Source organism: Duncaniella sp. B8 (genome assembly GCF_005304985.1).
Classification (GTDB): Bacteria; Bacteroidota; Bacteroidia; order Bacteroidales; family Muribaculaceae; genus Duncaniella; species Duncaniella muris.
In genome coordinates, this window is record NZ_CP040121.1 from 3,227,225 (window position 1) to 3,284,895 (window position 57,671).

Below are 57,671 nucleotides of genomic sequence, written 5' to 3' on the forward strand. Positions count from 1 at the left end.
AACTAATAAAAAGGGCCTTTATAAGTAGTCTGAGCTGACGGATTTGCCGGCTTGATCAGTGTGAAAGCGCATGAAAAAAGTCATCACGCAAGGTGCTGCTGTCTGAGAAGACACCGGCTGTTTCAATGGTAGTTGTGGTTGAGTCTTGTTTCTCAACTCCACGCATTTTCATGCACAGATGTTCGCCAGAGCACACAACTATTACACCTTTGGCATTTAGTTTTTCCATTATAATATTGCAGATCTGGGCTGTCATGCGTTCCTGGACTTGCAGACGGCGAGCATAGAAGTCGACGAGTCTTGCGAGTTTACTCAGTCCGATAGTTTTGCCGTCAGGAATATATCCGACTGATACTTTTCCGAAAAACGGCAGAATATGATGTTCGCACAGAGAGTAGAACTCGATATCCTTGACGATTACCATCCGAGAGCCTTCATATGAAAAAACGGCATCATTGATAATGACATCAGGGTCTTGTCGATAGCCGCGAGTGGCATAAACCATAGCTTTTGCCGCGCGCATGGGGGTCTTGACTAATCCCTCGCGGGTAGTGTCTTCGCCTAAAAGTTTCAGTATAGCTTCGTAGTGGGATGCGATTTCCCTGATAGTCTCGTCACTAATTTCAGCAGCCATTGTGTTGTTGTGAATGGTTTATTATTCATGTACTGTCACACGGTCGCGCACCACGCGAATTTCTTTGCTGTAGGCAGGAAATGCCCGGCGAAGTTCATCGGCCGCAGCGTTTGCATCCTGCTGGGTGCGAAAATCTCCCACTTTCAGTCGCCAGTAAGGAGATGTGTACATGACATACGTCTGATACTGCGGAAAACGGGATGATATGATGCGTTGTTTGGAGCGTGCCTCATTTTTGGCGGTACGCGCGTTGTTGTCGCTAAACACTTGTACCCGAAATCCGGCCATGCGTCCGTTGACCGGACGCGCGATTTCTTCTTTTGACTCCTCTTCAACACCTTCGACTGGGAGCAATCGTTTCAGAAGCTCTTCCGGTTGATTGATAACGTTTGATGTGCCGCTTGTGATGTGATCTACAATGGTCACAACCTCGGTTTCAGCAATAGCTGCCGGGGCGGTCAGCAATGCGACAAGCGGAAGCAGGATTTTCTTCATGGCTGATAGTGTTGTTTGACGGAGTGATTGGGTTAAGTAGAAATTCCCGCACGGAAAATGATTGAGCCAAGAGTCGTTCAGATCACGTGCGGGAATATATGTTTAAATCTGATCAGAATGCATTTACAATGCCCATAAATGACGCTGCTTCAAGAGCGGCACCACCGATGAGGCCACCATCTACGTCGGGTTTGGCAAAAAGCTGGGCTGCGTTTGAAGGTTTGCAGCTGCCTCCATAGAGTATCGAGGTGTTGTCTGCGACTTCCTTGCCGTACTTGTCAGCGATAGTCTTGCGGATGAACGCATGCATCTCCTGTGCCTGATCGTCAGTTGCGGTTTTTCCGGTTCCGATGGCCCATACAGGCTCGTAAGCGAGAACGATTTTGCCGAATTCTTCAGCGTCAAGGTTGAAGAGGCCTTCCTCGATCTGGGCTTTTACTACTTCGAAGAAGCTACCGTCTTCTCGCTGTTCGAGAACTTCACCGATGCAAAAAATGGGGGTGAGGTTATTGTCAAGGGCGAGACGCACTTTCTCACGGAGAGTTTCAGAAGTTTCGCCGTAGTACTGACGACGTTCCGAGTGGCCGAGGATCACATAGGTAGCGCCTGTCGAGGCAACCATAGGGGCTGAAATTTCACCGGTGTATGCGCCTGATTTGTGGTCTGCGCAGTTTTCAGCTCCAAGACCAAGCTTGTTTTTGTCAATCACATTATTGATTGATGCAAGGTGAGTGAAAGGAACACAGATGACAACATCGCACTTGGGCTCGGCACCGGCGAGAGCCGCATTGACTTCTTCGGCGAGCTTGATTCCTTCGGGCAGCGTGGTGTTCATTTTCCAGTTGCCTGCTACGATATTTTTTCTCATTTTACCTTAATTAAAATTGGGTTGAAAATTCGCTGACAAAATTAACGATTTCCGATGAATAATTCAAACAGAAATCCAACTTATCTTGTTTCGCTGACACGGCTCTTTCATTTAAGATTTCGTCTCATTCTCGACAAATGTGTTATTTTATAGCGAGAGCAGTACGGGTGGAGAGGCTTTAACCTCTGATTTTCAAGAAAATAAGTGCAATGAAAATTTGGCCAAGTGGCAGATTTTTAGTAACTTTATAGGTGATAATCAAAGAGTTACGCCAAAAAAATGAAGCCACTTGACCAAGTCTGTTCGACTGACGCCTATGCGCCTGATCATACCGCAAAAGTACACAATAAATTTGACACAAGGCGCAGTATCATGGAAGAACTTCGAGCGTTTGCCTCATCCGTGCCGGATTTCCGTAGATTGGACAAAGGCAATTTCCGTCACAGCCTCAACGATATCATCATGCTGATGATACTCGGACGTATGGCCGGATGCATCGGACGAGCCGAGATATTGGAGTTCGGCAGATACAACCTCAACAAATTACACAAAATGGGCCTGTTAAGGAACGGCGTACCATCTGAGGCCACGCTTTGCCGTGTGGAGAACGGCATCAACGATATGGATATGGCCGACAGGATGCAGCAGTTCGCAGACATATTCCTTGAAAGACTTACTTGCGCCAGCCGCATCATTGAAATAATCTGCATTGACGGCAAAGCCGAGCGCGGCACCGTTCAGGAAAACGGGCGAAGCCCGGATATCGTCTCTGCCTATTCGTTCAGCACCGGCATAACAATCGCCACCGAAGCCTGTCAGGAAAAGAGCAACGAGATAAAGGCCATACCGATACTTCTTGATAAAATAGATGTCGCAGGAAAGATTGTCACAGCCGACGCAATGTCTATGCAGAAGGATATTGTCGAGAAAATCAGAAAGAAAGGCGGAGACTTTCTGATAGAACTCAAAGCCAACCAGCCGTCATTGCGATACGGCATTGAGGACAGGCTAGTGGAACACACACCGGTATATTCTTACACCGAAGGTCCCGAACTGGCCCACGGCAGGATAGAGACGAGAACCTACCGCGTATATGACGGACTGGACATTATCGCAGACAAGAAGAAATGGGGCGGAAACATGACCATCATAGAGTATGAATCGTCCACAGTCAAAAAGTCAACAGGAGTACACACCTCAGAAAAACGCCTGTACGTCAGCAGTATGCCTACGCATACTCCGAAGCCAGGAATCTTCGTGCGCAACCATTGGTCAATAGAAAGTATGCACTGGGGGCTGGACTACAATCTTCAGCAGGACAATATAAAACGCAAGTCAACAAGAGCCGCCAGAAACCTCGATACCATACAAAGAATAGTTTACTCGGTGTTCTCAATATGGAAAGGACTTCGCAAGAAACAATCAGATAAGAATAAAGGCATAGCCGAACTGATCAGACATATCTCGATGAGCTTTACCAGACTGATTCGATTTTTAAGTCAAAAGTGAAAAAAATAAGATTTTGATACCAGAATAACTCTTTGATATACAGACATGGAAAAATTACCCGATTCTCAATGAACCGGGTAAGGGAAGATATGCTATTTATTTTAGGTTAAATGAAAGAGCCGTGTTTCGCTGAAGTCTTTGGCCGTCAAATGTCGGCTTCATGTCATAGTTGATTAAGGATTGAAGGATCTTTGATGCCGGAGTCATCTGCGAAAAGCAATATTTTGGAAATGATTTCTGCGGTTTTCGGGTCCTCGTCAAGAAATGGAAGAAAGATGCGCCCACGATTTTGAGTATGGACTGGCAGAACGGCAATCTGTGTTCCGCCTTCCTTGTGGATAGTTCCGCTGCCGAGATGAATGTTGTAACAGCCGAGTTGTCCGCTTACCTTTGCAAAGTTGCCGACCAGACTGACATTACTAATGCCGAACATAGGCAATGTATGACTGACAATGGCACGTCGCATTTCAATGGTAGAATGGCTGGTTTCCGGGTCTACGCCTCCTGCATGGGCCACACTCACGGCAAGGTCAACATCACGCATGATTTCAGAGAATGCGATCGGGGAGACTTCTGAAATTTTCTTGTCTTTGAATGTTCTGCGGTCATGAAATTCGACATATTCCAATGTCGGCGATTCGATGTCAGCGGGTGAAAACCAATCGGCCATTGCATATAGCACAGCTGTCACATTGCTGTTAAAGCATATTTTTTGGAGTCCGTAATCATAGTCTACAGTCCACTGTCGCTTTTTAAGTAGAGCTGCAGCGCGAGACGGCATGATCTGATTGCCGGAATAGCGCATAGATCGGCTTGAATCTTTTTCTTCGGTTGTAGGGATATATAGTTCACGGAACACCTGCTTGAACGGCTGCCTCCACTGATGGTCAAAAACAAAAGACTGATATGCGTTCCATTCTTTGCTGGAAAACAGGTCGAAAGGATGGGCGATGCGAAGACGATTGTCTGCGCTTATGGCATTGATTACACCTTCAGCTGAAATGATTGATGCTCCGTCTTCTCCTGGGAAACCGGTCTGCCCGCTGTCCGTTACAAGCACAAGGCGTGAAAACATTTTCCATATTATAGGGTTTTCTTTAAGGCTGCTGATCTCATACCCGGAAAACTCAGCGGATTCGATCATCGCCTGTTCAAGTAAAGCCCGGCCACGGGAGTGTTGCTCTTTCAATAGTTTATACACTTCTTTCAGATGACTTACATAAGTCTCTTTTTTGAGTCTTGAAGGAATATTTTGCAAAATCTTGCCGTTGCTTTCGCAGATTATCTCAGGTTCACCGTCATCAATAAGCAGTCTTAAGCTGACGCCACCGAAATGTTTTGGGACAAGGTATTTTTCGGCATCTTTAATGAGGGTGGCTTCCATGCTCCATGTCAGACGTGTGGAGTCTCCATAACCTGCCGTGCGGGCGAGATTGTCAAGAGCGAGTTTAACTGCACGTCCCTCGCTCTCTTGACGCTGTGCGCCAAACTGCTTGCTGTCTTTCAGGAATTTGTTAAGAAAAATATAGCGTTCTTTGAGGCCGCTATGTCTGTTGCGCCCCAGAGGTATCAAGCCAAGGGATACTACCAGATCTTTATTTCTTTTCTCTGAAATCTCTTCCATAACTTGTTTTGCTTTCAGATTGCCGAGAAGAGCATCAGAGAGTTTCCGAGAACGACTGTGGCGGTTGCCGTCGGCCACATGTTTTGCCGAGGCATATATAAATTCGTAGCGTTTACGTCCCAATGCCTTGTAGATCTCATGAAACCATGCCGGGTCACAAGCTCCATCAGCAAAGTCGCCAGGTTCTACCGCTGAGTATCTTGAGATGCGCGACTTAGCGCGGTCATCCAGAGTGTCAGCTGTATGAGCCATAAAGTAATATGCACCGCTTGAAAGCCCTTTCCAGCCAATGGCTTCTTCGGTGATTTCCAGCCATCGTCGGGAGAACATCGCTGCTTCAGCAAGTTGTTCGTCTGTAATTCCGGCTGCTTTTGCTTTTCGCTTTAGCTCTTGTGGAGTGTCTGAGTCTGCCGGAGTGCAGGCCTGAAGCAAGGAACTCAGTATTTCACGTTTATTTAGATTGGCATAATATCCTTTGGCTACGGGCTTGTCTTTTCCAAGGGCCTGCAAGATCTGCAATAGCCTGTCGATTCCGCTGATGACTCTGATTTCATATGCCAAAGGAGAAACCGGAGTTTCTGAATCACCCCTTTTCAGCTCGATGTCAAGTATACGCTCAATGGCCTTGTTGATCAGTCTGCATTCGTGACCGCTGAGTGGTGTGAGCTGTTGGGCCCAACGTGGCTTTTCGGCTGCCGGCAAGCATTGTGAAAATTCAGCAATCATGCTCTTTCTCATGGCTCCTGACATCATTTCTTTAAGCATGGCTTCATCTGAAATCGCTCCGAGATTCCATGCGCGGAGATATTCCATGACATTGAGCGGGTTTAGGTAGAAGTTGTTGTCGGTTATGCAGGATTTCGTCTTGCATATTAAATCGTAGCGAGCGGCAAAGGACCGCAGAAACAGGTCATCCGGCATGTCGCTGCTTGATTTTTTGCAGATTGCCATTAGTGTGGCTATCGGCTGGACGTTGTAAATGCAGTGGTCTTGTGGCAATTCCCATGTATGGGCTTTATAGCTCCTTATACATTCATCTGCTTTTATGCGAAGTGCGAAATCCGATATGAAATCGGTCGCGATTTCCAAAATGGCCTGCCCGCAACAGTATTCTTCTGCCAAAGCGGATACTATGTCAATTGCCGAATGAAAGTAAGTGGAGTTTTTAACCGGATTCAGGATGTCAGGATCGAAAACTCGGCCTAATATGCGTTTCAATATTGGATAAAAGGGCTTGTCAGAGACGTTGGAGGTGATTGTTGCAAGCCAAAGACGCAAAATATTTTCCGGAGAGCTGATCTCATTATAGTAAAACTCTTTCCAGACTTCGGGCATGGCAAGAGACTCAAGCCCCAGCTTATATGATTTTAGAACGGTATTGCCTAAGCGTGAAATGTTTCCATAACGATCCGTAAATTCGTAATCGGCATGTTTCTCGATCAAATTGATAATAGCCTGAATCAGTTCTACGGCATGGTTATTTCCTTTTTGCAGGATCTTCTTTAAGATATTTTCATCAGATTTGAAGGTCAGCGCTTTTTCCGAACTGAAATCAGCCGGGCATGTTACGGAGACAGAAATTTTGGCATCGCAGGAATATAGACCGAATCCATTTTTCGGTGTGTATATGTTTTCTTTTGAATCGTTTTCGGCAAAAATGGACTCAAGCAGCACCCGTTCTTTGGATGTTGGATTGGCTATGGCCGAAAGTTCGGGTTTAAGTGCGTTTATGGCTTCGGCTTTCTCGCCTTTAGCAATCCAGTTTTTTAGTATGCTGAGCCCGGCCAGTCTGCGGTCTGCTGATTTGTCTGAAAAAAGACGCCTTACAGAGCTGATGGCTTTGTTGTCAGGGAGTGAACCGAGAATTTCTATAATACATGTGCGCATCGGTGCCGCTTTGAGGCGCAGGTGTGATTCCATTGCAAGATAGTCTTCATCTACCAAATCATTCCAGTCATGCAAATTCCTGACTATCCGGCAGGCTTGATCACGAGCATCGCTGCCTTTGTCAGCCATCATGGCAACGGCGAATTCGACTTGGCGCCGCGTCTGACACCTATATAAAAGATATTTGATGTAAAGCCCTCTGTCGTACGGATCCAGCGAACAAACATAATCAAGCGCCTTTTCTGTATAGTCCGGAGAGGATATCAGCAGTGCCAGTCTGCAAATTTTCTGCGCAATCCGGCTTTTTGTAAGGACTCTGCTGACCCAAGGGAACACATATGGGTCAAAGACCTCTTTGTCTTTGACTGAGGTATACAGAGCTGTCAGCAAAGCAAAGTCAGCTTCAGCATCTTCTCTGGAGTCAAAATAAAAGCTGAGGTCTGGGATTCGCATGTCATTTTCATTTGCTCTCAGATAGAGTTGAAAACGTGTGTCCCTCAGATACATGTCAAGAAGTCCTGCTATTACTTTGTGGTCTTGAGATCGGACACGAAGTGCGAGAGATGTCATTTCGTTTATTAATTCGACATCCTGAAGATATCCAATAAACAAAGCAGCTGCTTCTGCAATATGGGCAGGGGAGTGCTCAAGCAACTCTCTGACAGGCAGCTTCACGCTGTCTGTGTCAAAGAATGCCATAGCCCACAGCGCTAAGTAAACAGTCATGGGGTCATCACAGCCAATCGCTTTCGCTGCATTATCACGGTCTGATATAAGATGGGATACGAGCGTGAAGAATTTTTCTGTTATACGTTCTGATGCTTCCTGATCTCCAAATCCCGTTGCCACGGCAAGCCCTCTTTTTATAGCTGAAAACCGCTGAAGATTATTGTCTATTATAATCTTCAGTAGATATATGAAACTTTCCGGTTGACCTTCATCCATAGTCTCTACTATAGCTTGCCGGAGCCCTTCCTGCATACGTGCGGCAAGCAGCAATCTGCCCTCAAGTTCTAACAATTCGTGATTGCCACTTAGAGAGATAGCTCGGAAATGATCAAAATACATGCGATTGGCATTATTTTCCGATATCATGGCTTCGGTCAGATAGTCGATACACTCCCTGTCTCCAATCGAGATTTTTGCTGCAAGCCAGCTGTCAATGTCGATTATGGTGGAAAATTCCTGTTGTTCATCAGGTGTTCGCCCTTTACGTAGGATCTGAGCAGTTGAAAACCCGGTAGCTTTGAGCAATACAAACTGGCGTAGAGCCTGCGCTATTTTGCAAATGTGGAGGCTGATACGAGCGGAACGCAAGGAATGTCGGGTATAGCCTGTGGTATATGGAGCTTTGGCTTCAAGTCTGATATACTCTCCGAAGAGGTCTGTCCACTCTTTACAGGAGGCAGGGCCATCCAAGCTGCTGCCAAACAGATAGTCTATTGCAGGACGTAATCCCCATTCGAGAAACTCCAATGTATTCCAGACCACGCGCTGTTTAAAGTAGCTGTGCAATGCTGTTTCGAAGTGCGACTCATGGCACGTCTGATCGATATCATTGAAAAAATGCCTGAGAAGTTCATGTGCTTCGCCGGATAGATTGCGAGTGTTGTTTAACCCGCTTCTCAATTTTTCAATATAGGACACACAAAGGTCGTTGTAGCTGTTGTTCCAATGAATTCTCATAAGTTTGATGCTTTTTTACCACATTCTGCCTGATAGCATGGTTAGGCGTATTATTGTAAGGGTGTCTCCCTCGGCGATTTCGACTTGACTTTCATTCGAACCGAGTTGGCTCCCGTTGAGGAAGATCTTGAAAATGCCGTCTTCATGGCATTGCAGGGCATTGGCTATGGCTTTTTCAGGATCTTCCTTTCTGTTATTATAGATAAGTCCGAATGCAATGCGACCTGCTTCTGCAAGATTATTAACCTGATCTTCAGTCATCGGGGCTACCTGGTAGTCGGCGTCTGGATCAGCCGGGACATCATCAATGCGATCGTTGTATGCCGATACTATAATGCGCACAAGCGAACTGATCAATTCGCCTGTGGTATTCAGTCCGGCAGGAAGTTCTATGGGGCAGGGCACTATTGCTTGCCGCGTACGGCCCGGCCTTTTTTGCTGCAGATATATTTTCATGATAGGTGATTCTGTCGCCATTCCGGCAGGGTGAAACACTATGTTTTGTTCTCCGGTGGAAATTCCGGTGTTTGGGCGAAGTTACAAAATAAATTGTTAGTTTGAACGATATTTCGTGGAAAATCGGTAAATTTGCAGCATATTGTAATCACTCATTATCATTTATTAGATCCAGATGACAAAGATTGGAAGCAAGTGGACCAAAAGCGGTCGCAAAGCCATGCTCCTTGGCAGTGGCGAGTTAGGTAAAGAGGTGGCAATCGAACTCCAGCGCATGGGAGTGGAGGTTGTCGCTTGTGACAAGTATGCCAATGCTCCCGCCATGCACGTAGCCGACAGAAGTCGTGTGTTCAGCATGCTTGATGCCGATGCGCTGCGTGCTGCGATAATAGAGGAACAGCCTGATCATATAATTCCCGAAGTAGAGGCTATTGCTACTCCGGTATTGGTTGGACTTGAAGAAAAGGGGTTTCACGTTACTCCAACTGCAAAAGCGGCCCTGCTGACCATGAACCGAGAGGGAATACGCCGATTGGCTGCTGAAGGACTTGGAGTGAAGACCTCGCCATATCGTTTCGCGTCTGATTTTGAGGAATTCAAGGCTGCCGTAGAAGCTATTGGCATTCCATGCGTTGTGAAACCGATCATGTCATCAAGCGGTCATGGTCAAAGTGTAATTAAAACAGCAGAAGATATTGAAAAATCTTGGAAGATCGCCCAAGAAGGAGGCCGCGCTGGAGCAGGACGTGTCATAGTGGAAGGTTTTGTAAAATTTGATTATGAAATCACACTGCTTACAGTGCGTTCTGTTGCCGGCACTTCGTTCTGCGAACCAATTGGGCATATTCAGGTAGATGGTGATTACCGTTATTCCTGGCAGCCTCAGCCGATGGATTCCGCGGCCAAGGAGGCTGCTCAGGAAATCGCCCGTAAAGTGACTGATGCGCTTGGCGGATATGGCATTTTTGGCGTTGAGCTGTTTGTTTGTGGTGATGAAGTGATTTTCAGCGAGGTTTCTCCGCGTCCGCATGACACAGGCATGGTAACCATGATTTCACAAGATCTTAGCGAGTTTGCCCTCCACGCACGTGCACTGACCGGTCTGCCCGTTCCGGAAATACGTTTCCTCGGCCCGTCGGCCTCTCGTGCGGTCGTGGTTGAAGGTGACAGTACTGAGGTTATTATGGATAATCTGGAAAAAGTTCTTGAAGAGCCCGGTGTGCAGATGCGTATATTCGGCAAGCCCGAAGTCAAAGGTCATCGCCGCATGGGCGTGATACTCGCCACCGCAGACTCAGTAGAAGAAGCAAGAGCAAAAGCGGAACGAGCATATGACAAACTTAATGTTCAGATTCTTTAACGCATCAGGTCGATTCGGCAAAACTCAAGTATTTGCCGTTCTGATGATTTTTGCAAACCTCCTTGTGGCCGGCAGTGAGACTATCGGCCGCAGGGAGGTTGCTTCAATGCTCAAGACTCTTGACTCGGAGCTTGAGAATCGCGAGGTGTATATATCCAGGCGTCGCACGTCTATTGACTCCCTCAAGAACGTGCTGAAATGCAGCTCGATCTCTTCTGACGATCGCTTGTCTACGCTCCTGATGCTTGGTGATATGTATAATGCTTATAATACGGATTCTGCTGTTTCCATCTATGATAAAGGGGCTAGTCTGGCACGTGATCTGAAACAGGATTCTGTAGCAGTGCGCTTTGAATTGAGGCGTCTGACCTATCTGCCGCTTCTGGCGTTTATCAGTCAGGCTGAGGACGAGCTCTCGCGGATTGATTTCAGGTCACTTCCCAAGGGTCTTCAGGAAGAGTATTTCGATGCTGCACGGCAGATGTATTTCTATATTGCAGCTTACTATGTTAATTATCCGGATGTATATGACCGATATATGGCCAAATCTCATGATGCCCAAAAGTCATTGATCGGGCACCTGGAGGAAGGATCTCCGCGATATATGTTGAATATGGGCGAATACTACTATTATAATAAAGAGTATTCCAAAACCCAGGCACTTGCGATGCTGCTGATTGATCAGTTGCAACCGGAGGACAATCTCTATGCGCGAGCCTGTCATCTGCTCGCCGAAATATCAAAGGCGAGAGGGGAGCATTATGCTTATGAATACTATTTGGCGTTGTCAGCTATTGCAGACACCCGTGGTGCTACTCTTGAAGTGGCATCCCTACAGGAGCTTGGCAAGACTATTTATCTCAATGGCGATGTGCAGCATGCTTATGACTATCTTTCCGTAGCCTTGTCAGATGCGGTAGAGTGCAATGCTCCATTGCGCATACTGCAGTCTTCGCAAGTGTTGCCGATAATCGAAAGAGCCCAAAAAGCAGAAATCAGGAGTGCCCACATAAGACTGTATGTCATTATGGTGGTTATGGCGGTTTTGTTGATGATACTTGCTATTACGCTTTATGTGCTCCATCGAAAAAATCGGCAGATGAATCGCATGGCGCTACGGCTGGAAGAAGCCAATAGCACTAAAGATGTATATATATCGCAATTTTTGAACTTGTGTTCGATATACATGGACAAACTGACGCAATTCAACAAGATGGTCAACCGAAAAATAACCACCGGAAAGGTTGATGATCTACTCAAAATAACCAAACAAGGCAAATATATTGAAGAGCACTCAAAAGAGTTCTATGATGTGTTTGATGATGCATTTCTCCATATATATCCAAACTTTGTAGCAGAGGTCAACAAGCTTCTTCGCCCAGAGGAGCAAATTGTATTGCGCGAAGGCGAAAAACTCAACACCGACTTGCGCATTATCGCATTCATGAGACTTGGAATAGAGGAAAGTTCGCGTATCGCTCAAATGATGAACTATTCGGTATACACCATTTATACATATCGCAACAAACTTAAGAATAGAGCTATCTCAAGAGAGACATTTGAGGGTGATCTAATGAATATAAAATCTGTTTCATGACTTGAAAAAGGGGTATCATTTGTTGCACATAAATATACAAAACGATATATTTTATCTCAATTAGAGCACATAACATTCTATATTTTTATTTATTGCAAAGTATGTATTCTGCTGATTATCAATGCAGGAATATCTAAATTTACTTTATAAAGCCTCAATTTAACCATTGATGTATTGCGTGTGCCTCAGAATAGATATAATTTTGCAATGTGAGAAAGCCTCAGCCGAGAGTAATCTCCCTCGGTTTTCTCCATCTCATGAATATCGAAATTAATCAATGATTTTTAGTTTTAGGGTTAGTATAGATTGTTAGTATCTTAGCGTAAAATCATTAGTTATATGAGAAGAATTGCATAATAGTAAATGTGTTTTTATGTTAGGTTTGTAGAGTCTTATTGCTAAGACAACAACACGACTTCTCTGGGAAGAGAGGTCGTGTTGTGGTTTATATGAATTGGGATGTAGCTGAGAAGTTTGTGGAATTGATTTGTGGATAAGCAAAAATTTAACTAATTTCGCGTGATATTAATTTATGTAGTATAATCGCGATGTTTGCTCCGTTTTCGCTTAATTTAAAAGGCTGTCTCCATGTTTATAACCGTCCGCAAGTGATGGGGATAGTAAACGTCACGCCCGATTCCTTTTATAGTGGCTCACGCACAATGGATGAAACTGAAATAGGTCTGCGCATAGAGTCAATGATTGAGGATGGTGTCGATTTTATTGATATTGGGGCTTATTCATCGCGGCCGGGTGCTGGTGACATCTCTCCTCAAGAAGAAATGAACCGCTTGCGCAAGGGGATGGCAGTACTGCGAGGCATAGCGCCTGAAATCCCGGTTTCGGTTGATACTTTTCGCGCAGATGTGGCTAAGGCTGCCATAGAAGAGATGGGCGCTGATATCATTAATGATATATCCGGAGGAGCGCTGGATTCCAATATGTTCGACATGGTAGCCCGGTTAAAAACTCCGTATATACTCATGCACATGCGCGGAACGCCGGCAACCATGCAGCAGTTTACAGCATATGCTGATGTAGTGGCCGATGTGGTTTCGGATCTTTCGGTCAAGTTGCGCCAGTTAAGGCTTGCCGGAGTGGCTGATGTGATTGTTGATCCGGGGTTTGGCTTTAGCAAAAACCTTGAACAAAACTTCAAACTGATGAATGATCTGTCCGCCTTTTCCGTGCTTGACTGTCCTGTACTTGTCGGTATATCCAGAAAATCGATGATAACAAAGAGTTTAAATATAGAACCATCTGACGCTCTTGCACCAACAGTTGCCCTTGATGCTATAGCTTTGACTAAAGGAGCGTCTTTCATTCGTGTCCACGATGTACGCGAAGCCGCTCAGACTGTAACTCTCTTTAGTTTGCTCAATTCTTAAAAATACATTTGTATGATTCAGTTTGGCATCAAGGATGCGTTTGATATAGCCATAGTGGCGCTTCTGCTTTTTTATCTTTATAGGATAATGAAAGAGAGCGGCACATTGAATATATTTTTCGGTGTGCTGGCATTTATAATAGTATGGGTGCTGACATCACAGATTATAGAACTTAAGCTTCTTGGTTCTATTCTCGATCAGTTTATGGGGATAGGCCTTTTGGTACTTGTGATTTTGTTTCAGGATCAGATAAAGCGTTTCCTTGTTGAACTTGGCGATCATAAGCGCTGGAGGTTTCTTAAAAATTTATTCCGGCATGAAAAACATAACTCATCTGCAGATACCCGCAAGTATGTGCTCCCGATTGTTTATGCATGCATGAATATGTCCAAAACCAAAACCGGCGCACTTATAGTAATCCGGCAGGAAATACCATTAGAGTCATATGAAAAGAGTGGCGACATTATTGATGCTGATATCAATTCGCGTCTGATTGAGAATATCTTCTTTAAGAATTCTCCATTGCATGACGGAGCGATGATAATTGATCACGATCGTATCAGAAGTGCCGGATGTATTCTTCCGGTCAGTCATGACCGAAACGTACCGAGGGCTTTGGGGCTGCGCCATCGCTCGGCTCTTGGTATTTCGCAGGCAACAGATGCTTTTGCGATAGTCGTATCGGAAGAGACCGGCAATATTTCAGTAGCTCACAGGGGGGCGCTTACAACCCGCCTGAGCTCCACAGAGCTCGAAAATCGCCTTTCTCAGATAATGACCAGTGACAAGTAGCCCCCTATTAATCGCGCATAAAGAGCCGACACCGAGTAATTAAGCCATATTTGAGGACTTGCATTTGTTAAATTCCGATCTTTTTAGTAATTTTGTGTGGTAAAATAATAACGAAAAATAACTATAGAACATATAATCATGTCAGAAGACAAAGAACGCGAATCAGAAGTTTATAGCGCGAGCAATATTCAGGTGCTTGAGGGCTTGGAAGCCGTTAGAAAGCGCCCGGCCATGTATATTGGCGACATCAGTTTCAAGGGATTGCATCATCTGGTTTATGAGGTGGTCGACAACTCTATTGACGAAGCCCTCGCCGGCTATGCAAGTCATATAGAGGTGACTATAAATGCCGACAATTCAATTACCGTTGTTGACAACGGGCGAGGCATCCCTGTCGATATGCATGAAAAGGAGCACAAAAGTGCCCTTGAGGTAGTTCTGACAGTCCTTCATGCTGGCGGTAAATTCGATAAAGGCTCCTACAAAGTATCAGGCGGTCTGCACGGTGTAGGCGTCTCTTGTGTGAACGCGCTTTCGTCTTATCTCAGAGCGGAAGTGCGTCGTAACGGAAAGGTTTATATGCAGGAATACGCTTATGGCAAACCCACTTGTGAACTTACTGTCATCGGAGACACCGACTCAACCGGTACATCTGTTACGTTCCGTCCGGATACAAGTATTTTTACCGTGTCGGAATATGATTATGATACATTGGCCAACCGCCTGAGGGATCTTGCATTCCTGAATGCAGGCATAACCCTTACGCTTACTGACATGCGTAAAGTTGATGAGGCCGGAAATCCGCGCCGTGAGGTCTTCTATTCCCGCGATGGACTTCGCGAATTCGTACAGTATCTTGATTCTAACAAAGAATCTCTGATCAATGATGTGATACATCTCAACACCGAGCGCCAGGGTATTCCCGTGGAAGTAGCTCTTACATACAATACCACATTCAATGAGAATGTGTATTCGTTTGTGAACAATATCCACACGATTGAAGGCGGTACACACCAGACCGGCTTCCGCCGTGGCCTTACGACTACTCTAAAAAAATACGCCGAAGACAACAAGCTTCTTGAAAAAGTTAAGATTGAAGTTTCCGGCGATGACTTCCGTGAAGGTCTGACGGCTGTGATTTCCGTGAAAGTGATGGAACCTCAGTTCGAGGGACAAACCAAGACCAAGCTTGGCAACAGTGAGGTTCAGGGTGCTGTTTCGGCTGCTGTCAGCGAAGCTCTCCGATATTATCTTGAAGAGCATCCGCGTCAGGCAAAGGTTATTGTTGACAAAATTGTACTTGCAGCTCAGGCCCGTCATGCAGCTTTGAATGCCCGTCAGAAAATTCAGCGCAAATCACCCCTTTCGGGAGGAGGTCTGCCTGGTAAGCTCTCTGACTGTTCTTCACGTCATGCCGAAGACTGTGAACTGTTCCTTGTCGAAGGTGATTCGGCCGGCGGTACCGCCAAGCAGGGCCGAAACCGTACATTTCAGGCTATTCTTCCTTTGCGAGGCAAGATTCTGAACGTTGAGAAAGCTATGGATCATAAGATTCTTGACAATCAGGAAATAACAAGCCTCTACCGCGCAATGCGAGTAACTATCGGAACTGAAGATGATCCTATGGCCATCAATATCTCACGCCTTGCCTATCACAAGATAATCATCATGACTGATGCCGATGTCGACGGTAGTCATATAGCGACGCTGCTGATGACATTCTTCTTCCGCCGCATGCGCCCGATTATCGAACAGGGATATCTCTATCTGGCAACACCGCCGCTGTATAAATGTACCCGTGGAAAAGCAGAAGAATACTGCTGGACAGAAGCCCAGGTTCAACAATTTATCGCTGTCAATGGAGAAAAAACCAAAGTTCAGCGTTATAAAGGATTAGGAGAGATGAGTGCGGAAGAACTCCGTGACACCACAATGGATCCTGAACAGCGCCTCTTGAAACAAGTGACAATAAGTGATGCTGTTGAAGCAGACCGTATTTTCTCAATGCTCATGGGCGAAGACGTAGGTCCGCGTCGTGATTTCATCGAGTCAAACGCCAATTACGCAAATATTGACGCCTGATGCAGTCCTGAGTCTCCTATTGTATCAATTCTAATTTCTATATACCTCTTAATTTTCAACTACTATGGCTCAATCAGCAAAAGCTGCAAGCTCAAAAAGCAACATTGCCCTCGCGAAGAAGGTGATGGACTTTGTTATGCAGCAGAAGAACAACACATATAATTATAAGCAAGTTGCCCATGCTATAGGGGCTAAAACCGCAGTTCAGCAGCGCAACATAGCTTTGCAGCTGGTTGAAATGGCATTCAACGGCGAAATCATAGAGGTTTCGCCGGGTAAATACAAATCTCCACAGCGTGGCAATGAAGCTATTGGTGTGTTTGTCCGTCGTAGTAATGGGAAAAATTCTGTAATTACTGATTCTGATGGCGAGACTATTTTCGTGGCTGAACGCAATTCGATGCATGCTCTGAATGGCGATAGAGTGAAAGTCAATATCGCAGCTCATCGAAGAGGTGCCGAGCCTGAAGCAGAGGTCATAGAAATAATTGAGAAAAAGGAGCAGACGTTCATCGGGACTCTGAAAGTCGACAAGCACTTCGGTTATCTTTTGACAGATTCCAAATATCTGGCTACAGATATTTTTATCCCGAAGGCAAAGCTTAAAAGCGGCAAGACCGGAGATAAAGCTGTGGTGCGGATCACGGAATGGAAAGACGATTTCAAAAATCCAAGCGGAGAGGTTGTCGATATCCTCGGCAAGGCAGGGGAGAACAACACCGAGATCCATGCCATTCTCGCTGAATTTGGATTGCCTTACAAATATCCGTCAACTGTAGAAAAGGCTGCGGATAAAATCGGAGCCGGAATAACAGAGGAAGTCGTAGCGCAGCGTATCGATATGCGTGACGTTCTCACATTCACCATTGACCCGGCTGATGCAAAGGATTTTGATGACGCGCTTTCATTCAGACGTCTCTCGAACGGACATTATGAGATCGGTGTTCATATCGCAGACGTGACCCATTATGTACATCCCGATACGATTATAGACCGCGAGGCGCAAAAACGTGCCACTTCAGTTTATCTGGTTGACCGTGTCGTGCCGATGTTGCCTGAACACTTGTGCAACGGCATATGCTCGTTGCGTCCGAATGAAGACAAACTGGCATTCTCGGTGATCTTCCATATGGATGACGACGGCAAGGTGCTTACATCGAAAATTGCCCGTACCGTGATCAGATCAGATCGTCGATTCTCTTATGAAGAAGCTCAGAATGTGATTGAAACCGGTCTTGGTGATTGTGTCGAAGCCATTAAGAAACTTGATGAACTGGCCAAGATACTTCGCCGGCAGCGTTATGAGAACGGTTCTGTTGAATTTGACAGAGCGGAAGTGAAATTCCATATTGATGAAGCCGGCAAACCTCTGGGTGTATTCTTCAAAGTTTCTAAAGACGCCAACAAACTAATTGAAGAATTCATGCTGCTTGCCAACCGCACAGTCGCTACATTTGTCGGCAAACCGCAGGGCAAGAAAAAAGCCAAGGCATTTGTCTATCGAGTGCATGATGTCCCTGATCCGTCCCGTCTGGCTGATCTTGCCGCAATTGCCAGAACATTCGGCTACAAAATCAAAGCATCGGGAACCCCCAAGGAGATCAACCGTTCGATTAACCGTATGCTTGCGGAGGTGAAGGGTAGAGGAGAGGAAAATTATCTGTCGACTCTTGCCATACGCTCAATGGCTAAGGCTATTTACACCACTGACAATATCGGTCATTACGGACTTGGATTTGAATATTATACACATTTTACATCTCCTATACGCCGTTATCCTGACATGATGGTTCATCGCCTGCTTGACCGTTATCTCGCAGGTGGCCGTAGCGTAAATCTTCAGAAACTTGAAGATCAATGCAAACACTCCAGTGAAATGGAGCAGCTTGCTGCTACAGCCGAACGCTCGTCTATCAAATACAAGCAGGTTGAATACATGCAGGAACATATCGGAGATAAATTTTCCGGCATTATCTCCGGCGTGACCGAATGGGGCCTTTATGTAGAACTCAACGACAATCTTTGCGAAGGTCTTGTGCCGATGCGTGATCTGGCAGACGATTACTATGATTTTGACGAGAAAAACCATTGTCTGGTAGGCCGTAGGCATAACCATCGTTATCGTCTTGGTGACAATGTGGATATTCGGGTGGCACGCGCCGACCTGGAGAAAAAGCAACTAGACTTCGTGTTGCTCGATGACAATGGCAATGCCTTGCGCAAAAGCGACAAAGAAGATGATATGGGCTCCAAAGTCTCAGTGGCCGAAGCTCTGACACAGCATGGCAAGAAAAAACGCCGCCGCAAATAATGCGGCATCAAAAAACTTGCCACTACACCACCTTGGATCAAGATTTAGAGAACTTGTTTTATGAAAGAATTTGACGAATATATTTCGATTGTCAACAAAGCGATTGAAAACTTGAAGCTTCCGGCCAACCCGGCCGGACTATATGATCCGATACATTACACTCTGGATTGTGGCGGCAAACGATTACGCCCGGTAATGGCGTTGGCAGCCTGTGAGGCTATGGGAAAAGATCCCATGACGGCTATTCATCAAGCAGTTGCTATCGAAATGTTCCACAATTTCACTCTTCTGCATGATGATGTCATGGATAATGCGGATGTCAGGCGCGGTCGTCCGACTGTTCACAGAAAGTGGGACGAAGAGACTGCAATTCTTTCAGGTGATGCAATGCTGACCACATCGACAATGCTGTTGGCTATAAAGGCGGGTGAAAACCTTGCCTCCGCCTTGGATCTGTTCAACGGAACTGCCATGAATATCTATGAAGGGCAGCAACTTGACATGGATTTTGAAAAGCGCCTTGATGTCTCGATAGAGGAATACATGGAAATGATCCGCCTGAAGACCTCTGTATTGCTTGGCTGCGCATGCGGCATGGGCGCATTGATGGCCCAGACTCCGTTTGAAACCCAGCTGCAATTTTTTAACTATGGCGTGAATCTCGGTCTTGCCTTCCAGCTTCAGGATGACTATCTTGACACATATGGAGATCCCAAGACTTTCGGCAAAGCAATTGGCGGAGACATCCTCAATGATAAGAAGACCTGGCTGCTGATAATGGCCTTGAAAGAAGATCAGACGGGAGAAGTCAGAAATTTGATAGGCAGCGATGTGCCGGCAGAAGAAAAAATAAACAAGGTAAGAGCTGTATATGACCGTCTTGGCTTGCCGGAACGAATACATGAATTGATACGGGCTTATATTGATACGGCGATATCATGTCTGGACCAGCTCCCGATCCCACCTGACGCACGGGCATTTTTCATTGATCTCGCTCTGAAATCAGCGACACGCAATAAGTAGGTTGTATGTTTGTAGACACTCATACTCATCTGTATCTTGACGATTTTTTGCCGTCGCGTGAAACTATTGTAGAAAATGCTTTTGCTGCCGGCGTAGAGAAGCTGATCTTCCCGAATGTAGATCTGACCACTATCGGTCCGATGAACGATCTGCGAGATCGTTTCCCAGACAAAATTTTTATGGCTATGGGGCTTCATCCGACTGAAATAGGGGCGGCTTGGGAAGCAGATCTTGCAAAAATTGAATCAGAACTGTCAGCCTCGATTGAAAAATATGTGGCGATAGGGGAGATCGGAATTGACCTTTATTGGGATCGCTCTTATCGCGAGCAGCAGCTGATAGCCTTTAGCCGCCAGGTTGATTGGGCTATAAGTCGTGACCTTCCGGTAATAATCCATTGCCGGGACGGACTGGATGAGATTTTGACTGTGCTGACTGAAAAAGCCGGTAAAGTGCGTGGGGTATTTCACAGTTTCGGAGGAACAGCAGAAGACGTAAGACGTATTCGAGAGACCGGAGATTTTTATTTTGGAATCAACGGCATTGTTACTTTTAAAAACTCGAAACTTGGTGATACTCTCCCGGAAATCGGGCTGGACAGAATATTGCTTGAAACAGATTCTCCATATCTTGCGCCTGTCCCATTCAGGGGAAAACGCAACGAGAGTGCCTATATTGTCAATATCGCCGAGCGGGTTGCCGCTTGTCTGAATATTCCTTGCAAAGACGTTGAGGAAGCTACAACCTCCAATGCCCTCAGCCTATTTTCGATCTGAGCAGCCAAGAAGCAAGTTCCTTTTGAATTTGCATACTTGCGGATAGCATAATAACACTTTTTAGCTGTCGGCATTTTTAATATTATTACAAAAATAGCTTACTTTGTAATAAGTTTTTATTTGCCATGTATTTGTTTAGAACTCTATTTGCAATATTATTCGTTGCCTTGTCTGTCTTCCCTTTAAAAGCACAGGATCGAAACTGGGCTCAGGTTCGCATTCCCGTTGCATGTATTCGCGATGGTAAAAGCCATGCGTCGGAAATGACGTCACAGGTAATAATGGGTACTCCTTTGCTAATATTGGAGGAAGATGAAGAGTGGATTAAAATTGAAGCACCTGACGGCTATGAAGGTTATATCAATATCTCCGGATTGAGCCGCAAGTCAGAACCTCAGATTAATGAATGGCGCTCATCAGAACGTCTTGTAATTACATCTCGAACTGAGGCTAAAGTTTATTCTTCACCGTCAGAACCTTCTGCGCGTACTGTAATTTCAGAGCTTGTGTTAAGCTCCATTGTAGAAGGGAAAATGAGCGATGGCCCATTTTGTGAGGTAGTGTTGCCTGATGGGCGCAAAGGCTACGTTGCTTCCAGCGATGTTATTCCGGCAGAACAATGGGCGAGCCGGTCACTGGATGTGGACAGCATACTTGAAACAGCATACTGGCTTATGGGGGCTCCATATTTGTGGGGCGCTTGCTCAACAAAGAGTGTCGACTGTTCCGGCTTGGTAAGAGTAGCATATTTTGACCGCGGAATCCTAACCCTCAGAGATGCCCGTCAGCAAATAGGAATAGGACGGCGAATTGAGCCGACTGACATAGACAGTCTTCGAAGAGGTGATCTCCTGTTCTTTTCAAACACTCCTGAGGGCCGTATCTCACATGTTGCTATCTATGATTCTGACGGAAAATATATCCATTCATCGGGTCTGGTGAAAACCAACCAGATGAATGCTGACGATCCTGATTTCGGCAAGCGCTGCTATCGTGGGGCATCTCGTATTGCAGGAATGGAGGACACGGATGGTATTGTCAGAGTTATTAATCACCCTTGGTATTTCGACCGCTCTCCTTCGGCTCTTTGAATTTTGAAATTAAGCACACATAAACCATGATAACATTTTTGACTTGTCTTGCGTTACTGATAGCAGCCTATTTTACCTATGGCCGATATCTTGAGAGACTCGCAGATATAGACTCTGAGCGCCCAACTCCGGTGGATCGTTGTGAAGACGGAGTTGACTACATAAAATTGCCCAGATGGCGCGTATTTTTGATTCAATTGCTGAACATTGCCGGCACCGGACCTATTTTCGGCGCCATTCTTGGCGCATGTTTCGGTCCGGTTGCATTTCTATGGATCACGCTCGGAGGCATATTCTTTGGCGCTATGCATGATTTTCTTTCAGGCGTGATGATCATGCGCCATGACGGGCGCAGTCTGCCTGAGATCATAGGCATATACATGGGTATCACCACCCGCTCTGTAGTACGAGTATTCTCGATAGCACTGATGGTGTTGGTCGGAGCCGTTTTTATTCTGAGTCCGGCGGAATTACTGGCATCAATGGTGCCGTCTGTCGCCAAAAACATCTGGGTCTGGATAATCCTTACCTATTATGTGCTGGCCACAATGCTGCCGGTTGACAAGGTGATAGGCAAAGTATATCCGATATTCGGCATCGCGCTTATTGCTATGGCTGCCGGTCTGTTGGTTGTGCTGCTATCTGGCTCATATGCAATTCCGGAACTAACCACACTTCACAATTTTCAGTTAAACCCTGATAAACTGCCTATAATTCCTACTCTTTTCATAACCATTGCATGCGGTGCCATATCCGGATTTCATGCCACTCAGTCTCCGCTGATGGCAAGATGTATAACCAATGAGAAAAAATGCCGCTCGGTTTTTTATGGCTCTATGATTTCTGAAAGCGTGATAGCCCTGATCTGGGCTGCTATCGCAATGGCCTTCTTTCATGGCTCGACGGGGCTTGGAGAACAGCTTGCCGAACATGGCGGAAATGCGGCATGGGCGGTAGATGTCATATCTCATACCACTTTAGGCAAAGTCGGAGCTGTGTTGGCGCTGCTTGGAGTTGTGGCTGCTCCGATCACATCAGGCGACACTGCTTTCAGAGGTGCAAGGCTGATTGTAGCCGATATATTCAAAATTGACCAGCGGCCCATATTGAAACGCTTTGCAGTGTGTATTCCTCTGTTTGTGGTCGGCTATGGCATTACCCTTATAAACTTCGACATTGTATGGCGATATTTTGCATGGGCCAATCAGACATTGGCAGCTGTGGTCTTATGGGCGATCTACATCTGGCTTGCCCGTAAAAAACGTAATTACTGGGTGGCATTGATACCTGCGTTAGCCATGACTTTTATTGTAACATGTTTCGTGTTTGTGTCACCGCAATTTTTTGGCATTGAGAATAAAATTTTAGCATTCGCCCTTGCCGCTTTATCGACAGTCGCGCTTGGATATCTGGCAAACCGCAGGGTGGATCCCGCAATTGTTATCTCGAATAAATCTGAATCCAATTGAAAATATGATTATAATTAATACCACATTTCACGTAGAACGTAGCATTGAAAACAATTTTTGCAAATGGGTGAGAGATGAATATGTGCCGTCAGCCTTAGCCTCCGGGATATTATCAGAACCCGGTTTCTCACGCATCCTGATCGAAGTTCAGGAAGATTGTTCGAGTTTTGCGGTTAGTTTCAAGACTGAATCTATTGAAGATGCAGTTACATGGCATGACGGGCATGGGGCTGCTCTGCGACAGTCTCTACATACAAAATTCGGAGAAAAGGCTCTTTTCTTTTCAACATACATGGACGAACAGCCTCTTTGACAAGAATGCAGCATGACAAGGTCATAATAGGTATTGATCCGGGAACCAATATCATGGGTTACGGAATTCTCGGCATCAAAGGCAAGAATCCTGAGTTGATTGCATTGGGAGTGGTGAAACTCAACAAGTATGACAGCCATTATCTGCGCCTGCTTCACATCCATCAGCGAGTATTAGGACTTGTCGAACAGTTTCTACCGGATGAAATGGCTATCGAAGCTCCGTTTTTCGGTAAAAATGTTCAATCCATGCTCAAGCTTGGCCGAGCTCAGGGAGTGGCTATCGCTGCCGCGCTCTCACGTGACATACCTATTACGGAATATGAACCGCGAAAAATCAAAATGGCCATAACCGGCAATGGAGCGGCAAGCAAGGAGCAGGTTCGTGAAATGCTGAGACGGATACTGAGGATATCAGACGAGCAACTTGACATAGAACTTGATGCGACAGACGCATTGGGCGCAGCTTTATGCCATTTCTATGAATCGAGTCGCCCGGCAAAAACAAATGCGCCCAAATCCTGGAAAGACTTTATTGCAAAAAATCCGGATAAGCTCAAATAATGGGCTCGATCAATTACTATTCAAAAGACCGCTGATTATTTTGATATTTTACGTTTCAGACTTCGGATAAGGAATTTTATGTGACGGCAGACAGTAGAAATAAGGCCATAATAATGGCTCATTATTCTGAAACGTTCCACCAATGAGGCTTTATGATGCGATGTGGTAACACCTTCTGACAGATAGTCAATCAGTATGTCGTCAATATATTGATTTCGATGAGACCTCTGCAGACAGCGGATACACCATTCAAAATCCGAAGAATATTTATAGCGCGTATCATAGTTGTCAACCAGTTTCCGAAGCACAACGAAAGCCTGATGGCATACAACCATGCCATCTCTGAAACTGTCGAGCGTAAGTACAGATGGAGCTATAAGATGACGGTCACCGATCCGCTTGCGGGCAGCATCAACGATCTGAGTCTGGCCATAGACTATTCCGGGATAATCATTGTCCATAACCGCATCAGCTATTTCCTGAAGAGTATCTTTGGAGTGAAAGGAGTCTCCGGCATTAAGAAATATCACATAATCACCTTGAGCCAGTCCAAGCCCTTTGTTCATTGCATCATATAGACCTCGGTCTGGCTCCGAACTTATGGTCATATTGCTGATTCCCGATTTTTCTGCGAGTTTCACGCTCTCATCTGTCGAAGCGCCATCAATCAGCAGGTACTCGTATAGCTGACAAGTCTGTTCTCCGACGCTTTTCAATGTAGGAGGTAATGTCGCAGCTGCATTATAAGTGACGGTGATAATAGAAAACAGAGGATTCATCAGAAGGACGGGTAGTTGTAAGTAAAAATAATTTTAGGATGGTCAAATTTACGGGTATGTCAGCTTGTTGAAGATGGCATACCCGTTATAGTGAAATAGTACGGGAAAGAACAGACTAAAAAGGCAATAGCAAAAAGCGAATTATTACTGGACAAGAGAAACGATCAGTTCCTTGTCGTCTTCGCTTTCCTGGAAATTTACTTTGCCTTCGCGTGCAAGCCAGCCAAGAGCGGCATAAAGGTCCTTCTCTGTTTTGATTTTTGCTATTTTCTTGAGCTGCTTGGTCCCAAGTGCATCCGCTTCGTTAAGGGCAGCCCATACGCATCCTGCGTTTAAGCCGATAGTGTCAGTATTCATTTCAAAATAATTTAAAATAAGTAATATAGGGTTGTTCTGTATAGATGATAGGCCATTTTGCCCTGACAGGCGAGTATATGGCACAAATTTACAATTATTTTTTAAAATATGTTTACTACTTGGTAACAATTTGCGTGATAAAAAAGTTCATAAGGCGTCAACATGGTTTGTGTCAACGCCTTATGATCCATTAGGTGAAAGAGGGAATTAATTGTTATATAATATATATGAGGTGTAGGGTGACAGAGTTCCGCTAATCTTGCCTGACTTAACAGTAAAAATGGAATTATATACCCGGTCATGATATTCACCGTCAGGCACGGTTGTCTCCAGCCCGTTGAGATTTTGCTCTTGGCCCGAAATATTGATGAGAGCCACGCCAGAAGAACCGCGGCTGACTTCAATTACAGCTCCGTTATCAGTCGAAATGACTTTTTCAGGAGTTCCACTCATGTCCTTCCGGAATTTATTGGCAGCTACCACTTCGGGGTGTTTAAATTCATCATTTCCACGGGCGCCAACTCGGTTATTACCCCAGAAATTTTCGCGTGTGCTGCCAGCCGGACGACTGAAAAACAACGGTGTGCCATTCTGACGGGACGCAAGGAATACCCATCCCATTCGGATCTGTTGGTCAGTCAGTCCGGCCGATTCATGTTCATTAGCATAAGTATCATGTGATTCCACCCATGTGACAAGTTTTTTCCCTTCTGCCGGATGATGCCAGGAAAGCAGTGAATCAGCGGCAAAATCAGCTTTCTCCAAGACGGTGCGCAGCGCATGTCCATAAGCACTGGCGGTAAGATTCATGTACTCGGCATATTCCTTTTCTTTGACATTCTTGTCTTGAAGAACCTCTCCATATATAAATAATGAGTCGGCAGGAACAGCCAGCTTAAGACCTTTGACGCTTTCTCTACCGGTTGCCACATCCCAGAAATTATTTCGGGAGGCTAACGAATCGAGAGGATCAGACGGCAAGCCGATATGTTTTGCGGTGTCATAACGGAATCCCTTCACTCCAAGGCTCAGAAGATCATTGACATATGTCAGGTAGTAATGCTGAAAATCCGGATTTTCGGTGTTCACATCAGGCAGGCCGCCCATCTTTCCGGTTGTGCACTCATAACGGTCATTATAATCACGGATATCGTTAAATCCGTTTGCATGGAATAATTTGTCATGACCGCCAACAGCGTTGTCAAGATCAGGCAGGACTGCCGTATGGTCGACAGCTGTATGATTCGGCAGTACGTCAACAATAACCTTTATATTGTATTTTTTTGCGCTGTCCATCATGGCCTTGAACTGATCACGGTTGCCAAGAAGGTAATTGCCGATTTTCCAATCTGTAGGCTGATAGTAATAATACCATTTGCCCCTGACTGAATCACCGTCGGCCGAGAACAGAGCCAAACCACCGTCTTCACCAACAAAACAAGTGTTAGCCGGTGAAGTCTGCACATAAGTATATCCGGCAGCTGCAATATCTTTCATATTAGCGCCGATGGTGTCAAATGACCAAGACCATGCATGGAGAATGACATCGTCATTTGTATCAGCCACAGCCTTGGTGTCCTTGCCTGAATTGCAAGAGGAGATGAAGGCCATGCCTAAAGCAGTAAGGCATAATAATTTTTTCATTTCGGATAAGTGTAAGTATGAATAATTAATGTATGATATAATCATAGGCAATGGGCTTGACAAGCCCTGTGATCAACAGCAGTATAAAATAAGAGCTGTCAGATAAAGCACACTGGCCGGAACCACCAGAAGCAGAGAATCTATGCGGTCAAGTATACCTCCATGTCCGGGAAGAATAGTGCCTGAATCCTTGACACCCAAAGTACGTTTTATAAGAGACTCAACAAGATCTCCCCAAGTGGCAAAAGCGCCCACGACAGCACCAAGTCCACAAAGGCCGGCCAATGAAACCGATTCGAAATATTGAGGAAAGGCGTATTTGAACATAAAAGCCGAGGCAATAGCGAATATCACACCTCCTGCAAATCCTTCCCAAGATTTTTTTGGCGATATTCGTGGAAACAGCCTATGCTTTCCAAAAAGTGATCCAACGCAGAATGCACCGGTGTCATTCAGCCATATCATGATAAACATGGCAAGCAGCAGAAATTTACCGTCTGGGAATGTATAGAACATAGACATGATACCCACGGGCAATGCTATATACATCTGTCCCATATAAGAATAAGCCAGTTTTGTCAGCGGAGAGTTTTCCTGACTGTAGAGTTGCATTACAAGGCGAACAATCAAATAGAGGAGATAGACGGTGAAAAACGTTCCGCCAAGCACAGCAGTTGTAAAGGGTGACAGCAATGACATGTTGACACATCCGAGCCCGATGCAAAGTATGATGCCTCCGACTATATCAATGACGAGAGTGGTGATATTCTCTCCTCCATTAGATGAATTGCAAAGGTTATAGAACTCATGAAGTGCCAGCAATGTGATCAATGCGAAAAAGATTATATAATTCCATCCGCCTGCAAGTACTGAGTAGCAAATGAGAGCTACATAGACAGCTCCGGTTATAGCGCGTAATATAAGATTTTTCATTTGTAGATAATTTCTGCAAAAATAACGAAAAAATATTAATGTGATACAATTTTTTGAGACCGAACTGCTTTTTGGCTGTAACTTTCAACGATGACCGAATGCCATTTTAACTTTCTAAAGAAATTTTAAAACAATTGTAGTACTTTTGTGGTTTATATAGCATATCGTTTAACATTCTAATTTTAGTGCGCCTTGAGTCATACGATTGGTAAAAAAATTCTTAAAGCATTCCTTTGGACGGTATTAGGCATAGTTTTGTTGCTTATACTTATGCCTGTTTTGCTTTATGTGCCCTTCGTTCAGGATTTTGCAGTCGGAATCGCAACAGAACAAGTGGCAAAATCGACAGGAATGAAAGTCGAGATAGGCAAATTGCGTCTTGGCTTCCCTTTGCGTCTTAAGGTCGAGAACACAACCGTGGTCCAGGCCAATGGTGATACGATGCTGACTTCAGGTCGGATGTCGGTCAATGTCAAGCTTATGCCCCTTTTAAAAGGAGAAATCGAAGTAGCCGGAGCCTCGCTTGACAACAGTTTCTATCAATTGGGCAACAGCGATTCTCTCATGTGGCTACGGGCTAATATCCGAAAGGTTGACATTGACGGCACGGATATTAATTTGAACCAAGGCGATATCAACCTTTCACGTGCGGATATCGAGGGTGTAAGAGTAAAACTACGGATTCTTCAGGATTCGACATCCGCTCCTCAGGACACAGCATCATCCAAGCCGATGAAAATAAAAGCTGGCGTTATAACTCTTCGTGACCTGAGCTACTCGATGGAGATGCTTCCGACAATTGATTCTCTTGGGTGCAATGTAGATATGATGTCACTCTCGGATGCTTCTGTAGATATGGCCCGGAAGACTATTTTGGGCCGCAGCCTTAAAATTGACAGCGTATCTGCCACTTATATTTATCCATTGCTTGAGTCAACAGCGTCAATATCCGGATCCGAAGAAGAGGAAGAGGATGAAACCACTTCTGAATTGTGGACAATTTCAGCTGACACTATCAGACTGACAGCCAAAAGAGGTCTTTATGCCCAGCGCGGAGCCAAACCGGCTTCCGGATTCACGCCATCATATATAGATGTGTCAGACATTACCATTGAAATTGATTCATTCTACAATAAAGGTGCCGCCATACGTGTTCCGCTCAAAAAGTTTGACGCCAGTGAATTCTGTGGCTTGCAAATTCATGCCGACGGTAATTTTTCCATGAATCAGGATCTGATGTCTGCGTCCGGATTTTCTATCGAGACACTCAGATCTTCTCTCAGATTCGATGCGGAAATGGGAATGGGCGATCTGATGACTGACCGGAATCTACCGTTGATGCTTAAAGCTTCTGCTCGTATAGATCCCCATGAAATCTCCGGGGCATTCCCTGATATGGCCGGTATGCTTAAACCATTGACCCCGATATCGCTTTCGGCTGATATTGATGGCTCTTCGGGCCGATTGAATGTCTATAATCTCGATCTGCGCATGAGTCCCTTAGCCCATGTGGCGCTTGAAGGAGAGATCGACAATCCGTTCAGCCCGGAAAAAATTGGCGGCGAACTGTCAATAAAAGGGAATCTTGCTACAATCACAGACCGCCAGTTCGCTTTTTTGCCGATAAAGAATGTGCCTGCTCTCGGAATCAACGGAACTGTCAATTATCATCCGGGGCGTGTCACCGGCTATGTTGATCTGGCTACTGGCAGCGGGCATCTTGCCGGCAGTGGCAAATGGAATGGTCGTTCAGAAGGATATGATGCGACTCTTAATATCAGCGAATTCCCTGTAGATGCATTCATGCCGGAACTGGGGATAGGGAAAGTTTCAGGTACGTTTGTCGTGGACGGCAAAGGTTATAATCCGATGAACAGGAGTTCATTCGTTGACGCTAATGCGAAAATTGATGCGATAGAATACAACAAGGCTGTTTACAAGAACATCGCATTAAACGCATCGCTTCATAACGGAAAGGCCACCGGCACGCTTGAAAGTTCCAACTACAATGCTGATGCGACCGTCAGTTTTGACGCACGGCTTGATCGTGATACAATTCTATGGGATCTGAATTCAGATGTCAGGAATCTTGACCTGATGGCTTTGGGATTATCTGATTCACTCAACAGAGGCTCTGTTGATCTCAACTCAAAAGGATATTTCAATCTGGCCACACAGGCTATTGATGCAACGGTTGACGTATCCCATCTGACATGGAATCTCCCTGCCCTTGATATAGTATTGTCCAAGCCGATATCGGTTGATCTCAACTCTTCCGATTCGCTGCTGAACGCAGGGATAGTAAACGGAGATATGGATCTACGCCTTCATTCGCCGGTATCACTGTTTTCATTTGTAGACGGACTGAATGCCGGGCTGAATGAAATCAATCAGCAAGTCGATAGTATGCGCATCAACGTCAATAGGCTGCACTCCGCTTTCCCTCGTATGGATATGGCTTTGACTATGGGACGCGACAATATTGTGTCTTCTTATATTCGGGAAAGTGCAAAAACACAGTTCGACCATCTGTCTGCAGGAATCCACAATGACAGTGTGATATCATTCAGCACACTTATTGATGGATTCATGACCGGTAGCACCAGTCTTGACTCAATCTCATTAAATGCGATTCAGCATGGTGATTATCTGATTTATAGAGCCGCCATAAATAACAAACCGGGCACTTTCGATGATTTTGCACATGTGACTCTGAATGGCTTTGCCGGTGTCAACAGGTTTACGGCCTACATGAATCAGAAAAATATCAAGGGCGAGAAAGGGTTCAACATTGGCTTATCCGCCATTTTGGAGGACAGCGTGGTCAGTGTCAAGTTCGTGCCGTTGAAACCGACTATCGCATATAAGCCCTGGACTATCAATAAGGACAACTATATCAGTTTCAATCTTGCCAACAAGCACCTTGACGCAGATCTTGAACTTATGGGTGAAAAAAGTTTTGTAAAACTGTTCACTGAGATTCCGGCCGGAGTCGATTCGGCAAGCCATAGTCATGGTGCCGGTGCCCCGCAGGAAGACCTGGTGCTTCAGATTTCGCAGATCCACCTTCAGGACTGGCTCTCGATCAATCCGTTCGCGCCTCCGGTCAAAGGAGATCTTAATGCAGACATGCGCTTCCGTTATGACAATAATGTGCTGACCGGCAAAGGGTTCATTGGTCTCAAAGATCTTTTCTACGGGAGAGAGAGAGTCGGGACATTTGATCTTGATGTTGATGTAGCCAATTCAAAGAATGGCAAACTTATGGCCGATGTCAGTCTGATGGTTGACTCTGTCAAGACAATCACTGCACAGGGTGTGCTAAATGACTCCACATCCGGCACACCGTTTCTTCTGGATTTCCGCATGATCCGCTTCCCGCTGAAAGTGGTCAATCCATTTATTCCGCAGGGAATGGCAACAATCAGCGGAATGCTTAACGGCGAAATGGAGATAACCGGAGACTTTAGCAAGCCAGTATTCAATGGATTCATTAATTTCGATACTACTGCTGTCAAGGTAAAGATGCTTGGAACTTCATTCGGTTTCTCAGACGAAAAAATTCCGGTAGACAGCGGTATCATATCTTTTGATGATTTCGATATAATGGGATGCAACAAGAATCCATTGAAGATCAACGGATCTGTTGATGCCAGAAATATAGCCAATCTTGGTCTGAACCTATCAATGAAAGCATCAAATATTCAGATTGTCAACAGCCAGAAAGCTCGTGGAGCCGATGTCTATGGCAAAGCATATCTTGATGTCAATGCATCAGTCAAAGGCAATATGAATTTTCTGCGGGTCAATGCAGATCTCCGTGTGCTTCCTCAGACCAATGTTACATATATACTATCCGAAACCACAGAAACGCTTTCTGCTCAGAGTAGCGAGGATATGGTGCATTTTATCCAGTTTAATGACACTACCAATATGGTGATGGCTGATTCGGTAGTAGCCAAAACAATGGTATTGGACCTTGAAGCCGCATTGCATCTGGAGCATGGATCTACCATAAACGTAGACTTGTCAGCCAACGGAAGCAACAAAGTGCACATCCAGCCGGAAGGAGACGTTGTGTTCACAATGTCTGAACTCAATGGGGACAGAATGATAGGACGCATAAACATCAACAATGGTTTTGTGCGCTATACACCTCCGTTTATGAGCGAAAAGCAATTTGAATTCCAGGAGGGATCATACATATCATTCAATGGCGATATGATGAATCCGATCCTAAATATTCATGCCGTTGATGTGATGAAAGCCAATGTCACTCAGGACGGGCAGAATTCCCGTCTGGTAAATTTCGATGTGATCCTTTCGGTGACCAATTCGCTTGACAATATGGACGTGGCTTTCGACTTGGCAACAAATGACGATATCACAGTTCAGAACGAACTTGCCTCGATGTCTGCCGAGCAGAGAGCAAATCAGGCAATGAATATGCTGCTATACAATGTTTACACCGGAGCCGGGACCAAGGGCAATGCCAATCTGTCAGGCAATCAGCTATATTCATTCCTGACATCCAAGCTGAACTCGTGGGCCGCCAACAACATTCGCGGGGTTGATATCTCATTCGGCATTGACCAGTATGACAAGACTTACTCCGGATCTACTTCGACCACTACATCGTATAGCTATCGTGTCAGCAAATCTTTCTTTAACGATAGATTCAAGATCGTGGTGGGTGGAAACTACTCTACGGATGCTGATGCAGATGAAAATTTTTCACAAAATCTCATCAACGACATTTCGTTTGAATATCTTCTTAATCAATCAGGCTCTATGTATATTAAAATATTCCGGCATACCGGATATGAAAGTATTCTGGAAGGTGAGATAACACAGACCGGAGTCGGATTTGTACTGAAAAAGAAACTCAACACACTTTGGGAACTCTTCGGTATCAGACGGGATTGATGTATTTGTATAATAACTCTAAAAACAGCAGGCTTTGAAAAAAATACTGATCTTAATGGCAATCGCATCCGTGCTTCTGTCAGGCTGCTCGACAACAAAGAGGCTTGGCAAGGATGATATACTCTACACCGGACTCAAGGGCGTAGAAATCAAGACTCCTGACAAACAGAAGTTTCCGGCTGATGTACGGTCTTCTCTAACAGAGGCTGTTTCTGTGAAACCGAACAACGCTCTTTTAGGATCAGCATCGGTCCGGTATCCGTTCCCTCTTGGCCTTTGGGTCTACAATAATTGGCCGAATCCTCCCCAAGGGCTTAAGCACTGGATTTATGAAAAACTTGCTTCAGAACCTGTCCTGGTGGCAGATGTGCGCCCTGAAGTCAGAGTGCATATGCTTGACCAGATCCTGGACAATAATGGCTATTTCTCCGGGACATCTTCTTATGAGCTTGTTCAGAAACGGAATAAGAAAAAGGCCTCGATACTTTACAAGATTGAGGCCGGCAGGCCATATATGATCGATTCCATAGTATTATTGCCTGATACTGTATTGTTGAATCATATTATTGATTCTGTGGCTCGAAAGTCGAAATATTTCCAGCTCGGTTCTCGCTATTCAACGGATTCTCTTGCAGCGTTGCGTGTAGACATAGCCAATGCTGTCCGCAACAGAGGCTATTATTTCTTTCGCCCGGACTATATACAGTATCTTGCGGACAGTACGATAAACAAAGGCAACATAGCGCTCAAACTTGACATTGCCGACAATCTTCCGCCGATGGCACTGAACCGTTACCGGACAGGAGATATCACCACCTATATATATAGGAATAGGGGAGGAGGGATACCTGATACTACAGAAACTGCCAAGGGAACTCTGATCCGCTATCTCCCGTCAAGGCTTCGAGACGGGCTGATTCCATCATGCATCGCATTCCGTGAAGGGCGCACATTCTCCGTAAGGCAGATGAATGCTACACAAACCCGACTGGCTCGGCTCGGCATATTCAACAATATCAACATAAATGTCATCCCGGATACACTTCGAAAGAATGACAATCTGCTCAATGTCGTAATTGAATGCACCTACGATAAGCCTCTCGAAGCCTCTGTAGAAGCAAATGTGTCTTCAAAATCGAATTCTTATCTTGGACCGGGTGTCACATTGGGTCTTACAAACCGCAATCTCTTCGGCGGCGGTGAATTGCTGACGGTTTCTTTGACCGGCGCATACGAGTGGCAGACAGGATCGGGCAGACACAATTCAGTGTTCAATTCCTATGAGATAGGCCTGAATGCCACGCTGGCGTTCCCGCGTTTGCTTGCGCCAAGATTCATTCCTCGATCACGCAGAGAGTTGAGCTGGACTAAAATATCATTAGGCGCAGATCTGCTTAACAGACCGCACTATTTCAAACTCAGCCAGTTCAATGCCGGCTTATCTTATGACTGGCAGTCGTCCAAGTATATCTCCAATACTTTCACGCTGTTTAAACTCACATATAATAAGTTGCAGCATACAACCCCGGTTTTTGATTCGATAATGAATGCCAATCCGGCGATTGCTTTGAGTTTCCAAAGTCAATACATACCACAGATGTCCTATAGCTTTGTGTATGACCGCACTATGCGCAAGAATACCATCAACGTGCAGTTTACGCTACAGGAGGCCGGAAATGTATTCTGGTCAATCTATGAGCTATGTGGCAAAAAGGGCGAGAAAACACTTTTCAGAACGCCATTCTCCCAATTTGTAAAAGGATATGCGCAGGTAGTATATGGAAGGCGTCTTGGCGGAAACCACTGGCTTGTCAGCCGTCTTGGCTCTGGAGCCGCATACGCCTACGGCAATTCATCTCAGGTGCCTTATAGCGAGCAATTCTACTGTGGTGGAGCCAATTCGGTACGGGCATTCACCGTCCGTTCGATTGGTCCCGGCTCATACCGTGCGCCTGCAGATCAGATCAACGGCTATTTTGACCAGACCGGTACGTTTACTTTCATCGCCAATACTGAATACCGTTTTCCCATACTTGGACCGCTTCATGGTGCGGTATTCCTTGATGCAGGCAATGTATGGACTCTCAAAAATGAGCCTTCCCGCCCCGGCGGACAATTGCGGGCCAAAACTTTTTTTAAAGATCTTGCATTGGGAACTGGTGTAGGTCTGCGCTTTGACATCTCGATGCTGGTTATCCGAGGTGATCTTGGAATTGGAATCCATGCCCCGTATGACACCGGCAAGAGGGGTTATTACAATATGGAGTCGTTTAAAAAGTCTCTGGCCTTCCATCTGGCCATAGGCTATCCGTTCTGAAAGGATATATATTAAGAGGTTGTTTAAAACCAATAGTTAAAATCTGAGTGGTGTATCTTTTAGATAAATTGATGCAAATGAAGGAGGAGCATAGCGAGCTATGTGACTGAGACGAAGAGTCATAGGCGCCCAAAACTTTCGTTCAGATTTTAACTATTGTTTTTAAACAACCTCTAAGTGGTAGAACTTTTAAGAGTTTGAATTGTCTTTATAGATAAGGACTTTTCAAACTCTTTTTTATGAAAAAGATTTTTAGCTACATAGCTTTCTTCGCAGCGATAGTTTTGCTGATATCCGCCTATTCCGAACGCGTGATGAAGGCGGAAAAAGGCTATACCGCCCCGGAAATAGAAATGCTTGTCAATGATTCCGTGGAAGTCTCACTGAGCCAATTGCGCGGAAAATATGTGCTGGTCAATTTCTGGGATAGCGAGAATGCAGTCTCTCGTATAGCAGCCGGCGAATATGACCGTTATTTCAGAAACAAGACATATACCGAACCTTTTACTATCCTTTCGGTCAATACCGATTCAGATCCGAAGTTTTTCAAAGAAGTCGTTAAGAAAGATAATCTGGAAGCCAGTACGCAGTTTCACATCACTGATGCAAAAATGAAAAACCTCGAAGCTGACTATCGGCTGAATCACGGATTTGCATCATATCTCATTAATCCTCAGGGTAAAATCATAGCTGTGAACCCATCGATCAGTTGTCTTCAGACTTATCTGACGGGCAGTTAATCAAACCTCAAAGGTTGTCAGAACAAATAATTCTCACTAAATTTGCACTACCATTCATCATGAAAAGATTTTTTATTTCTGCGGCAATAATGGCTGCCATCAGTTTTTGTTCAGAGGCAAAAATAGTCAAAGACTATGAGTCTGCGTCTGATAGCACATTGTCGTTCCAAGCGGACAGCATTGACTACCGCTCGGATCTCACACGTGTATATGGCAAGCTGATAGGACGTCCCCACACTTCAAACCGTATTGACGGAGTAAGTCTGACATGTCTCGGTTCCGCTGTGACTTCAACAGATATCGATGGAGTGGATTTCCAGCGCTATTTCCAATGGGAGGACAATGGGCAGATACCTGTGGAAATTGACTTCCCGGCACTCAAGAACACTTCTGAAATTCAGATTCTTTTCATGACAGTACATGGTCCGTCAACCACCACCGTCAAGAAGAAATCGTTGCACCGTAAATGATACTCTGCATAACTGAGAAACCAAGTGTAGCAAAAGATATCGCCGCAATACTCGGCGCCAATACCCGCAAGGAGGGTTATTACGAAGGAGGAAACTATAAAGTGACCTGGACTTTCGGCCATCTGTGTACCCTTAAAGAGCCGGGGGATTATGAAGAGAGATGGAAAAGATGGTCTCTTGGTATGTTGCCCATGATCCCGGCTCGGTTTGGGATCAAGGTTATCAATGATTCCGGTATAGAACGCCAGTTTCGTGTAATAGAAAATCTGATTGCCGAAGCTGACGAAGTGATCAACTGCGGTGATGCCGGGCAGGAAGGAGAGCTCATCCAGCGGTGGGTGATGCAGAAAGCATCGATCAAATGTCCGGTCAAGCGGCTTTGGATTTCATCACTTACCGATGATGCCATACGCGAAGGTTTTGCACATCTGAAACCGGAATCGGAATTCAATAATCTATATCATGCCGGCCTTTCACGCGCAATCGGAGACTGGCTGCTTGGTATGAACGGCACACGTTTGTATTCTTTGAAATATTCATCACCGGGCAATGTATTGTCAATCGGACGAGTACAGACACCTACACTGGCCCTGATTGTCCAGCGCCATTTCGAAATTCAGAATTTCAAACCGGAAGATTACTGGGAACTCAAAACTTTGTATCGCGGAGCTACGTTCAATGCCACAGCCGGACGTTTTCACTCTCCGGACGAAGCAACAGCAACATTGGATGAAATACGTCAGTCTCCGCTGGTAATCAATGACATACAGGAGAAAAAGGGTAGGGAAGCCCCTCCAAGACTTTTTGACCTGACATCGTTGCAGGTTGAGTGTAATAAAAAATGGGGATGGACGGCAGACGAGACTCTGCGACTGATACAGTCTCTATATGAAAAGAAAGTAACTACTTATCCGCGAGTAGACACCACATACCTTTCTGAAGACATATACCCGAAAGTTCCGGGTATTCTACGGAACATGACTCCTTATGCAGCATTGACTGAATCATTGCTCACATCAAAGCTGCCTAAGAGTAAAAAAGTCTTTGACAACTCAAAAGTTACGGATCACCATGCCATAATCCCCACAGGTCAGTCACCGGCAGTGCTGATCGGCAATGAGCGACAGCTTTATCATCTGATCGCATTGCGCTTTATCGCTGCATTCTATCCCGATTGTCGTTTTCTCAGTACAACTGTAAGCGCTACTGTTGGAAAGCATGGCTTCAAGGCTACCGGAAAAGTGATCGAAGATGCCGGATGGCGGAAACTGTATGATGACACTCCTGCAGAAGAATCTAAAGATGACACTTCTGATGATAGAATTTTACCTGAATTCAAAGTAGGGGAGAGCGGCCCTCATGAACCGGCATTGCAGCAGAAAACAACCCAACCTCCAAAATATTATACCGAAGGAACCCTTTTGCGGGCAATGGAGTCTGCCGGTAAAACGGTAGATGATGAAACATTACGTGAAGCCATGAAAGAAAATGGTATTGGACGTCCATCTACCCGTGCGGCAATAATTGAAACATTATTTAAGCGAAGATACATTTATAGGAACCGCAAGTCAATAATGGCCTCGCAAGCCGGGATTGAGCTAATTGAGACTATCAATGAGGAACTACTCAAAAGCGCCAAGCTTACCGGCCTGTGGGAAAATAAATTGCGACGCATTGAACGTGGCGAATATTCTGCCACTGAGTTTATCAATGAACTTAAAACGCTTATAAATCAGATTGTTATTAGTGTTCTAAGTGACAACACACGATCTAAAATTCAGATTGAGGTTGAAAGCAAAGGCAAGAACAAAGGAGGCGACTCAGAACCGGCAAAAAGCAAGGGAGGAGACAAGCCACGCAAACCTCGCACTCCCAGCGTCCGCAAATTTGAACAGATCGAATGTCCGCTTTGTGGCCAAGGTAATTTGATAAAAGGTAACACCGCTTTCGGATGTAGCCGTTATCGTGAAGGTTGTACCTTGCGGTTGAACTTTTCAGAATATCCTGAGACCCTGACTCCCGCAAAACTAAAGAAACTATTGGTTACAAATAAGAAAAAGTAAAATGGCAAAACAACAGTCGCTACCGGTCAATTTGAAAACAACGTAGCGGCTGTTGTTCTTATTAATCGTTGCAAAGGCAGAATGAAAAAGGAGAGGAGTAAAAACGGCTCAATTTAAGCATCCTGCTCAAGATCAAAAAAAACGCGTAAAACAATTTTACATAATAGTGATTATGGGCATATATTTATTTCTGATTCATTTCAAGACTCCAGACTTTTTCTTGATATGTGTGGAATTAAAGGTCTAACTATAAAAACTCTCGTTCATATCAATGACCTGAGATTTTGCTTTTGATTAAATCTATTATTTCAAAAAGCATCTGATCTTTAAGTATCCATAATGTCACACCATACACGGTGATTCCAACACTAAATCCTATAATCAATCGTCCGAGATCTGACATCGGGAATGTCTGGCTGAGATATATTGCAATGCCCATAACCGTGGTGGCTGTTATCACTTTCCATTTAATCAGCTCTGAGATTTTGAACGGATAATATAACCGTCCTAACACTATCTGAATAACCAGTATAGACAATTCAGCGGCAAATGTGGCGATTGCCGCACCTTTAGCCCCCAACGGCGGCATGAGTATGATATTGAGACAAATATTCATAATCGCCCCTCCACTGGCCCCAATAATCAGAAGTTTGACTTTATCCATCGGATAAAGTATCTGAATTCCCATCAGGTTGGTAAGGCTGATAAATACGATTATCGGTGCTGAGATATACAGCACGGGTATAGACTCTGAAAATTCGGGCCCGCAGAATATCATAGTTATTGGGCCGGCAAGCAGCATAAGCCCGACAGTAATCGGCAATGCGAGAGTCATTGTCAGATTGAGAGACTTGTTTATGACCGATGAAAAACTTTCCATATCACCGGATTTTATAAGGTGGGAGCAACGCGGCAATAGCACTGTACCCAATGATGTGATCAGAGTGAGACAGATATTGGATATTTTATTTCCGGCAGTAAAAAAGCCTACAGCTTCGTCTCCGCTAATGAATCCGAGCATGACTGAGTTCAGCAGTAAGTATAGGCTTGTGATCAGATATAAAGCAAAGATTTTTAGCGCCGGGCGAAGATGGCTGATAATCTGCAAATCTTTAAACTCGATGTCTTTGACTGATATATATTTTCTAAGATGAATAAAGTTTGCGATATAGTTGCCGACAGTTGTACCGACCATAACAAAACCGTAAGCTATCAGATCGGATGATGATCTGACAAAGGCAAACAGCGACAATGCCGCCAAGGTTCTGATAGCGATTGCACGTATGGTTATAAATTTAAAATCTTCAATGCCCTGATAGAACCATTCCGATCCGATGGAGGTGAAAAATATCGACAGACTGAGTATATAAAATAGCGTCTGGTTGCTATGAATCTGAGGTATGAATCTCGCCATTAAGAATACAGCCACATAAGCGCACATGCACAGCATAAGGCTCAACGACAGAATTTCAACCACAAATTTATCTCGTAAGGACTTATTGTCGCGGTGTTTTGCCACTTCCCTGACGGCATATGCCGGAATTCCGAGGGTTGAAAATAGAATTATATATAATATTATTGAGTTCAAAAAGTTAACAGTCCCTATCCCTTCCGGCAGCAGCACTCTTGCCGCATATGGAAAAGTAATGACAGGAAAAACAATTCCGGTAATAGTATTAAGGCCATTAAGGATTATATTTGTCTTGATTGAAGACATTGGTTCCGACAGAAAATTTTAAAATAATACAACCATATATCAACCACGACAAAGGTAGACAAATCGCTTCAATTATGCAAGAAATCCAAAATTCAAATCCTGTTAACACTATTTTTAGCAAATAAACATCATTTTCACGCATTCTAAGCCCGGTGTTGGTTAAATGCTATGCTCTTTTGTTAAGTTGCTTGTATATGAGCTATTATCATATTAAATTTGCATCGAAAACGAAAAATAACTCCTGAACGTTAACAGAATTAAGACTTCTCAAATACATATACATGAAACAACAACCAAACATGCATTTCTGCTGAGTCATTTGAAGACACAACCATTTCTTATCCTTTTCTGAATTTAAAATTACCGCTATTTCCCTTATTCCAAATCAATTGGCAGTTATCACCTCCTGATATACAATCCAGAATCGGGCATAACGTGAGCCCGATCAGATTTTCAGAAGATGAGTTTGAGAAAACGAATACCGATAATTAGAATTGATGATTATAATTTCGAGCGCTCCACTGCGTGATGCAGCGGGCGCTCTTTTACTGTATACGTCATTGATTCCTTAATGTAAGTGCGGCTACATTCTCCACATGCTGGGTGTGCGGGAACATGTCTACCGGCTGTACTGCCTCAATATCATACTTCTCATGGAGCAATGCCAGATCACGGGCTTGGGTAGCCGGATTGCAGCTGACATAGACTATCCGCTTTGGCTCGGCTTCCAAAATTACTTTGACCACATCATCGTGCATGCCGGCTCTTGGAGGATCGACAATCATCACATCAGGATGTCCGTGTTCAGCTATGAAGTCTGATGTCAATACATTTTTCATATCGCCGGCATAGAATTCCGTATTGTCCAACCCGTTGATGCCGGCATTTATTTTAGCATCGTCAATGGCCTCAGGGACATATTCGATACCGACTACATGCCTGGCATTGCGGGCAACAAAGCAGGCAATTGTACCGGTTCCGGTATAAAGGTCATAGACCAGCTCGTTTCCGGTCAGTTTGGCGAAATCACGGGCCACGCTGTAAAGCCTGTAGGCCTGCCGTGAATTTGTCTGATAGAATGACTTGGGGCCTACTCTGAATCTAAGACCCTCCATCTCCTCTTCAATATATTCCTTACCGCGATAAAGGTGAATGGCCTGATCTGAGATCGTGTCATTGACTTTTGTGTTGACGACATAGAGCAGCGATGTGATTTCCGGGAACTCAGCGGCTACAGCTGATAGCAATGTCCCGATTTTTTCTTCATCGTTTTCGCCGAATACCATTACAGCCATTACTTCTCCGGTAGATGCAATACGTATCATCAACGTACGTAACAGGCCATGCTGCTCCCTTAGGTCATAGAAGGAATAGTCATTGTCCATGCCAAATTTCTTGACAAAAAGTCTCAACCGGTTACCGAGATCATCCTGCAGATGACATTTGTTTATATCCAATACCTTGTCGAAGGCGCCTGATATATGGAATCCTGCTGCCCGGCGCTCCGGGAACTCCTCTCCTGAACGCAATTGATCGAATGTGAGCCACTTTTTGTTTGAGAATGTGTACTCCATTTTATTCCGGTATTCCCAGATTTCTTCTGATCCCAAAATAGGAGTCAGTTCCGGATATGGAATCTTGGCTATGCGCTGAAGAGCGTCCTCAACCTGCTTTTGCTTGCATTTGAGCTGGAATTCATATGGCAGATGCTGCCATCGGCACCCTCCGCATAGAGTGAAGTGTTCGCATTTTGCCTCGACTCGTATTGGAGAGGGCTGTGTCAGACGTTCGATATGTCCCTCCGCATAACTACGCTTTTTACGGTCAATCTTCACATCAGCGATATCTCCGGGAGCACCGAACGGTATGAACACAACCATTTCGTCAACCCGCGCGATGGAATTGCCTTCCGCCGCCACATCCAGTATTTCAACACCGCTTAAAAGCGGCAGATCTTTCTTCTTTCTTGCCATCTGTGTTTGTTTGAATTACTTAACTTACAAAAATTTTCGTCGGCAATTGGGAATAAGAGCCATTTACCGACGAGTGGAGTATTTCAGTAAGTTAGGTTAAGATAATTTCTACAATTATTTATTGTCAAAATTAATATTTATTTCGACATCAATCAATTCGATGAAGTTAATTTAGCACTATTTAACTCTCTGGATGACCGCAGACTTCTGCTCTCTATGCAAACGGAATATAATGAAGACGGTCAATATTGCCGAAGCCAATATGAGCATCGGCGAATCAAGCCCCCATTGATCAATCGAGCTGTCTCCCCCACCCTCTGAGATTTCACCGGACTTCCATGTGGAATAGACCACTATTGAGTTGTTAAAGGCATGTATTATAACCGGCAACCACAAAGACCGGCTCCACCACAACAGATAGCCGAAATAGGCTCCAAGCAATAGTCGCGGAACAAAACCGAAAAACTGCATATGGATGGCACTGAATATGATCGCTGTAATCCAGATCGACAGATGTATGTTAAGTCTTGATGACAAAAATAACTGTTGCAAAGTTCCTCTAAATAAAATTTCTTCGCTTAATCCTGCCAATATTCCGACTATAAGCAAGTCAATGATCAATGAACTTACAGAGCCATCACCCAGAAGCATTTTCACTGAGGCACGGGCTTCATTTTCGTGAAGCCGCATCCAACTCTCTAATCCGGAAAGACTTTCGGGTAACACAAGACTGTCATTCATCATAACGATCCAGTTCATCAGCGGAATTGAAACCAGCATAGCTGTCACGGCCAATATCAATAGCTTTATGGAAGGTGCTGACTCAATTTTCAGGAAATTTGCCGGCAACGAGGAAATCAATACTGCGGTCATCAAAGACGGGAGGATGAATATGATACAGTCCTGGATGACAGTGGCCAGTCTTAGAGCTTTTGTAGTAGGCCCGTTATGAACCACAAACCCAACTATCAGAGATCCAGCCAAGGCACAGGCCGCAAGCACGATGAAAAATAGCAGGAAACGTTCAGCCGGTTTGAACCGAAGTTGTGGCAGCATAATGTAAAACGATTTTAGTTTATTTATCAAGATAAAAAGGATATGTCAGAAGCTTATAAGCAGTTGAATATTCATTGTCCTCATTGCGGATATATAGATTTTCAGTAACACACCGTGTGTTCATATATCTTTCCGGCATGACCTGCCATAAGATTCGCAATGCCTTTTTGCCTCTTTTCGAAAACACTGACGTCATCCGTCGGGATGCAAGGCGATTACATGAAAGAAGCCATTCAATCTCATCTTTTCTGCCATAAGGCGAAATGAAAGCCATCGAGTCTCCAGGCATCACAAGATGCTGTGCTCCAAGGCTTAGCAGCGATTCTATCCCGAATTCTTCTCCATGCCTTGCAAGCGCTCTGATAGTATCAGGAGATCTCAATGGTTCATTGAAAAACGGGGGGTTCGACACAATCAGTAACGGTGACGAGGCTTTGTCAGGGAAAAAAGATGTTATGTCGTTTTGAAAAACTTCGATCCTATTTTTCCACTGTGAAGAATCCACGTTGGACTGGCAGCACTTAACAGCATCTCTGTCAATATCCACTCCATAGATTCTCGCTTGTGGAGCGCGCTGGGCCATCATCAGGGAGATCAGACCGGAGCCACATCCGGCGTCAACGATATTCATTGCGCCTTCGACATCAGCCCAGCTTCCAAGAAGCACTCCGTCAGTGCCGACTTTCATCGCACATTCAGAATCATCGATCGAAAATTCTTTAAACCGGAACATATCGATGCTCAATATCCAAAACCGACATTATCCACATATAATGTCAGCCCCTCAGTGCCGACATAGGGTTCTCCGCTACCGGCAGAAAACATGACTATGATATGTGTCGGGGTCGCATTGGCGGAATCCCATCCTTCTTCAGTGACCGGGACCATTTTCCCCTTTGAGTTACGGGCATAATAGCGGTCATCGCCGCTACGCAGTTGCAGATAATCAGGCACGGGACCTTTTGAACTTAAATCTCCATAGGTCAGCTGAAGACGATGCCCGTTTGTCCAGGAAGCAGTCTTTGAGAAATGTTCTCCTCCTGTTGCCACCCGTTTTGCATGGATATTGCCGTCTGAATCTTCCCAACGGCGCTGAAGAAACACAAATACCACGGCATTGTCATGTCCCGGAAGTTGCTTTTTTGAGCTGAATCCTGTAGACTTTACACGATAGTTGACATTCGGCATGTCTACTTTATAGTCAAAGACCAGTGATTTAGGCTGTTTGGAAAACGGTATGCCCATTTCCATTTTCGAATATGGATTTTTTGTTGATGTAACCGGTTCAAACATTTTACCAAGAAACATCGAGCCGGCAACCATAACATCCATGTTGATCAGACCGAGCACTTTCACTTTCTCGATCTGAGTGCAGAGTTTCGCGCATTTGTTTTTAGCCGAACGATCCGCAGGATAAACCGCATTAGAAGTTTTGACAACGCCTGACACTTTAGCATAGACATTGCTCGTGGCCCACGGCGAGCCGCCAAGATTTGAATAGGGTTTGTTGCCCTCGATTGTCTGTGTCGGGCCTATCTCATATATAGTCTTGTCATGTCCGCCTATCACAGCCGATTCGTGTATGTGGCGGGTAACCCAGTTGGAGAAATCTCCATATTTGATATGCTCCACCGTCTGGGCTGAAACAAATGAAGCACCGGCAACAGCGGATAAACTAAAAAATATACATCTTAAATTTGTCATTTTCATATGGATATAGTTGTAACGCTTTAATAGCATAACATGCTCTTTCTTGATTTGTTTATGCAAAGAGAGTTCTGAAAGCCTCCTCTACCTTTGCCACTTCAACAATCCTGATGCCAAGTCCTGAAGTGTCGATGCCTTTGAGATTATTGCGTGGAATTATAATCGTTTCCATCCCAAGTTTTTCAGCTTCGCGTATTCGCTGTTCGATGCGGCTGACCGGACGAACTTCTCCGGACAGCCCGACTTCGCCAGCCATACAGATACGGTTCGGGATGGTTATATCTACATTGGAAGAAAGAATCGCACAGATGACAGCGAGATCCAGCGATGGATCGTTGACTTTCAGACCACCTGCAATATTGAGAAAGACATCCTTTGCCGCAAGCTTGAACCCGACCCGTTTTTCAAGCACAGCCAAGAGCATATTCATGCGTTTGGAGTCGAAGCCTGTCACCGAGCGCTGCGGAGTGCCGTAGGCCGCAGTACTGACCAATGCCTGCACCTCGATAAGAAATGCTCTGACACCTTCCATCGTCACCCCGATAGATATTCCGGAGAGTTCCTCGTCATTCTGCGAAAGGAACATTTCCGAGGGGTTGGATACTTCTCTGAGTCCTCGCTGACACATCTCATAGACGCCTAACTCGGCTGTAGATCCGAAACGGTTTTTAATGGACCTCAGAATTCGGTATATATTCTGGCGGTCTCCTTCGAACTGTAGCACAGCATCGACAATGTGCTCAAGCACTTTCGGGCCTGCAATGCTGCCTTCCTTGGTTATATGCCCTATCAGCAATACCGGAACGGAAGTTTCTTTTGCGTATTTCAGCAGTTGGGCGGCACATTCCCTTACCTGAGAGACACTTCCGGCTACTGACTCTATAGCGTCAGAGGCTATTGTTTGTATCGAATCGACCACCACAAGTCCTGGATCAACATCTTCAATGTGATCCTTTATATTCTCAAGAGAAGTCTCACAGACTATATATACATTGTCATTCGGACGGCCTATACGGTCTGCCCGCATTTTTAACTGTTTTGCACTTTCCTCACCGGAAATATATAAGACTTTTCTGGAGCGTATCGAAAGTATGTTCTGAAGTACAAGCGTGGATTTCCCTATTCCCGGCTCTCCACCTATAAGCACGAGGCTTCCGGGCACCAGACCGCCGCCGAGAACACGGTTAAGCTCTCCACTCGGCATTTTGATGCGGGCCTCATCGCTGGTTTCTATCTCATGAATCAGCTGAGGCTTTGTTCTTGTCTGTTTCAGCCTGACAGGAGTGAGTGATCGCGATTTTTTGTCATCTGACACTATCCGCTCCTCTACCATAGTGTTCCATTCGCCGCAAGCCGGACATTTTCCCTGCCATTTTGACGATTCGGCGCCACAACTTGTGCAGAACCACGCTGTCTTATTACCTTTCATCAATTATAAACTATTGCTTAAGAGGCCAGTGACAAGCCCCTGATGTTTTAGTGTCAGATTTTCAAATTCCTCTAAACTTAGCCAGAGTGATGGCTGTGGCTATAGCCGCATTCAGAGATTCTCCTGTCGGCTCGCCTTCCGGATATGATGGTATCAACAGGCGGTCTGTAACAGATTTTTCCACCTCAGCCGAAATTCCGTTGCCTTCATTCCCTATGACAATGACTCCTGTATCTGTCAGCTTGGCATCGCTGATGCTGTCACCGTTCAGAAATGTGCCATATACACGCATAGCGCCACTTGCCACGATCATTTCAGTGAGATCGCCATAATGAAGTCTGACCCTTGATATCGACCCCATTGTAGCCTGTATCACTTTCGGACTGTAACAGTCAACAGTCCCTGTCCCGCATAATATGTCGCGTATGCCGAACCAGTCGGAAACACGTATGATAGTACCGAGATTTCCGGGATCCTGTATGCCGTCAAGAGCAAGGACAAGATTTTTCTGCGCGATTCCATTCCCCAGATGCGACTCTGGAATATCATAAACCGCAATTACCTCTGTCGGAGTGACAAGGCTTGACATTTTTGCAATTTCTGATCCGGCACATTCTACTATAACCGAACCAGAAAGCTCTCTGCAGTCACGCCTGTTTGCAGCCAGCCAGTCTTTGGTAGCAAACAGATGACGCACGTTAAAAAACGGAAGTGTGTCGAGTACGCATTTGGAACCTTCTGCTTTGAAGGCCTGCTCGCGCCGACGGTGTTTCCGCTCATCAAGTGATTTGATCTGACGGCTGAGATTATTTGTGAGAACTGACATATTGAATTATCAAAATATTTTCAAAGTTAGGTATTTTTATAAATATACGCAAAAGGGCAGCCGAATGAAAGAGCAAATTGGATATTTTGACTAATTTTGCAGCTGATAAGCCACTCATCGCAGTTGCTTAATATCGAATTTGGGAACGGTCTCCTATCCAGGAGTCAAAATCTCAGAAATTGTTTAGAAGTTGTTTAAAAACAAGAGTTAAAATATGCTCTCAACATTATATGCACAGACATTCGGTGTAGACCATTACAAAATCCGTCCTCTTACCAAAGCCGGCAGCAACCGCCAGTATTTCCGCATCTCCGGCCCACGTACTGTTGTTGGAGTCATTGGAACATCTGCCATTGAAAACAATGCGTTCATATATCTGTCCGCCCACTTCTCCACAAAAGGGCTGCCGGTACCAAAGGTCATTGCAGTGTCAGATGACAGACTGTGTTATATCCAGGAGGATCTTGGTGACAGTTCCCTATTTGAAATGCGCGAAGATATACCCTTATTAAAGCAAACAATTGCCATATTGCCGGATTTCCAATACAAAGGGGCTGAAGGAATGGATTTCAACAATTGTTATCCGGTAGCGGCATTTGACAGTCAGGCCATCCTGTGGGATCTGAACTACTTCAAATATTGTTTCCTGAACACAACCGGTGTGCCTTACGATGAAAGACGCCTTGAATCAGAGTTCAGACTGATGGCAACACGTCTGGCCCATTCAGGGAAGCCGACATTCATGTATCGCGACTTCCAAAGCCGCAACGTCATGATCAAAGACGGAGCTCCGTACTTCATCGACTTCCAGGGCGGCCGGAAAGGACCTGTAGAGTATGATCTTGTCTCTTTCATCTCTCAGGCCCGTGCGGCATTCACTCCCGAAGTCAAGGAAGAGCTGATTGAGACATACCTCCAATCCGCATCACGCTATGTGAGCGGAATTGACAGCGGACTTTTCCGGGAGCGTCTTCACGAATATGAACTGCTGCGCAACCTGCAGGTGCTTGGTGCTTACGGCTTTCGTGGAAAATTCGAACGCAAGCCTCATTTTCTGAAAAGCATCCCGCTTGCACTGGCCAATCTTCAGAATCTACTTGCAACAGGGAATGACTCCTATCCTTACCTGACTGAGATATTGGCCGCCATGCTTGAACAAGAGTCAATCGATTCGATTACGGAGGAGGTTCGTCCGAGCTTACTGACAGTCCATGTAAGCAGCTTTTCCTATAAAAAAGGCATCCCGAAAGATTATTCCGGCAACGGAGGTGGATTCGTGTTTGATTGCCGCGGCATGGAAAATCCGGGCAGATATGAGGAGTATAAGAGCAGAACGGGTCTTGAGAAACCGGTGATTGACTTTCTTGAATCAAAGGGTGAAATACAGACATTCATGGAAAACTGTTATGGCTTGGTGGATCCGTCAGTGGAATGTTACGACCGTCGCGGGTTCACCTCTCTGGCGGTAAATTTCGGCTGTACCGGCGGCCAGCACCGTAGTGTCTATGGAGCCCAGCATATGGCTGAACATATAAAGACAAAATTCCCGCATGTCAACGTCCGCCTCACACACCGTGAGCAAAATATAGATTGCACATTATGAAAGCCTTCATTTTTGCAGCCGGGCTTGGTACACGTCTTGGCACGATCACGCAGACAATGCCGAAAGCGCTTGTTGAGGTCGGAGGCGAGCCTATGCTGAAAAGAGTTATCCTGAAACTCAAGGACTCAGACATCAGACAGATCGTTGTCAACGTTCATCATTATGCCGACAAGATAATTGATTACCTTAAGAGCAATGACAATTTCGGACTTGACATATCCGTCAGCGACGAACGCGATGCTCTTCTTGATACCGGCGGAGGCTTGCTTAAAGCCAAGGGTCTGCTTGGAACAGATAGCCAGATACTGCTTCATAACGCCGATATACTGACTGATTTCAATCTTAAGGAAATGATAGCCCATCATCAGTCTTCTCAGGCAGATGTGACTTTGCTTGTGGCTGACAGACAGACATCCCGTTATCTGCTTTTCGATAATTCCATGCAGATGAAAGGATGGACAGACATCAGGTCCGGTGAAATCCGAAGTCCGTGGAATTCGGAAGAAATTGCCGGATGCCGGAATCTCGCCTTCGGTGGAGTCCATATTGTCAATCCTTCGGTATTCCCGTTTCTGGCAAAATTCAGTAATGACCCAAAATTCTCGATCACACCATTCTACACATCATTATGCAAAGATCTCAGGATTTGCGGCTTTATGCCCGATGAGTCCTATAATTGGATTGATATCGGAAAACCAGATGCGCTTAAGGCCGCTCAAAATATTGTTTGAGAACATTGGCGGAAAGTTCCGGCGGGGTATTGACTGCCAGAAGGGCCGGCTTCCTATTTTCCGCTACAAATGCAGCGAGCGCCTTCTCCAGTTCTGTTGACGAAGAGGCATCAAAAAAAGCAAAGCCATATCCAGCAGCAAGGTCTTTCAGCGGCAAGCGCGTTCCGACAGCCAGAAATTCTTCCATCTCCGGCAAATCTGAGGTTGAGGAAATGAACCGGAATATACCGCCGCCGCCATTGCACAATACAATCATCTTGAATTTCGGAGAGATCAAAAACGATGACAGAGCGGCGATATCGTATTGGAAACTCATATCACCGCTGATCAGCAGAGTCACCCCACGGTAGATCACTGAGGCTCCGAGCGCCGTGGATGTACATCCGTCTATCCCGCTCACCCCACGGTTGCATTCACTCCGATGCAGACGCGAACAATCCATCAGTTGTGCATAGCGGACCGCCGTGCCGTTTGAAAGATGAAGATTCCAATGACGAGGGATGTGGGATACTATATGCGAGAACGCCGATAGATCACACCAGGGGGCATTTCTTACATATTCATTGTGAGAAGCTGTTGCCTGTCTGTAGATTTCATGCCATTCGGAAGAATAGTCGCACGGAGTTTTGTAAATCTGCAATGCAGATGCTAATTGGCGCAGAAAAACGGCAGCTTCCATCTCTATGCGCAATGAAAGATGCTTGAAACAGTCAACGGTGACGTGTGACAGACCAACGTGCCAGTGTTCCACTCCTTTGTCCATTGAGCGGATCCACTCTTTGACATGTCGTGACACGAGTGCACCTCCAGCCGTTATCACCACGTCCGGCTGAAGTTTTTTCCAATCGTTAGCCGACAAAATTCTCAGCGTCATGTCTATCCTGGAGATGAACGATGGTGAATGGAGATTGGCTATCGACTCAGTCATCACAACAACATTCGGCAACGCGGAAAGTTTCATCAAAGCCCGGTTGAGGCGTTCGTCCGGTTGATGGAAACCGATAATGATCAACACTCTTTTCGGAGAGGCAAGCTTCTCCCCCAGCCTGCGTGCCTCCGGAGTCGCCAGTTCGAATGGCGGAGTAAGCTGACGGATCACACGGCTATCTCCAGCCTTGAATTCGGCCGTCCTGTTCAGTGGCGCATCAAGTCTGACATTAATATGCACCGGTCCTTTGCGCCCGCTGACTGCCTCGATCAGCGCATCATTGATCAGACGGTTACACACCCATTCGCCGTTCTCAAATTCAAGATGGGCGCCAAGATCGCAACTGCGTTTGACATAGGGAGCAAGAGCGTTTTGCTGCCACAAAGTCTGCGAATCATCCTGGTCAATCCATTCTTCCGGCCTGTCTGCTGAAATAACGATTAGCGGCACTCCTCTGTAGAAGGCTTCGGCCACCGCTGGTGCATAATTCAGCAAGGCTGTCCCGCTTGTACACACCAAGGCTACCGGACATCCGCTCTCGATTGCCATTCCCAAGGCTATGAACGCAGCCGAGCGCTCGTCAATGACTACGTGATGTCTCAACTCGTTTCTGCGGACAATGGCGACAATTAAAGGCGAATTACGGCTTCCGGGAGAAAGCACCACATCCTTAATGCCATGAGCCACAAAAAGATCCGCTAAGATATTACATGAGAGTTTGTCGGTAGTAATCATTGTCTGCCTGTCGGATTTGTAATTGTTCGAGGTGCAAATTTACAAAATATTATTTCCGGGGCATGACAAATTAGGCCGTAATGTGTTAATTTTGCAGACACAAATAATCATCAGTATGTATATCGCATCTCAGAAACATAAAGAAAACATAGCGGAATATCTGTTGTATATGTGGCAGATCGAAGATATTATCCGTGCCAATGGCCTTGACATTGAGAAGATCGAAAAAAATGTCATTGACAAGTTTCAGCTTGACCCGGCCCAAAAGAAAGAAATGATTGAATGGTATGAGTCGCTGATTGACATGATGCGCCGTGAGAATGTTGAGAAAAGCGGACATCTTCAGCTCAACAAGAATGTGATCATACAGCTGACCGACCTTCATCTCGCCCTTCTGAAAGATCCTCGTTTCCCGGAATATACGGCTGAATTCTACAAAACACTTCCATACATCGTTGAACTGAGAGCCAAATCCGGCGAAAAACCGACCGGAGAAATTGAGACTTGTTTCAATGCTCTTTACGGAATGCTTATGCTCAGGCTCCAAAGCAAAGAAGTGACTGCCGAGACCCGCCAGGCCATAACTCAGATAAGCCGTTTCCTTGCCCTCCTGTCAAAAGATTATCATCTTGACCGGGAGGATAAACTCTTCCCCCCGGATCAAGAGTGACAATTATTGATTAACCATAGATTTTTATTTTGGCACTGCGGCTTTGACCACTTCAGTCAGAGTCGGATGTGCATGCACGGCTGTAGAGATCGCCGAGGCTTTTAGTCCGGCAGTCATTGCAGTAGCGACTTCCTGCACCAGATCGGCGGCGTGCGCTCCACAGATATGACAGCCAAGAAGTTCGTCAGTTTCTGAGTCTGCAATTATTTTAACCAGTCCGTCCGGCTCACCCATAGCCAATGCCTTGCCGTTTGACCGGAACATTGCCTTGCCGATCTTAATCTGACGACCGGCGGCGGCACACTGTTCTTCAGTGAGTCCTACCATCGCACATTCAGGCCAGGTAAATACTGCCGCAGGTATTATATCGGTCAGTTTCGCCTTCCCCAAAGCGACAAGTCCGTGCATATATGCAGCATGGGCGAGCATGCAGCGGCCGTTGACATCACCGATGGCATAGAGTGTCACATTTTCAGGTGCCGATCCGTCAAACAACACTTTCATATTGTCATCAACAGCTATTGCGCCACGTTCGAATCTGACACCTATTCCATCAAGGCCTTCGGGCACAACAGGTCTACGGCCTACGGCCATCAATACCTGTTCAGCTTCAGCAGTCTTTGATTTGCCTTTGACTTCGTATTCCACTGTCAGGCCCGGATTGATAGCCGTAACCTGTGCGGAGGTCACAATCTCAATTCCTCTTCGCTTAAGAGATGTCCTTAGGCGTTTGGCTATCTCGACATCAAACGGAGGTAATATTTCCTTGCAATATTCCAGCACCGTCACTTTGACACCAAATGCTGAAAATATTGAAGCGAATTCCATCCCTATGACTCCTCCACCTATTATAATAAGGCTTGACGGGAGTGTCTGGATGGACAAAATTTCGTCACTTGACAAAGCGAGTTCTTTGCCTGGGATATCAAGCATTACCGGACGTGAACCGGTAGCTACAATAATCTCATGGGCGGTATAGCATTCTCCATTCACCTCTACAGTCGAGGCGCATATGAATTTCGCTTCTCCACGGATCACCGTTACATCATTAAGCACCATCCCTACACTTTCTCTGAGACCTGCAAGGATCTCGTCTTTGCGAGCCATGATGCGTGGCAGATCAATCACCGGCTCTCCGGCTGATATGCCGAATTCTGATGAATTGCCTACTGTCATGGCTACTTCGGCCGAACGACACAGGGCCTTCGTCGGGATACAACCGCGGTTAAGGCAAGTTCCTCCAAGCTCGTCTCGCTCAATCACTGCTACCCTACGGCCAAGGGCGGCTGCCTCGGCGGCTGCTTCATAGCCGCCGGGGCCTGCCCCTATTACGATCAAATCAAAATTTTCCATAGCGCAGTCAGAGTTCAGCATAAGTCACTACCGGATTCAGAGCCGCAGCCGTGTCATCCGGTTTGCGAATCGGGGTTTCCAACGGTGCCGCTTTAACCGTTTCAGGATCTTCTGCTGCTTCACGGGCTATCTCCCGCATCACACCGACAAATTCATCCAGCGTCTCTTTGCTTTCGGTCTCTGTCGGCTCGATCATAAGTGATTCATGGTAGAGCAGCGGGAAATAGATTGTCGGAGCATGGAAGCCATAATCGAGTAAGCGCTTGGCGACATTAAGAGTAGTCACTCCTGTCGATTTGTCGGCCAACCCGTCAAACACGAATTCGTGTTTGCAGACACGGTCGATCGGCAGCAGATACAGATCTCGCAGGCATTCCTTGACGTAGTTTGCATTGAGTGTCGCAAGCGGGCCTGCCATTTTCAGCCCATCGGCTCCCAGTGAAAGTATATATGCCAAAGCCCTGAGCTCTACAGCAAAATTGCCGAGCCAAGCCGAAATGCGGCCAAGCGCATGCGGACCCTTCTCTGTTCCGAAATCAAGTTCGAACAGCGCATCTCCTCCAGGCTGACGTCTGACCACACGCGGATTCGGGAGGAACTGTTCCAGGCCGGCTCTTACGCCGACAGGCCCTGCGCCTGGGCCACCGCCTCCGTGGGGAGTTGAGAATGTTTTGTGGAGATTTATGTGCATAACATCAAAGCCCATATCTCCTGGGCGGGCCACTCCAAGCAATGGGTTGAGGTTGGCTCCGTCATAATACAACAGAGCGCCACATTCATGCACAATCTTTGCAATCTCCGGAATATTATGTTCGAAAATGCCAACTGTATTCGGATTGGTCATCATAACAGCGGCCACAGTATCGTCAAGAAGAGCGTGCAGAGCATCGACATCAACCGTGCCGTCTGCAAGGCTTTTGACTTCTACAACTTTCAGGCCGGCTACAGCCGCTGATGCCGGATTGGTGCCATGAGCCGAATCAGGCACAATCACTTTAGTCCTTTTCAGATCTCCGCGGCTTTCATGATAGGCACGGATAACCATCAGGCCGGTGAGTTCACCGTGAGCGCCGGCATAGGGATTCAATGTAAATTCAGCCATGCCGCCAATTTCACTCAACATCTTCTGGAGTTCATAATAAGCTTCAAGCGCACCCTGAACGGTAGCCGACGGCTGGAAAGGATGAAGAGCACTGAATGCGGGCAGTGATGCCATCTCCTCATTGATCTTTGGATTATACTTCATAGTGCATGATCCAAGCGGATAAAAACCGGTGTCGACACCAAAGTTGTTGGTCGACATGTTGTTGTAATGTCTGACAACACTCGGTTCGTCTACTTCAGGAAGTTCAGGCGCGTTTTCTCTAAGAAGATTCGCCGGCAGAGAGGCTAAAGCATCGTCACATCCGTTTTTTGACAGATAATAGCCCTGACGTCCCGGACGAGAGAGCTCAAAAATAAGCTTGCCGTAATATTTTTTATTCATAGCAGTGGAACGTCATTTCAGTCATTTATATTCCTATTTTCAGCAAATGAAGGCAGAGTCGCTTTTGAGAACGTCTCGGCGCGCCAGATATAGCGGTCGATCTCTTCACGGGTACGTGTCTCAGTTACGCATACCAGAAGTTCATCATCAGCAAGCATCACGCCAGGCAGACAGCCACATGAAGTGCAAACCTCCATAAAATCAATCAATTTGACCTCCCCTTTGAATTTAACCGTAAATTCATTGAGGAACGGTTTGTCTGGATACTTCAGTTCAAACGCTCCGGTTTCAACAAGCTTCTTTGCAAGATAGTGAGCGCCTGCGGCTGAAATTTCATTTACCTCACGCAGCCCTTTAGCGCCCATCAGTGACAGGTAGACTGCGGCATAAAGAGCCATCAATCCCTGATTGGAGCAGATGTTGGAAGTTGCCTTATCGCGTCTGATATGCTGCTCGCGAGCCTGGAGTGTAAGCACAAATACCCGCCTTCCGTCGGCATCAGTCGTCGCTCCTACTATTCGACCCGGCAGTTTGCGGATGAGAGCTTTAGAACAACACATGTATCCTAAATACGGGCCTCCGAAATTCAACGGCATGCCTAATGACTGGGCCTCGCCGGCCGCAATGTCAGCACCCCATTCTCTGGGTGTACGGATCACGCCCAAGACAGAAGCCGGAGCAGTCATTATCAGAAGAGCCTTGGCTGCATGAACCTTATCGGCAAATCCGGTATAGTCTTCCAGAATACCATAGTAATTCGGTGTGGCTACGATCACTCCGGCTACATCTCCAGCATTCAGCATCTCCTCCATGACGGCAATATCAGTCACGCCATCTTTTTCCGGAATTGTATCGACAGTCACGCCATGATAATGCGCATAAGTATCGATCACCTCGCGATATATCGGGTTGACTGTAGCCGAAACAAGTACCCGGTTCCGTTTGCGGGCATGAGCCACCGCCATAAGCATAGCCTCGGCGACTGCAGTAGTGCCGTCATACATTGATGCGTTCGATACCTCCATGCCGGTCAGTTGGGTCATCATTGACTGATATTCGAAAATATATTGCAACGTGCCCTGTGAGATTTCCGGCTGATATGGAGTATAGGCAGTCAGGAATTCCGACCGAGAGAGGATCGATTGAATCACAGCGGGAGAATAGTGGTCGTAGAATCCGGCTCCTGCGAAGCAGGTCAAAGGCTGGTTTTTAATGGCCAGTCCTTCAAAAAAGTCACGCACCTCTTTTTCGCTCATCTGAGGTTTCAGATCATAACCACGCTTCAGCTTAAGCGAATCAGGCACATCGCTGTATAGATCTTCCAGACCCTCCATGCCGCAACGCTTGAGCATTTCGGCGATGTCAGCTGATGTATGTGGAAAATATCGGTGTCCCATAGTTTTATTTTTCAGCTTCGCAGTGAGCTTTGTATGCCTCTTCGTCCATCAGGCTATCCAACTGTGACAAATCGGTAAGTTCAACTTTGATAATCCAGTTGGCCATCGCATCTTCGTTGATCAGACGTGGATTGTCGGCAAGTCTTTCATTTGCTTCAAGTACTTCGCCGCTGACAGGAGCAATAAGGTCACTGGCAGCCTTGACACTTTCAACAGCTCCGAAATCTTCTCCGGCTTCAATCTCGTCACCCTCGTCGGGCATATCGACATAAACTACATTGCCAAGCGCATGCTGCGCGTAGTCGCTGATGCCGATATAGCCAATATTGCCGTCAACTGTAATATATTCGTGTGTGGGAGAATAATATGTCTTGCTCATGATTGTGGTTGTTTTAGAATATGTGATTATTAAGAATAGTTATTAATTATTTCTTGTATGATTTTTTATAGAACTTCTTTGCTGTCACGCGAGCTGGGAATGTCTTGCGGCGCACACGCACTTTAAGTTCACTGTCTTTAACAGCATACGGGGTGGCTATTAGGGCTGCCGCAATGCTCTTATCCACGGAAATGCCGCGGTAACCGGTGGTAACATAGCCTATGACATCGTCTTTGTCATTGAGCACCTCGCACCCGTGGCGGGCAATAGCACGGTCAAGAATCTCCAGTCCGACCAGCTTACGCGGAGCACCTTCAGCTTTCTGACGGGCTACCACATCACGACCTATGAATTCGGGCTTGTCGAGCTTTACAAACATAGAAAGACAGGCTTCGACCGGAGTTATGTCATCAGCCAGTTCATCACCGTAAAGAGGCAAACCGACTTCAAAGCGCAGGGTATCACGACAGCCAAGCCCGCAAGGTGCCGCCTTACCGGACTCCATGAGAATATCCCACAGTCTGACAATCGTGTCATGATCGGCATAGATCTCAAATCCGTCTTCACCGGTATAACCGGTGCGGCTCACAATCATATGTTTGCCGTCATATTCCGATTCAAGAAAGGTATAGAACACAAGTTCCTTACAGTGAATGCCGAGCACTTCTTCCATTACAGATTCCGCATCCGGCCCCTGTACTGCAAGTTCGCCATAATTTTCGCTGACATTGTCAACTGTAACATCAAATGAGGCGGACTGCAATTTGATCCAATCAACATCCTTGTCAATGTTTGAAGCATTGATCACCAGCAGGAAATTATTCTCTCCACGCTTATACACGAGCAGATCATCGACAACACCACCGTCATGATTCATCATCATGCCATATAATATGCCGCCGTCAGGCAGCCCGGCCACATCATTTGTAAAAATATAATTGACAAATTTTTCGGCTTGCAGACCTGTGACAAACACTTCGCCCATATGGGAGACATCAAACACTCCACACGCTTCTCGCACGGCGTTGTGCTCTTCGATAATTCCTTTATACTGGATCGGCATGTCGAATCCGCCGAAAGGACTCATTTGTGCTCCGAGAGCAACATGCCGGTCATGTAGACATGTCTTTTTAAGATCTTCCATTTTAAACAATGTTTTGATTAGGTTTTTCAGAATATAAGGTTAACAATCTGTCTGGATGTCAATGCGGGAATAATATCCCGGATTTCGATTGTGTCAAGCAATTTTAAAACCGCCTCCCGATCGAACGGGCACCCGACAAGCAGATTTTTCAATACCGTTGATGCATCGGTGTTCTCAAGATAATCTCCGGTCATTTCGAAATCAGAAATCAGGCCGTGAGAAACAGAAAGGTCAATGCATATTTCTCCCACTCCGTCAATACGTTCACTTACCTGAAGCGATCCTTTGGGATTTTTGCCTCTCAGCCATGATTCGGCATAATATTCCTGCTCTATTTTTTCAATCTCTTTCAGATCATCTGCGGTAAGAGTCAGCACATTTCCA

At 45.6% G+C, this 57,671-nt stretch carries 44 protein-coding genes (1 of these 44 cut by a window edge); 21 read left to right on the forward strand and 23 right to left on the reverse strand.

Annotation, left to right across the window (positions count from 1 at the left end; genetic code table 11):
• Positions 1–55: 55 nt before the first annotated feature.
• The 3 genes from folE to tpiA all read right to left on the reverse strand — a co-directional run bounded on the left by folE (position 56) and on the right by tpiA (position 1,997).
• Positions 56–634 (reverse strand): GTP cyclohydrolase I FolE, encoded by a 579-nt coding sequence (folE, locus tag FDZ78_RS13875; RefSeq protein ID WP_107031448.1) that lies wholly within the window; start codon positions 632–634, stop codon positions 56–58.
• A gap of 21 nt (positions 635–655) precedes the next feature.
• Entirely contained in the window at positions 656–1,129 is a 474-nt protein-coding gene (locus FDZ78_RS13880) for an SPOR domain-containing protein (RefSeq protein ID WP_107031447.1), read from the reverse strand.
• A 112-nt stretch (positions 1,130–1,241) separates the two neighbouring features.
• Positions 1,242–1,997, reverse strand: a complete 756-nt coding sequence (gene tpiA, locus FDZ78_RS13885; protein ID WP_107031446.1) for a triose-phosphate isomerase — start codon at positions 1,995–1,997, stop codon at positions 1,242–1,244.
• A gap of 279 nt (positions 1,998–2,276) precedes the next feature.
• Between tpiA and FDZ78_RS13890 the strand changes: the two genes are divergently transcribed.
• The gene (locus tag FDZ78_RS13890; protein ID WP_240740280.1) at positions 2,277–3,506 is read left to right on the forward strand and encodes an ISAs1 family transposase; all 1,230 of its coding nucleotides are present in this window, start codon (positions 2,277–2,279) and stop codon (positions 3,504–3,506) included.
• Positions 3,507–3,669: 163 nt separating this feature from the next.
• Here the strand turns inward: FDZ78_RS13890 and FDZ78_RS13895 are convergent, their stop codons facing one another.
• A complete protein-coding gene (locus FDZ78_RS13895; protein ID WP_136408796.1) occupies positions 3,670–8,703 on the reverse strand; it encodes a DUF4132 domain-containing protein in 5,034 nt (1,677 codons plus the stop codon).
• A 15-nt stretch (positions 8,704–8,718) separates the two neighbouring features.
• Positions 8,719–9,159 (reverse strand): hypothetical protein, encoded by a 441-nt coding sequence (locus FDZ78_RS13900; RefSeq protein WP_133166491.1) that lies wholly within the window; start codon positions 9,157–9,159, stop codon positions 8,719–8,721.
• Positions 9,160–9,334: 175 nt separating this feature from the next.
• On the opposite strand from FDZ78_RS13900, the gene purT reads away from it, so the two are divergent.
• The 12 genes from purT to ruvC all read left to right on the forward strand — a co-directional run bounded on the left by purT (position 9,335) and on the right by ruvC (position 23,924).
• Complete coding sequence (purT, locus tag FDZ78_RS13905; protein WP_107031443.1) at positions 9,335–10,519, forward strand: formate-dependent phosphoribosylglycinamide formyltransferase; 1,185 nt, start codon at positions 9,335–9,337, stop codon at positions 10,517–10,519.
• Positions 10,491–12,116: a DUF6377 domain-containing protein gene (locus FDZ78_RS13910; protein ID WP_136408797.1), complete on the forward strand. Its 1,626-nt coding sequence runs from the start codon at positions 10,491–10,493 to the stop codon at positions 12,114–12,116. Before purT ends, FDZ78_RS13910 begins: the two co-directional genes overlap by 29 nt.
• A 548-nt stretch (positions 12,117–12,664) precedes the next feature.
• Positions 12,665–13,504 carry a dihydropteroate synthase gene (gene folP, locus FDZ78_RS13915; protein ID WP_107031441.1) on the forward strand — a complete coding sequence of 280 codons (840 nt, stop codon included), beginning with the start codon at positions 12,665–12,667 and terminating at the stop codon, positions 13,502–13,504.
• Between the two features lie 12 nt (positions 13,505–13,516).
• On the forward strand, positions 13,517–14,296 hold the full coding sequence (gene cdaA, locus FDZ78_RS13920) for a diadenylate cyclase CdaA (RefSeq protein ID WP_123398197.1): 780 nt from the start codon (positions 13,517–13,519) through the stop codon (positions 14,294–14,296).
• A gap of 138 nt (positions 14,297–14,434) precedes the next feature.
• Entirely contained in the window at positions 14,435–16,378 is a 1,944-nt protein-coding gene (gyrB, locus tag FDZ78_RS13925) for a DNA topoisomerase (ATP-hydrolyzing) subunit B (RefSeq protein WP_107031439.1), read from the forward strand.
• Positions 16,379–16,442: 64 nt separating this feature from the next.
• Positions 16,443–18,689 carry a ribonuclease R gene (gene rnr, locus FDZ78_RS13930; protein WP_107031438.1) on the forward strand — a complete coding sequence of 749 codons (2,247 nt, stop codon included), beginning with the start codon at positions 16,443–16,445 and terminating at the stop codon, positions 18,687–18,689.
• Positions 18,690–18,749: 60 nt separating this feature from the next.
• The gene (locus FDZ78_RS13935) at positions 18,750–19,712 is read left to right on the forward strand and encodes a polyprenyl synthetase family protein (protein ID WP_136408798.1); all 963 of its coding nucleotides are present in this window, start codon (positions 18,750–18,752) and stop codon (positions 19,710–19,712) included.
• A 5-nt stretch (positions 19,713–19,717) separates the two neighbouring features.
• Positions 19,718–20,488: a TatD family hydrolase gene (locus tag FDZ78_RS13940; RefSeq protein ID WP_107031436.1), complete on the forward strand. Its 771-nt coding sequence runs from the start codon at positions 19,718–19,720 to the stop codon at positions 20,486–20,488.
• A gap of 125 nt (positions 20,489–20,613) precedes the next feature.
• Complete coding sequence (locus FDZ78_RS13945; RefSeq protein ID WP_136408799.1) at positions 20,614–21,579, forward strand: NlpC/P60 family protein; 966 nt, start codon at positions 20,614–20,616, stop codon at positions 21,577–21,579.
• A 26-nt stretch (positions 21,580–21,605) separates the two neighbouring features.
• The gene (locus tag FDZ78_RS13950) at positions 21,606–23,048 is read left to right on the forward strand and encodes a carbon starvation protein A (RefSeq protein WP_136408800.1); all 1,443 of its coding nucleotides are present in this window, start codon (positions 21,606–21,608) and stop codon (positions 23,046–23,048) included.
• A gap of 4 nt (positions 23,049–23,052) precedes the next feature.
• Positions 23,053–23,361 carry a DUF4286 family protein gene (locus FDZ78_RS14990; protein ID WP_107031433.1) on the forward strand — a complete coding sequence of 103 codons (309 nt, stop codon included), beginning with the start codon at positions 23,053–23,055 and terminating at the stop codon, positions 23,359–23,361.
• A gap of 5 nt (positions 23,362–23,366) precedes the next feature.
• A complete protein-coding gene (gene ruvC, locus FDZ78_RS13960; protein ID WP_136408801.1) occupies positions 23,367–23,924 on the forward strand; it encodes a crossover junction endodeoxyribonuclease RuvC in 558 nt (185 codons plus the stop codon).
• 35 nt (positions 23,925–23,959) lie between these two features.
• Here ruvC and FDZ78_RS13965 read toward each other — a convergent pair whose 3' ends face one another.
• The 4 genes from FDZ78_RS13965 to FDZ78_RS13980 form a co-directional block, all read right to left on the reverse strand.
• A complete protein-coding gene (locus FDZ78_RS13965) occupies positions 23,960–24,703 on the reverse strand; it encodes a glycosyltransferase family 2 protein (RefSeq protein ID WP_136408802.1) in 744 nt (247 codons plus the stop codon).
• Between the two features lie 144 nt (positions 24,704–24,847).
• Complete coding sequence (locus FDZ78_RS13970; RefSeq protein WP_136408803.1) at positions 24,848–25,060, reverse strand: winged helix-turn-helix domain-containing protein; 213 nt, start codon at positions 25,058–25,060, stop codon at positions 24,848–24,850.
• A 207-nt stretch (positions 25,061–25,267) separates the two neighbouring features.
• A complete protein-coding gene (locus FDZ78_RS13975; protein ID WP_240740294.1) occupies positions 25,268–26,704 on the reverse strand; it encodes an alpha-amylase family glycosyl hydrolase in 1,437 nt (478 codons plus the stop codon).
• 72 nt (positions 26,705–26,776) lie between these two features.
• Positions 26,777–27,637, reverse strand: coding sequence for a phosphatidate cytidylyltransferase (locus tag FDZ78_RS13980; protein WP_107031428.1), 861 nt, complete (start codon positions 27,635–27,637; stop codon positions 26,777–26,779).
• 270 nt (positions 27,638–27,907) lie between these two features.
• Between FDZ78_RS13980 and FDZ78_RS13985 the strand changes: the two genes are divergently transcribed.
• The 5 genes from FDZ78_RS13985 to FDZ78_RS14005 all read left to right on the forward strand — a co-directional run bounded on the left by FDZ78_RS13985 (position 27,908) and on the right by FDZ78_RS14005 (position 38,153).
• Complete coding sequence (locus tag FDZ78_RS13985) at positions 27,908–32,563, forward strand: translocation/assembly module TamB domain-containing protein (RefSeq protein WP_136408804.1); 4,656 nt, start codon at positions 27,908–27,910, stop codon at positions 32,561–32,563.
• 55 nt (positions 32,564–32,618) lie between these two features.
• Positions 32,619–34,880: a BamA/TamA family outer membrane protein gene (locus FDZ78_RS13990; protein WP_136408805.1), complete on the forward strand. Its 2,262-nt coding sequence runs from the start codon at positions 32,619–32,621 to the stop codon at positions 34,878–34,880.
• A gap of 239 nt (positions 34,881–35,119) precedes the next feature.
• Entirely contained in the window at positions 35,120–35,620 is a 501-nt protein-coding gene (locus tag FDZ78_RS13995) for a thioredoxin-like domain-containing protein (protein WP_107031425.1), read from the forward strand.
• 59 nt (positions 35,621–35,679) lie between these two features.
• Positions 35,680–36,090, forward strand: coding sequence for a hypothetical protein (locus tag FDZ78_RS14000; RefSeq protein WP_124075598.1), 411 nt, complete (start codon positions 35,680–35,682; stop codon positions 36,088–36,090).
• Positions 36,087–38,153, forward strand: coding sequence for a DNA topoisomerase 3 (locus tag FDZ78_RS14005; RefSeq protein ID WP_107031423.1), 2,067 nt, complete (start codon positions 36,087–36,089; stop codon positions 38,151–38,153). The genes FDZ78_RS14000 and FDZ78_RS14005 overlap by 4 nt, the downstream gene beginning before the upstream one ends.
• A gap of 268 nt (positions 38,154–38,421) precedes the next feature.
• On the opposite strand, the gene FDZ78_RS14010 is transcribed toward FDZ78_RS14005, so the two are convergent.
• The 7 genes from FDZ78_RS14010 to FDZ78_RS14040 all read right to left on the reverse strand — a co-directional run bounded on the left by FDZ78_RS14010 (position 38,422) and on the right by FDZ78_RS14040 (position 46,861).
• Positions 38,422–39,870, reverse strand: coding sequence for a flippase (locus FDZ78_RS14010; RefSeq protein ID WP_124075599.1), 1,449 nt, complete (start codon positions 39,868–39,870; stop codon positions 38,422–38,424).
• A 557-nt stretch (positions 39,871–40,427) separates the two neighbouring features.
• Entirely contained in the window at positions 40,428–41,843 is a 1,416-nt protein-coding gene (gene rlmD / locus FDZ78_RS14015; RefSeq protein WP_107031421.1) for a 23S rRNA (uracil(1939)-C(5))-methyltransferase RlmD, read from the reverse strand.
• 177 nt (positions 41,844–42,020) lie between these two features.
• A complete protein-coding gene (locus tag FDZ78_RS14020) occupies positions 42,021–42,899 on the reverse strand; it encodes a CPBP family intramembrane glutamic endopeptidase (RefSeq protein ID WP_136408806.1) in 879 nt (292 codons plus the stop codon).
• A gap of 19 nt (positions 42,900–42,918) precedes the next feature.
• Positions 42,919–43,632 (reverse strand): tRNA1(Val) (adenine(37)-N6)-methyltransferase, encoded by a 714-nt coding sequence (locus FDZ78_RS14025; RefSeq protein ID WP_136408807.1) that lies wholly within the window; start codon positions 43,630–43,632, stop codon positions 42,919–42,921.
• Positions 43,633–43,640: 8 nt separating this feature from the next.
• Positions 43,641–44,531 carry a PCMD domain-containing protein gene (locus FDZ78_RS14030; protein ID WP_240740295.1) on the reverse strand — a complete coding sequence of 297 codons (891 nt, stop codon included), beginning with the start codon at positions 44,529–44,531 and terminating at the stop codon, positions 43,641–43,643.
• A 130-nt stretch (positions 44,532–44,661) separates the two neighbouring features.
• On the reverse strand, positions 44,662–46,035 hold the full coding sequence (radA, locus tag FDZ78_RS14035; protein WP_136408809.1) for a DNA repair protein RadA: 1,374 nt from the start codon (positions 46,033–46,035) through the stop codon (positions 44,662–44,664).
• Positions 46,036–46,096: 61 nt separating this feature from the next.
• On the reverse strand, positions 46,097–46,861 hold the full coding sequence (locus FDZ78_RS14040; RefSeq protein WP_123399860.1) for an RNA methyltransferase: 765 nt from the start codon (positions 46,859–46,861) through the stop codon (positions 46,097–46,099).
• Between the two features lie 214 nt (positions 46,862–47,075).
• Here FDZ78_RS14040 and FDZ78_RS14045 point away from each other — a divergent pair, with 214 nt between their 5' ends.
• Positions 47,076–48,464 (forward strand): RNase adapter RapZ, encoded by a 1,389-nt coding sequence (locus tag FDZ78_RS14045; protein ID WP_124075602.1) that lies wholly within the window; start codon positions 47,076–47,078, stop codon positions 48,462–48,464.
• Complete coding sequence (locus FDZ78_RS14050) at positions 48,461–49,195, forward strand: nucleotidyltransferase family protein (RefSeq protein ID WP_124075603.1); 735 nt, start codon at positions 48,461–48,463, stop codon at positions 49,193–49,195. The genes FDZ78_RS14045 and FDZ78_RS14050 overlap by 4 nt, the downstream gene beginning before the upstream one ends.
• Here FDZ78_RS14050 and menD read toward each other — a convergent pair.
• Positions 49,170–50,858, reverse strand: coding sequence for a 2-succinyl-5-enolpyruvyl-6-hydroxy-3-cyclohexene-1-carboxylic-acid synthase (gene menD / locus FDZ78_RS14055; RefSeq protein ID WP_124075604.1), 1,689 nt, complete (start codon positions 50,856–50,858; stop codon positions 49,170–49,172). The two genes, FDZ78_RS14050 and menD, sit on opposite strands and share 26 nt — an antisense overlap.
• Positions 50,859–50,973: 115 nt before the next feature.
• On the opposite strand from menD, the gene FDZ78_RS14060 reads away from it, so the two are divergent.
• The gene (locus FDZ78_RS14060; protein ID WP_124075605.1) at positions 50,974–51,528 is read left to right on the forward strand and encodes a DUF4924 family protein; all 555 of its coding nucleotides are present in this window, start codon (positions 50,974–50,976) and stop codon (positions 51,526–51,528) included.
• A 24-nt stretch (positions 51,529–51,552) separates the two neighbouring features.
• Here the strand turns inward: FDZ78_RS14060 and lpdA are convergent, their stop codons facing one another.
• The 6 genes in view from lpdA to FDZ78_RS14090 are tightly spaced (at most 46 nt apart) and all read right to left on the reverse strand, a layout consistent with a single transcriptional unit that may run on beyond the window.
• Positions 51,553–52,881, reverse strand: a complete 1,329-nt coding sequence (gene lpdA / locus FDZ78_RS14065; RefSeq protein WP_124075606.1) for a dihydrolipoyl dehydrogenase — start codon at positions 52,879–52,881, stop codon at positions 51,553–51,555.
• Between the two features lie 7 nt (positions 52,882–52,888).
• Positions 52,889–54,367, reverse strand: a complete 1,479-nt coding sequence (gcvPB, locus tag FDZ78_RS14070) for an aminomethyl-transferring glycine dehydrogenase subunit GcvPB (RefSeq protein ID WP_124075607.1) — start codon at positions 54,365–54,367, stop codon at positions 52,889–52,891.
• A gap of 17 nt (positions 54,368–54,384) precedes the next feature.
• A complete protein-coding gene (gcvPA, locus tag FDZ78_RS14075; protein WP_124075608.1) occupies positions 54,385–55,764 on the reverse strand; it encodes an aminomethyl-transferring glycine dehydrogenase subunit GcvPA in 1,380 nt (459 codons plus the stop codon).
• Positions 55,765–55,768: 4 nt separating this feature from the next.
• Complete coding sequence (gene gcvH / locus FDZ78_RS14080; protein WP_124075609.1) at positions 55,769–56,143, reverse strand: glycine cleavage system protein GcvH; 375 nt, start codon at positions 56,141–56,143, stop codon at positions 55,769–55,771.
• 46 nt (positions 56,144–56,189) lie between these two features.
• Positions 56,190–57,287 carry a glycine cleavage system aminomethyltransferase GcvT gene (gene gcvT, locus FDZ78_RS14085; protein WP_124075610.1) on the reverse strand — a complete coding sequence of 366 codons (1,098 nt, stop codon included), beginning with the start codon at positions 57,285–57,287 and terminating at the stop codon, positions 56,190–56,192.
• Positions 57,288–57,313: 26 nt separating this feature from the next.
• Positions 57,314–57,671, reverse strand: partial view of a lipoate--protein ligase gene (locus FDZ78_RS14090; RefSeq protein WP_160630806.1) — the 3' portion only. It continues 623 nt past the right edge of the window; the window shows 358 of its 981 coding nt (coding positions 624–981); the start codon falls outside the window, past its right edge — the gene reads right to left on this strand; the stop codon is at positions 57,314–57,316.

Bases quoted from the DNA above. Each gene is read 5' to 3' on its own strand.
- folE (WP_107031448.1), bottom strand. From the start codon at position 634: ATGGCTGCTGAAATTAGTGACGAGACTATCAGGGAAATCGCATCCCAC.
- FDZ78_RS13880 (WP_107031447.1), bottom strand. From the start codon at position 1,129: ATGAAGAAAATCCTGCTTCCGCTTGTCGCATTGCTGACCGCCCCGGCA.
- tpiA (WP_107031446.1), bottom strand. From the start codon at position 1,997: ATGAGAAAAAATATCGTAGCAGGCAACTGGAAAATGAACACCACGCTG.
- FDZ78_RS13890 (WP_240740280.1), top strand. From the start codon at position 2,277: ATGAAGCCACTTGACCAAGTCTGTTCGACTGACGCCTATGCGCCTGAT.
- FDZ78_RS13895 (WP_136408796.1), bottom strand. From the start codon at position 8,703: ATGAGAATTCATTGGAACAACAGCTACAACGACCTTTGTGTGTCCTAT.
- FDZ78_RS13900 (WP_133166491.1), bottom strand. From the start codon at position 9,159: ATGAAAATATATCTGCAGCAAAAAAGGCCGGGCCGTACGCGGCAAGCA.
- purT (WP_107031443.1), top strand. From the start codon at position 9,335: ATGACAAAGATTGGAAGCAAGTGGACCAAAAGCGGTCGCAAAGCCATG.
- FDZ78_RS13910 (WP_136408797.1), top strand. From the start codon at position 10,491: ATGACAAACTTAATGTTCAGATTCTTTAACGCATCAGGTCGATTCGGC.
- folP (WP_107031441.1), top strand. From the start codon at position 12,665: ATGTTTGCTCCGTTTTCGCTTAATTTAAAAGGCTGTCTCCATGTTTAT.
- cdaA (WP_123398197.1), top strand. From the start codon at position 13,517: ATGATTCAGTTTGGCATCAAGGATGCGTTTGATATAGCCATAGTGGCG.
- gyrB (WP_107031439.1), top strand. From the start codon at position 14,435: ATGTCAGAAGACAAAGAACGCGAATCAGAAGTTTATAGCGCGAGCAAT.
- rnr (WP_107031438.1), top strand. From the start codon at position 16,443: ATGGCTCAATCAGCAAAAGCTGCAAGCTCAAAAAGCAACATTGCCCTC.
- FDZ78_RS13935 (WP_136408798.1), top strand. From the start codon at position 18,750: ATGAAAGAATTTGACGAATATATTTCGATTGTCAACAAAGCGATTGAA.
- FDZ78_RS13940 (WP_107031436.1), top strand. From the start codon at position 19,718: ATGTTTGTAGACACTCATACTCATCTGTATCTTGACGATTTTTTGCCG.
- FDZ78_RS13945 (WP_136408799.1), top strand. From the start codon at position 20,614: ATGTATTTGTTTAGAACTCTATTTGCAATATTATTCGTTGCCTTGTCT.
- FDZ78_RS13950 (WP_136408800.1), top strand. From the start codon at position 21,606: ATGATAACATTTTTGACTTGTCTTGCGTTACTGATAGCAGCCTATTTT.
- FDZ78_RS14990 (WP_107031433.1), top strand. From the start codon at position 23,053: ATGATTATAATTAATACCACATTTCACGTAGAACGTAGCATTGAAAAC.
- ruvC (WP_136408801.1), top strand. From the start codon at position 23,367: ATGCAGCATGACAAGGTCATAATAGGTATTGATCCGGGAACCAATATC.
- FDZ78_RS13965 (WP_136408802.1), bottom strand. From the start codon at position 24,703: ATGAATCCTCTGTTTTCTATTATCACCGTCACTTATAATGCAGCTGCG.
- FDZ78_RS13970 (WP_136408803.1), bottom strand. From the start codon at position 25,060: ATGAATACTGACACTATCGGCTTAAACGCAGGATGCGTATGGGCTGCC.
- FDZ78_RS13975 (WP_240740294.1), bottom strand. From the start codon at position 26,704: ATGAAAAAATTATTATGCCTTACTGCTTTAGGCATGGCCTTCATCTCC.
- FDZ78_RS13980 (WP_107031428.1), bottom strand. From the start codon at position 27,637: ATGAAAAATCTTATATTACGCGCTATAACCGGAGCTGTCTATGTAGCT.
- FDZ78_RS13985 (WP_136408804.1), top strand. From the start codon at position 27,908: ATGCCTGTTTTGCTTTATGTGCCCTTCGTTCAGGATTTTGCAGTCGGA.
- FDZ78_RS13990 (WP_136408805.1), top strand. From the start codon at position 32,619: ATGGCAATCGCATCCGTGCTTCTGTCAGGCTGCTCGACAACAAAGAGG.
- FDZ78_RS13995 (WP_107031425.1), top strand. From the start codon at position 35,120: ATGAAAAAGATTTTTAGCTACATAGCTTTCTTCGCAGCGATAGTTTTG.
- FDZ78_RS14000 (WP_124075598.1), top strand. From the start codon at position 35,680: ATGAAAAGATTTTTTATTTCTGCGGCAATAATGGCTGCCATCAGTTTT.
- FDZ78_RS14005 (WP_107031423.1), top strand. From the start codon at position 36,087: ATGATACTCTGCATAACTGAGAAACCAAGTGTAGCAAAAGATATCGCC.
- FDZ78_RS14010 (WP_124075599.1), bottom strand. From the start codon at position 39,870: ATGTCTTCAATCAAGACAAATATAATCCTTAATGGCCTTAATACTATT.
- rlmD (WP_107031421.1), bottom strand. From the start codon at position 41,843: ATGGCAAGAAAGAAGAAAGATCTGCCGCTTTTAAGCGGTGTTGAAATA.
- FDZ78_RS14020 (WP_136408806.1), bottom strand. From the start codon at position 42,899: ATGCTGCCACAACTTCGGTTCAAACCGGCTGAACGTTTCCTGCTATTT.
- FDZ78_RS14025 (WP_136408807.1), bottom strand. From the start codon at position 43,632: ATGTTCCGGTTTAAAGAATTTTCGATCGATGATTCTGAATGTGCGATG.
- radA (WP_136408809.1), bottom strand. From the start codon at position 46,035: ATGAAAGGTAATAAGACAGCGTGGTTCTGCACAAGTTGTGGCGCCGAA.
- FDZ78_RS14040 (WP_123399860.1), bottom strand. From the start codon at position 46,861: ATGTCAGTTCTCACAAATAATCTCAGCCGTCAGATCAAATCACTTGAT.
- FDZ78_RS14045 (WP_124075602.1), top strand. From the start codon at position 47,076: ATGCTCTCAACATTATATGCACAGACATTCGGTGTAGACCATTACAAA.
- FDZ78_RS14050 (WP_124075603.1), top strand. From the start codon at position 48,461: ATGAAAGCCTTCATTTTTGCAGCCGGGCTTGGTACACGTCTTGGCACG.
- menD (WP_124075604.1), bottom strand. From the start codon at position 50,858: ATGATTACTACCGACAAACTCTCATGTAATATCTTAGCGGATCTTTTT.
- FDZ78_RS14060 (WP_124075605.1), top strand. From the start codon at position 50,974: ATGTATATCGCATCTCAGAAACATAAAGAAAACATAGCGGAATATCTG.
- lpdA (WP_124075606.1), bottom strand. From the start codon at position 52,881: ATGGAAAATTTTGATTTGATCGTAATAGGGGCAGGCCCCGGCGGCTAT.
- gcvPB (WP_124075607.1), bottom strand. From the start codon at position 54,367: ATGAATAAAAAATATTACGGCAAGCTTATTTTTGAGCTCTCTCGTCCG.
- gcvPA (WP_124075608.1), bottom strand. From the start codon at position 55,764: ATGGGACACCGATATTTTCCACATACATCAGCTGACATCGCCGAAATG.
- gcvH (WP_124075609.1), bottom strand. From the start codon at position 56,143: ATGAGCAAGACATATTATTCTCCCACACACGAATATATTACAGTTGAC.
- gcvT (WP_124075610.1), bottom strand. From the start codon at position 57,287: ATGGAAGATCTTAAAAAGACATGTCTACATGACCGGCATGTTGCTCTC.